This is a genomic window from Holdemania sp. 1001302B_160321_E10 (assembly GCF_015552275.1).
Taxonomy (GTDB): Bacteria; Bacillota_I; Bacilli_A; order Erysipelotrichales; family Erysipelotrichaceae; genus Holdemania.
Map to the genome: position 1 here is coordinate 1 of NZ_JADNEM010000009.1, position 56,409 is coordinate 56,409.

Here is a 56,409-nt window from a genome sequence, read left to right on the forward strand (position 1 = left end):
GAGAATAGCTATGCCTGCCATAGTGAACGTAGCTCGTTGCCAGGTTCTCCGGTTCCCTTTCTCAGGGAGCCTTTTTTTTGTTTCTCGCTGGATTGATCCGAAAAGGGGGAGGAAGCGGTTTGTTTCGTTGAGGAAATCCGGAAGCGCTGGAATGGATTTCCATGCATATTGAATCAAGGATTCATAAAATAAGGGGAAACTGTTCTGTGTTAAAACGGTTTTCATCTTTTTTATTGCTTTTCAGATTTGCAATCAGAGTTCCAATCAAAAAGGAAAAATAAAATAATTGTCGATTTAAATACAGGTATGGTTTTCTTTCTCCCGTGCTTTAAATCTGTGCTATAATATTTTCCAAGTGACACTGAAGAAAGGATGTGAACAAATGAAGCTTGAATTCATAACGGAAACACCGCAGGAAACCAAAGCTCTCGGTGAGAAAATGGGAAGTTTATCCAAGCCCAATATGGTGTGGACGATGAGCGGGGATTTAGGCGCCGGCAAGACGACGCTGACCCAGGGGATTGCCCGGGGACTAGGAATCACCCGCACTGTCAGCAGTCCTACTTTTACGATATTGAAGATTTATCAAGGCCGTTTGCCATTGTATCATTTTGACGCCTATCGTCTGGAAGGGACGCATCAGGAACTGGGTTTTGAGGAAATGATCGACGGCGAGGGCCTGACGGTTATCGAATGGCCGGAATATATGGAAGACCTGGATCAAACGGAACCGCTGCGGATTACGCTGCGTCGCTTAGGCGAGAATCGTCGCCAGATCGTTTTGGAAACCGGAAATGAAAAGTATGTCGAATTGATGGAGGCATTAAAATGATTACTTTATGTATGGATACCAGCAGTAAGTTTCTGGTGCTGGCTTTGATTGAGAATGATCAGCTCATTGGCAAACGCTGCCTGTCTTCCTGGAAGCGACAGTCGGAAATGATCTTTCCGCAGTTAACCGCATTGCTTGAGGAATGTCATTTGACGCCGAAGGCGATCAACGAAGTCGTAGTGACAAAAGGACCGGGCAGCTACACCGGCGTGCGGATCGCGATGACGGTCGCCAAAGTGTTATGCTCTACGGCGCATTTACCACTGTATGCGCTGCCGACGTTGGAACTGATTGGGGCTGGAAAAGAGAAAGCTGGCATACTGCTGGACGCCCGCAGCCAGCGTGCTTATTTTGGATTCATTGAGAAGGGGAAACTGATCGGTAAAGAAGAAGTGCTGCCGCTCAGCGAGATTCAGGCGCGGATTGAAGAAGCCGGCGATTTAGAACTGGTCGGCGATTGTTCCCTGTTGGGGTTGGAAGATTGTTATCCCGATCTGGCAGAAGCTTTCCTCCTTGCGCGGCCGCAATGGCAGAAGGTTGAGAACGTTCATCTGTTAGTGCCGGAGTACCTGAAATCGGCCGACGACTATCTGGTAAAAAAAGCATGATCCGGGAAATGACGCTGGACGATTTAGAAATTGTCTGCGAAATGGAGCTGCGGTTGTTTAGTTCGCCCTGGCCGCGGGAAAGCTATGAATATGAGTTAAAGGAAAACCCATACTCTCATTTATTTGTGGCTGAAAACGAAGCAGGAACGATTGTCGGCTATGCCGGCGTCTGGACGACGTTCGATCAGGCGCAGATCACGACAATCGGCGTGGATCTTCCTTACCGCCGTCAGCATTGGGCTTCGCGGCTGATGGACCACATGATCAACTGCGCCGCAGAGAATGGCTGTGAAATGATTTCGCTGGAGGTTCGCGTCAGCAACGCTCCAGCTTTGACCTGTTACAAAAAATATGGTTTTGAAATTATCAATATCCGGAAAGGTTATTATCAGGATAATCATGAAGATGCGTATTTGATGATGAAACCAATAGGAGGGAATTTATGAAACGGAATTTAATCCTGGCGATTGAGTCCAGCTGTGATGAAACAGCCGCCGCGGTGGTGGAGGATGGCTGTAAAATCTGTTCCAACATCGTTTCTTCACAGATTAACGTCCATAAAAAATACGGCGGCGTTGTGCCGGAGGTCGCTTCGCGGATCCATGTTGAAAATATTTCCGTTGTGATCGAAGAAGCGCTGGTTCAGGCTGAAGTAACAATGGATGATATTTTGGCGATCGCGGTAACGCAGGGACCCGGCCTGGTCGGCTCGCTGCACGTCGGCGTCCAGGCTGCGAAAACCCTGGCCTGGTATTACGATAAGCCACTGATCCCGCTGCATCACATCATCGGGCACATCTATGCCAACCGCTTCGTCGACGAACTGCGGTTCCCGATGATTGCGCTGGTGGTGTCCGGCGGTCATACCGAGCTGGTCTGGATGAAGGATGAATGGTCATTTGAAATCCTCGGCACAACGCAGGACGACGCGATCGGCGAGGCTTACGACAAGGTTTCCCGGGTGATGGGAACCGGATATCCGGGCGGCCCGGTCATTGATAAAATGGCGAAACTGGGACATCCGCATTACACCTTGCCGAAGCCAAAGACGGAAAAACCGCTTGATTTCTCCTTCAGCGGTCTAAAATCAGCGGTCCTGCAGCTGATCGACCGGGAAAGTAAAAAAGGTGAGGAGCTGAACAAGGAAGACCTTTCCTACGCTTTCCAGGAAGCGGCGCTGGACACGCTGCTGAAAAAGACGATGCAGGCGGTCAGGGAATTTAAACCGAAGCAGGTTGTGCTGGCAGGCGGCGTGGCGGCCAATTCGCGCCTGCGTGAGAAAATCTCGGAGATGATTCAGGAAACGCCGGAGGTTCATCTGACGATTCCGCCGTTATGGTGCTGCACGGACAATGCCGCGATGATTGGCGCCGCGGGATGGACGGCGTATACGCACGGTTTAAACGGCTCGTTGGACATCGCCGCGAACCCGTCGATGGAAATTGAAACAAGTTCAATTCATTAAATCATTCACAATTTAAAACAAGTGTGCTAGAATAATGCAGAAGGGGTTGATAGTATGCCAACAAAGTCAGTCCCTAAGGCTACACTGCAGCGTTATCCAATCTATCTGAAAGCTTTACGCAAACTCAAAAATTCCGGCGTAACCCGGATCATGTCCAAGGAGCTTTCGGAATATGTGGCTATTGAGTCCACGACGATCCGCCGGGATTTCTCATTCCTGGGATCGCTGGGGAAGCAAGGTTATGGCTATGACGTTGACCGCCTGATTGAAATATTCAACGAGCAGTTGGGCATGGGATTCGATGAGAAGATTATTCTTGTCGGAGCAGGCAACCTTGGGAAAGCTTTAATGAATTACAATCGCTGGAACCATGTTGTCGGCGAGATTGTATGTGCCTTTGACATCCGTCCGGAGTCTGTCGGGAAGACGCCGATTCCGGTTTACCACGTTGATGAAATGAAGGATAAGATTCCAGAAGGTTGTCGAATCGCGATCCTGTGCGTTTCGTCGAATGTTCAGGACGCAGCCGATCGTTTGATCGAATGCGGCATTACCGGGATTGTTGATTTCTCGCATGAGCATTTCCAGGTTCCCAAGGGAGTTCTGGTCAAGCCGATCGACGTTGTATCCACGATCCAGGAACTGGTTTTTGAAACCAACAATATGAAAAAGTAGAAGGCAGCGAAAAGAGAACGATCCTATTACTGAAGCACAGCGAGCCGGGCAGGGTGAAAGCCGGAGTTCAGTCAGGGAATGCGGAACACTCTGGGAGCCGGATCGGAGAACTGACAGTAGACGATCCCGTCGGCGGCGTTAACGCACCCTGAGGCCCGATGATTTTGCGATCATCCGGGTAAATGAGGATGGCACCACGTTGTTGAACGTTCCTTGATCAGGAACGTTTTTTTATTCATAAACAAACAAAAGGAGAAAAGTATGCTTACATTCATGACCGTCAGAGAACTTTACGAGATGGCCTGTTCCGGCAGCACCATGGAAACCGATCAGATCGAGTATGCCCAGCTGCAGGGATGGGTCAGAACCAACCGCAACAACGGCTCCATCGGGTTTATCGAGCTGAACGACGGAACGTATTTCCGCAACGCCCAGCTGGTTTATTCTTCCGATCTGGCCAACTTTCAGGACGTGTCCAAATATCTGACCGGCACGGCGCTGACCGTCACGGGAAAAGTCGTGCTGACGCCGCAGGCAAAGCAGCCGTTTGAGCTGCAGGTTACAGAAGTGATTTTGGAAGGCGCCTGCGACAACACCTATCCGCTGCAGAAGAAACGGCATTCGTTTGAGTATCTGCGCGAGATCGGACATCTGCGTCCGCGCAGCAACACCTTTAACGCGGTTTTCCGCGTCCGCTCGGTCCTGGCGATGGCGATCCATGAATTTTTCCAGGATCAGGGTTTTGTTTATGTCAACGCCCCGATCATCACAGGCAACGACGCAGAAGGCGCAGGCGAGGTCTTTACCGTCACTACCCGTGAGGATGGCAACTACGAAGAGGACTTCTTCGGCAAGAAAGCAAACCTTACAGTTTCCGGTCAGCTGCAGGCGGAAGCGTTTGCGATGGCTTTCCGTGATGTTTACACCTTTGGCCCGACCTTCCGTGCGGAAAACTCCAACACAACGACCCATGCTTCTGAATTCTGGATGGTCGAACCGGAAATTGCGTTCGCGGATCTGGAAGATGATATGGATCTGATTGAAGATATGATCAAATACTGCATTCAGTACGTCATGGACAACTGTCCGGAAGAAATGAAATTCTTCAACCAGTTTATTGACAACACGTTATTGGAACGGCTGAATCATGTGCTGAACAGCGAATTCGTCCGGATGCCATACACCGAAGCGATCGATCATCTGTTGAAAGCCAGGAAAAAGTTTGAAAACCCGGTTTCCTGGGGAATGGATCTCAACACGGAGCATGAGCGCTATCTGTGCGAAGAAGTTGTAAAAGGTCCGGTCTTCCTGATCAATTATCCGAAGGATATCAAAGCGTTCTATATGCGGATGAACGATGACGGGAAAACTGTGGCAGCCTGCGATTTGCTGGTGCCGGCAGTCGGTGAACTGGTCGGCGGTTCTCAGCGTGAAGAACGGCTGGAAGTGCTGCAGAGCCGAATGAAGGAAATGGGTGTTCATGAAGACGGACTGCAGTGGTATCTGGATCTGCGCCGCTATGGCGGCTGCCAGCATGCGGGCTTTGGTCTGGGCTTTGAACGATTCATCATGTATGTTACCGGAATGCAGAATATCCGCGATGTGATCCCGTTTGCCCGCACCCCGAAGAACTTATTGTTCTGATTGAGTTTTCCTTCAATCAACTCAGCAATTCAATTTAATTTTACTGAAGATGAACTGACAAATGAAAAAGAGTTAAACGTCGTTTGGATATTTAACTCTTTTTCATTTTAATATTTCCAAAGTTAACGATGAAGAACGGCTTGCTTTATTTGAACATTTTGATTCGCTTTTTCATGGATTTGTCTTTGAAAATCTTCCGGTGTATGAATTGCATCTAAGCTTTGAATAAGGTCAAAAAGTGTTTCTCCGTCAAGTTCTTCGATTTGTTTTTCTTCCTGCTCGGTCAACTCTATCCGCTGTTTCAGCACAAGCTTAACCAACATTTTCTGACCTTCTATTCTTCCTTGTGCAATTCCTTTTTCATAAACCACCTGTTCATCCCGTTCGTCAAACCTGGCCCGCATCCGGGCCAGCGCCAAATTGGTGTCTCTTAAAAAATCCATTTTCTTCTCTTCCATCATTTGAATGATTTCCTCCTTTTCTGATAATTCCTGAATCCACTTCTGTTTTTCTGCAACGTGACTGAACCGAACCGTGTAGTGTATTTTCTCCGACAGCCTCCATTCTTCCACTGGTTTCTTTTCCAGCGCTTCCAGCTTATCCATTTCCACCCAAAGAATCCGGCATCGCCCGTCCGGTAAAGGAATTGCCTTTTCTTCTTTCGTATAACGATAATCATGCAGATAACCGTCATTCTTTTGGAGTTGCGGGACATGGTTGGTAAGCATGACCTGAACGACCGGATTAAACTCATACAGATCACCGACACAGAGCTGATCGGCAACGATGCGGGACAGATATCCCTGCGAACGCATTGCCAATGAATCACTCATCTGATAGTTCTGCATCTCAAGATTGATTACAAGGAGGGTTCCTCGTTCATCTTCAGCTTTAATCAGTAAATCAAATCGAATCCCTTTCTCGCCGCGATGATTTTTTACAGGCTCGGTATTCATCATCGAAGTTCGGACTAACCGGCAGAGAAAGAGATCGGAGAAATAAGCGATCCGGATCTTTCTGGATATTTCATCCTCAGAGCCGAAGGTGTGGCGGAAGACGTCGTTTTCTCGGAAATCAATGGTGGCCAGAAGCTGACGGATTTGAGCGGAATCCAGACAGAGCGTCAGCGGTTGCAGGGGATCGTTGTTATGAAGTTTCTTCGTATTTTCCATCGCAATAAAAACCTCCTCTACTTTAATATTGCGGAAAATCAGAAAAAGCCTCATAAAAAACAGAACTTTGTAAAAATACTTTATTGAGTTTGTCTTTCAAATTAATGTTAACTCTTTTGAATTGTCATTTCAAGGGTAAACTGAAAGTTAAATGCCAAATTAGAAATAATTGGGGAAAGCATGACAAATATCCAAATAAAAGATGCATGGAGCCTGAATGGCTGTATATTTATGACATAGCCTTTGAGAATCAGACCCTTTCGTTGCGTACAAACTAAAAAAACTTGAGGTTGATCTTCAATTCTCTTATAATAGAGCGTAGGATGTGATGACATGAAAAAATACGTATTAAAAACAGATGAAAACGGCAACGAGATCACAGTTGCCGATGTCCATAAGGTGCTTTTGGAAATGCTCAAAATGATTGATGGCATTTGCCAGAAATACAACATACCTTATTTCCTCAACGGCGGCAGCGCCTTAGGTGCGGTTCGCCATCAGGGCTTTATTCCATGGGATGACGATGCGGATATCGCCATGCTTTATGAAGACTACAAGCGCTTTATCGTCGCTTTGAAGCAGGATCTTCCGGAAGGCTATACCTTTCAATGCTTTGATACGGATAAACGCTATAATCCGTTAATTCCGGGGATGAAGATCCGGAAAAAAGGAACGTATCTGAAAGAAGTCAATACGTTGTTAGCCAACCGCTGTACTGAATGCGACGGAATTTTCATCGACGTTTTTGTTTATGATTACTGCGCCGCAAGCAAAACCATGGATCTGCCGCTGCGGATGTTGAATCAGCTGATTATGCCGTTTATCATTCTCTTTGACAACCTGGGCATGAATCCGTTGTTCCTCAAGCGCTGGTTCGTTTCCAACGCCCGGATGTATGGGAAACTTAATGAAGGAAGCAAGAAGATCGGCTTTGATCTGACATGGACGTTTAAGAGTCCATTGAAACCATTTATCTTTGATTATGACGATATCTATCCTGTTCAGTATGTTCCGTTCGAGGACACGCAGCTGCCGATTGCGCATCATCCGCACGAATACCTGTGCACAGCGATTGCACCAAGCTACATGACGCTGCCGCCGGAAGAAGAACAGAAACCGAAACATATCGTTGACATCCGGTTATAAGGAGTTTTGGAAACCATGACAGTGGAACCAAGCTATGTCCCGCGCGGCTCCAAACTGCGCTGGAAATCTTTCCTGTTCATCTTTATCGCCTGCTGCATACTCGCGTATGGAGGGCAATGGTTGTTGAATCAACGCCAGAAAAAACAAGTCGATACGTATGGCGTCTGCGGTTTGAGTAATCAGAAAACCCGGCAGCTGTTTGAAAATCAGATTGTTGATGAAGCGCAGCTGTTGTCGTTGGGCGATTATCTTTACTATGGAGAAACGCTCAATCTTTATCATGAGACCTATAACCGCAGCGGTCAGGATCTTTTTGCCGGCAAGACAGTCATTCTGCGCAATGTATGCAGCGGTTTGGATTTTGTTTATATGATGGAAAAAAACGCCGACGGTCAGATTCCTCTGGAAGATCTGGACGAAGGCTTTTATCAGGTTTTCATCATGCAGGATCTGAAAGAAAAACAGCTTGTCAGTGATAAAAAACTGCGCGATACCTTCTACACAGTGACGCGGGAGAACACGAATAAAAAGATCGAGCTGATTGCCGATCAGAATCTTTTCGACAACCCGGAAGAAGAACCGTTTTTACAAAAAAACTACGTGTTTGTCCAGGTGAGCACCCAACCGCAGCCGGAAGACTGGATCGATGTGATGATCGATCCCGGCGCGATGCATCAGGATAATGGCTATACCGACAAAGGAGTTCATGGAAACGGCTTGTTAGCGTATGAAGAAAATTACAAAATTGCCGTCAAACTGAAGGATCAGCTTGAAAAACTGGGCTTGAAAGTCGAACTGACGCGGGATCTGGATGAAATCGTCAACAGTTACGGCGAGGATGGCCGGCTGGATCGCGCCTATTCCCAACATGCGCGGTATTACATCAATATCGAGATGAAAAGCGCGACAAACGTCAACTTGCGGGGAACAGATATCGTTTATTCTTCCTTTTCTTCTAACCGTATGGCTTCCACAGTGCTCAAATCCATCGTCGAAAATACATCCCTGACGTATGCCAGGGAAGCGACGGGATCGGCCAGCGGGACGAGCATCGGCGAAGATGGAACTGCGTATGACGGTCAGAAAATCATCCGTGAATCGGGTGGACGAATCCTGGGCGCCGGGACCTTTTCTGAAGCTTCCCGTCAGAATCAGGCGTTTGCGGCGGAGAATCGTTATGGCATGCAGGCATTAACGATTCAGTATTTGTTTTTAAGCAACAGTGAGGATGTTGCAGCGTGGCAAAATGAGCTTGACAGGATTGCAGAAGCAACGGCTGCCGGATTAGCGAAAGCGATGCGGATTCCCAGCGGCAGTTAAACCTTACGGGCGCAAAGTTTCAGTTAAAATCAAGAATGAAAAAATTCGGTAACCTGCCAGTTCAAACGGCAGGTTCCTGTTGTTAATCAAGGAAGGAGAGTGACATCCATGCTCTATCAAATCAGCCGTGGGAGTAAATCTTTCGGCACGGAAACCGTGTTTGAGGATATACAGTTTGAGATCCGGGGCACTGAGAAAATTGCGGTCGTCGGCCGCAACGGATGTGGAAAATCGACGCTTTTAAAAATTATGACCGGCGAGCTGGATCTGGACAAAGGTGAAATTCACAGTACCTCCGGCACGCGGATCGGTTATCTGGCCCAGACGACCTTTCCAGACGAAACCTTAACCGTCCGGGAAGACCTTGAAAAAGTCTTTGAACCCTTGCAGAAATTGAAAGCTCAGCTTGATAAGCTGACAGAACGCATGGCAACGGATTACAGTGAAGCGGTGCTGGATCGTTATGCTCAGCTGGAGACACAGTTTGAGATGGCAGGCGGTTATACGTGGCAGTCGGAGTTAATGACGGTGTTTACGAAGTTTGGCTTTCAGGAAGAAATGCTGGATAGAACGATCAATACCTTTTCCGGCGGTCAGAAAACACGTCTTGCATTTGTTAAATTACTTTTAAGCAAACCGGATATACTGCTTCTGGACGAACCGACCAACCATCTGGATTTGGAAACGATCGAATGGCTGGAAGGGTATCTGAAGCGATACAGCCGGGCTGTCGTGCTGGTTTCCCATGACCGGATGTTTCTCGATCACATTGCGGAAGAAGTTTATGAGCTGGAATATGGTTCGATGAAGCATTACACCGGCAACTACACGAGCTTTCAGAATCAGAAGCAGCAGGATTTAATCCGTCAGCAGCAGATGTATAATCGTCAGCAGAAGGAAATTGAGCGGTTGGAAGGCTTGATCGAGCGCTTCCGCTACAAGGCGACAAAAGCGGCGATGGCGCAATCGAAGATCAAGGCGCTGGAGCGGATGGAAAAGATCGACGCCCCTCAGAAAAGCGATACCCGGAGTTTCTCAGCGCATTTTGTTCCGCGGTTAAAAGGTGGAAAAACAGTGCTGGAGATCAAGGATCTCAAGGTCGGTTACGATCATCCGTTATGCGAGATTTCCCTGGAAATTTTATCAGGGCAGCGCATTGCGGTGCTGGGGCCTAACGGCTGCGGCAAGAGTACGTTGATGAAGACGCTGGTCGGTGATCTGCCGGCGTTGGGCGGGGATTATCTGTATGGTCATCAGATTGAAACCGGTTATTTTGATCAGCAGCTGGCGCAGTTTTCCTCCGGGAAGACAGTGCTGGAAGAATTGTGGGACGATTATCCGGAACTGGACCGGACTCAGATCCGGACGGTGTTGGGACGTTTCCTGTTTACCAGCGACGACGTGTTCAAAACGGTCGACGTGCTTTCCGGGGGCGAAAAGGTTCGGTTGTCTCTGGCGAAATTGATGCTGCGTCAGGCGAATTTCCTGCTTTTGGACGAACCGACCAACCATTTGGATATTGTAGGCAAGGAAGCACTGGAAGAAGCGCTGAACGGATATACCGGAACGATTCTGTTCGTTTCGCATGATCGTTATTTTATCAAGAAGATAGCTACGGCGATCCTGCATATCGACATGCAGGGGAATGCTGTCTATTATCCGTTTGGTTATGAACAATTCGATGACGATCAGCAGCAGAAGGAAAAGGAACAGGCGCCAAAGAAAGACGCTGAAGTTCAGCGTCAGACTCCGAAGCGCAATCCGAATGCCCGCGAAGCGGCCAAGCTGGAAAAGCAGATCGCGGAAAAGGAAGAACAGCTGGAAGCAATGCGTGAAAAGCGGTTTGATCCGGAATACTACCATGATTATCAGAAAATGAATGAACTGGATGAACAGATCGACGATCTGCACAATGAGATTGAGCATTTAATGCAGCGCTGGGAAGAATGTTTGGAGGGATAGAAATCCGGTCTTGTCCAAACCCTGTCAAAACGCTATAATAAACATGAGGAAAAAAGGAGAACACAACATGTCTGAAGTAAAATTAAATCATTTAACAACAGAACGCCGTAACGAGAAAACGATGAACCTCGATACGCTTTCCACCCGCGAATTATTGGAAATCATGAACGAAGAGGACCACAAGGTTCCTGACGCGGTTCGTGAAGCAATCCCGGAAATTGAAAAAGCCGTCCAGGCGATTGTTAAAGCGCTGCGCAGCGGCGGCCGTCTGATTTATATGGGTGCTGGGACATCCGGACGGTTAGGCGTCATTGATTCCGCCGAATGCATGCCGACCTTTGGTACGACCTATGAAGTCGTCGGCTTACTGGCAGGCGGTCCAGGTGCATTCTTAACTGCGGTCGAAGGCGCTGAGGATGATGCAGAATTAGGCAAGCAGGATCTGGTCGATCAGAAGCTGACTGAAAAAGACGTTGTCTGCGGCATCGCGGCCAGCGGCAGAACTCCGTATGTTATCGGCGGTTTAGATTATGCGCGTTCCATTGGGGCGACAGCGGTTTCCGTCGCTTGCAACAAGAACAGTGAAGTTGGCAAGCATGCGGATGTTGCGATTGAAGTCGATGCCGGTCCGGAAGTTTTAACAGGTTCAACACGTCTGAAATCCGGCACTTGCCAGAAATTAATCCTGAATATGTTGTCAACAGCTTCCATGGTTGGCTATGGCAAGGTTTACGGTAACCTGATGGTTGACGTCAAAGCGACAAACTTGAAGTTGATCGAACGTTCCAAGCGCATCATCATGATGGCAACGGACTGCGATTATGAAACAGCGGCAAAGATGTATGAAGTATCCGGCAATTACCCGAAGGTAGCCATCGTCATGATTCTGACAGGCTGCACAAAGGAAGAAGCGGAAGAACGTCTGAATAAGAACGAAGGCTTTGTTCGTCAGGCAATTAAATAAGGTAAAAAAAACTGCAGCGCCTGGGATTTATTGACTATCCCTTAGCGCTGCAGTTTTTTTATTTTCGGTGCTTGTGGTTCCAAGAGTGATATTCTGCCAGCAGCAGCGCTGACAAGGTTTTCAGATCATAATCGTCGTTGATCAACAAAGATTTCAGAGAATCACTGCTGGAATTAAACGGATATTTCATGCGCAGAGCCATGAGCGGCAGCGGATCAGCAGGATCTTTTCTCAGCTTTTCCTTGAGCTTCCGTAAATCATTTTCCATTTGCACTCTTAATTCTTCATCGTTGATCATATTGCATACCTCTTTTATTTAACTCATTTAATTTCTTAAGATATTTAACTTGCTTGACGATGGAGCGGGTTTCGTAATACTGAATCAGTTGTTCGTAAATGAAGATCATGCCTTCTGAACTACCTTCACGGTTTAAATACTTCTCACAGGCTTTAAGTTTAATTTCTATTTCTTTTTCATGGTTTGATTTTCTTTGGAGGTTAATGATTTCCAGCATATCTTTTATAAACTTATTCTTAGGATATTGTTTACTATATTCTAAGAATTCATCTAGTTTATCATATTGATCAGTCTGCAATAATGTCCAAGCTATTCCATAAAAGATTTCAGGGATATTCTGCCATCCGGGTCTTAACTGTTTATAGATATTCTCAGCTTTATTATATTGTGTGGCATTTACATAATTATTCCCAGCATTACACAGAATCATATTTATAGTTTGATCAGATAATTGTTTAGAATAAGTTTTTAATAATTTGTCATAGATTTTTCCTGCTTCTTCAGGGTGATTTTCATGCGAATAAATAATAGCTTCATGCATCATTGTATAAGCTATCCTCTGAAAATTGCCTTCTTCTTTGAAGAGTGTGTCAGCCTTTTTATTGTAATTATGAGCGAGAGTTAGATGTCCTATTTGTATTAAACAAATAGCTGCATGATAGTATAACAGATCAGTATAATATTTGACGGTGTATGGTAAATTTAATAGAGTTTGAAAAAAATCCATTGCTTGATCTAATTTTAATTTGTTTTTTTCAGCTATGCCTTGATATAGGATAAATTGATAATTTTGTACAGAGTTTAAACAGTCTTGATATGTTTTTATAAATTTTATTCTTTTGAGTTCTTTACCATTGTTAAAAGTAATATTATATATAAATAAAGTAAGATTGTAATCTAAAAACAAAAGCGAGTTGTTTAATATATCATTTTGTTTTTCTAATTTTGTATATAATACTGAAGCTTCTTCGTATTGGAAAAAGTATAATTTTTCTTTAATCAGATTCATTAGCGTGCTTTGTTCTGCTAACCAATCCGTGGTTAAAGAAGGTAATTCCAATTTGTTTGAGATCGTTCTATATAATTCTTCTGTAATAGGACGGAGACCTCTTTCCATCTCGCTAAACGAAGAATTAGCCATGGGTAATGACTTTGCAAAGGCTTCTTGCTTCCAATTTAATTCAATTCGTCTTTTCCTAATTAAAGCTGCTTTTAGTTTACTTTCATCAGTATTCATTGTATCCATAGCCTTCTTTCGTAAAAAAGAGTCAAATCATCTGAATTTTTATAGTTATTTATATGTCATCTATGCCTTTTTTTCAAAAGGACTTTCGTTGTGGATTGGCTCTATGAATTTTATAATTATTACAGACAAACGTTTGTCCTGAAGAAAGGACAGAAAAGATGAAAAAGATTTTAGTTAGTCTGATGCTGATTCTGCCGTTAATGGCCGCTGTTCCAACAGCCTCGCCTGTTTTGGCAAATTATGGATTCAGCGTTTATGGTCCCAATTAAATAACTAAACTAAGGGCCCTTAGTTTTTAATTCATCTTAATCTGTTATTAGATCCTATCTATTCTGCATATTAGTTTTCATATTAATTTGTATATCGCTAAATATCACTTCCAATAACCCAATTTTCCATATTATACCAAAAATGTTCATTTTAATAAACGGTCAAAATAGTCGATTGCTAGTCTTATATGTTAAATTTTCGACCGCTATAATAAAATCAACGAAAGCGGGAGAGATCAGCTATGAGTGAAAATGAACAATTTTTTGATCTAAATTATGCTGTCTATCTGCGCATTCAGGAAATTATGGTAATCTTGGATATCAAGAGTATCAGTAAGCTGGCAGAAATGTCCGGTGTTAATAAATCAACGATCAGTACACTGAAAACAAAAAAGGATAAGACGGTGACCTTGCAGACAATTCGTTTGATCTGCAAAGCCGTTGGGATGACACTTGCTGAATTTTTCGATTCACCGCTGTTTCCAAATGACAAAGAGAAACTCTTGATCGAGGGATAATTCCTTCGATTTTTTCATATATTGAAAGTGAAAGAGGGATGGAAAAATGAATGAAATGATGGAACTCATGCATCAATTACTGCTTGGCAATGGTATTTTAATCGCAGGCTGCGTTTATGTGTGCGCAGAATTGCTTAAATCATTTTTACCGCGGATGAACAGCACCTGGATTCCTTTGATCGGCGCGATCATGGGCGTGGTGCTGGGATTGGTAATCCCTGATTTTTCAGTAGGCCAGGGCATGCTGGTAAAAGCGATCAGCGGCCTGTGTCTGGGATGGGCGGCAACGGGCGCTTTCGAATCCATAAAATGTATTAAAAACCGTCAACATAGTTAAGCAGAATGAACTTTCATCAGGCGGAGAACTGAAACGGTTCTCTTTTTTTGTTTGCCGGAACTTTCTTTGCTGGAATAAGACGCTTCGAAACTATAAAATTCATGAAAACACAGAGCAGTGAAATTGTTGAAATATCAGAGTGAGGTGGAGAAAAAGGAGTATAAATTTCACAATGAATGTGCGGAAGCCGGCGCAGACAGAGCTGGTAAACTATGGTACAATAATACGGAAGAAGCGTAGTTTGCGTTTTCGTATACGAATTGAAGGAGACTAGAACATGAGTGAAAACCAGCCGGAAAAGGCTTTATTTCAACTGATCGCCGAAGCATTGACGCCGGAGGGCACATTGCCGAAGGATTTCTCGCTGCCAAAGGAAAAAGTACAGAATAAGCTGATCTTCGCCGACGGAGCGATGGATGGCATTAAGTTATACCATACTCAACCCAAAGAGATAGATCTCGAACCGGTCTGCCAGGCGCTGCTGCTTATCAGCCAGGGGCAGGAAGAAGCCGGGAAAACACAGCTGACGGCCGCGTTGGCGCAGCACAGCGTGATTGAAGTGATCGACGCTCTGCACAAATGGATTTATGAACATCATCAGCAGCTGGATCCGGGGAAGCTCTCCGGTTTCGCGATCCGCTGCATCATGACGTCGGCGGATCCGGAGCTGATCAAGCTGGGGCTGGCAATCATGGAACTGTTGAATACCGATAAGCAGGAAGCGCTGAAAAAAGTGATCCGCGCATTGGCGCTGTGCAACGAATTTACGCTATACTGTCTGTTTATCATGCGCAGCTGGACCGGCGGCAACGATGAAATTTTTGATCTGATGCAGAAGGTTCATGGCTGGGGCCGGATTCACTGTGTGAATCAGATCGATCCAGCAAACCGCCTGATCAAAAAATGGCTGCTGGATCATGGCTGCGAGAATAACGTGGCTCCGGCATATTCGGCCCTGACCGTAGCGAAGAAGTGCGATTTGATTGATCAGCTCCGCCGTGATGATTTATCACCGGAGGACTGGGCGGGAATCACGTTGATCATAGACGGTTTAATGGCGGAAGGCCCGGTTGCGGGGATCTCGGAAATCGAGGACCGCGAAGGGGTGTTCACCGCTTATCTGAAGCAGGCGGAACATTTCCCGATGACGTTAGCGACCGTTCAGAATCTGATCGCGATCGCTCAGTATATCGACGGCGAACAGGTCAAACTGCCGGAGGTCAAGAAGCAGTGTCTGGAACTGTTGAAATCATCGGAATGCTACGTCACCGTCAGTGCGGCGATGGAACAGGGCAAAGGATTTGAAGAAGCGTTGAAGCTGAGCATCCCGTATGAAGAAAAGGCGATGACCTGGCTAAAGCAGAATCCGGTGGAGCATTGCATGGCGGCGCGGTTATTAATGGCTTCGGAAAAGGACTGCGACGAGATTCTTGCGCTGTATGCCGACTGCCTGCCGTTAGAGACAATGGCCAGCGGTCCTGCGGATGTGCTGGGACTGGGGAAGGATTATCAGAATTTTCATGCGCTGGCGGCGATATTGCAGTCGCTGCGGCTATATCCGGGCAAAGGTGCGGAGTTTATCCGCTGCGCTCTGTTGTGTCCGGTCATCAGCTGCCGGACCTATGCGCTGGATACGCTGGAAAGCTGGGTAAAATTGGCGCAGACTTCGTTAAAGGGAATCGCGCCGCAGCTGCTTGTCGTACTTGATCAGGCTGAGGAACTGGAAGTGAAGGATGAGCTGAAATCCCGGATTCAGGCGTTGAAGCGTGCGGCTTAAGCAAGTTTTTCAAACGGGAAAACTCAACCAGAGAACAATAAAAGACAAAAGGGATTCCAAGCGCACAGACTGGATCCCTTTTTCATAAATGAAAAAATCCAGAGGGAGAAGCGTCGGGCAGTGTTTCTTTTCTGGATTTTATTGATTTTTGTGCTGATGGGGTTAAGATCGAAAGGCAGGGGCAGCTGATTGCCGTGACGAATTGAATTTAAGCCTTCTGATCTGCCAGATCGGCTTTGATCAGTTCGCGCAGCGCTTCAATCGCCGCGCGGATCGGGGCTTCGGTATCGTGATGCTGGATATTTTCCAGTCCTGCCTTTTCCCGCTGCTGATTGGCAACCGTCAGGAAGACCGAGCCGACGCGGCAGCGCAGATAGCCGCCGACGATAAACAGCGCCGCTGACTCCATTTCGCTGGCCAGACAACCCATTCTTAACCAGGCGTCCCATTTGCGCAGCAGTTCTTCATGATTTGGCAATTCTTCCGGTTTGTGCTGGCCATAGAAGGCATCTTTGCACTGCACCACGCCGACATGATAGGGCATATTCAGTTTGGCAGCACTGTGCGCCAGCGCATTGACAACCTGAAAATCAGCGACTGCCGGATATTCAATCGGCGCGTATTCCTTGCTTGTACCTTCAAAGCGGATGGCCCCAGTGGCAATGACGAGATCGCCGCCTTTGACATCCAGATCCATCCCGCCGCAGGTGCCGACCCGGATGAACGTATCCGCGCCGCAGACATGCAGCTCCTCCATCGCAATCGAAGCCGAAGCGCCGCCGATTCCGGTTGAAGTCACGCTGACCTTCACGCCGTCCAGCTCGCCGGTATACGTGACAAATTCGCGGGAATCCGCGACCAGTACCGGATTGTCAAAGTGCGCCGCAATCTTGGCGCAGCGCTTCGGATCGCCCGGCAGTAAAACGTAGCGGCCGATCTCGCCTTTCCCAACGCCGATGTGATATTGTTTCCCTGAACCTTCTGTATAATCAATCATGCTTGTTCCTCCTTTGTTAAGGGCTTTTATTACTTATAATGTACCACAGCAGAGATATCAAAAAAAGCGACATTTGTCGCTTTTTGAGTGTTTTGTTGAATTAATTGTTGGCTGGATTGAGGTCGTTGTTGACGACCAGGTCGATCGCTTTCCAGCTGCCTGAACTGTGGGTCAGGACAATCTGATAACCGCAGTGATAAGTCCGGTTGCCATACGTGTTGCTCAATACAGTGTAGTCAAAGATGACCTTGCCGACCAGATCATGCTCACCGATCTGGATCAGATCGAGAACCTCGGCATTTTCAAACTTGACGCCCGCATGCCCCGTATACCACTGGTTGTCCATTGTGCGGATCTTGGCCGCAAATTCGCTGCCGGACAGGAAGTAGCCGGTCAAGGTGCCCAGGCCGCCGTCACCGGTGGCATAGCGCGCCGCCGCTTCAGCAATCGCCGTCATCGTTTTCTCGCCTGCGCTTTTGATCTCGCCGCTGGCAGCTTGGCCAACGTAGAAACGCTCTTCATAGGCATCTTTGACAACGACATAGCCCTCGGCGGTGATCTCCGGCTGGGACATCAGTTCGCTGATTTGATAACGGGTGACGGTCGGGGCGGCGGAACTGGTCTTGTAGCGGTCGAAGGTGCCGGCCGGAACCTTGGTCTCTTTAACGTAGTCGCTGCCTAAGAGAATGCCGTTGACCTTGACCTGCGCTTCTGCCGGGGCGTCGATCAGGTAGCTCAGGTTGCCGGAACTTTGCATGACGGTTTCCACCAGCCATGTCTCGTTCTCCTTGCGCAGATTCAGCGTTGAAACTTTTCTGCCCTTGGAATAGACGCCATAGGTGCCTTCATACCCTTCCGCGGATTTATCATCTTTAACATAGTTCAGATCTTTAAAGTCGACATCGCCGTAGATTGTATTCATCGCCGCAGTGAAATCAGCTTCGCTGCTCAGACTGCCGGTACGGGTCTGGAACTGTTGATATAGTTCAGTATAATCCTGCTTTTCAATCTGTTTCATGTACGCCTGCAGCGCGGCGTCGGGTGTTGTTTTTTCATACGCGCTCATCTTGCCGTTGACCAGAGCCAGCACGCCGGCGGAAGCGCCGATCACGATCGCGAGAATCAGTCCGATCATCGCCAGGGCAGTGCCTGTTGGAATTCCTTGTTTTTTACTCATTGCGGTTTCTCCTATTTCACGATAAAGGCGGTCGGCACGCGGCGGTCACCTTTGATCGATACAGTGGTGTTCAGGGTTTCTCCGTCGTAGACCATGACGGTGGAATTGCCGCCGTCCAGATTCGCGGCGTTGACGGCGTCATACTGCTGCATGATGTCGATGATGTCCTGATAGGTTGAGCCGAAGCTGCTCGGCTGCCGGCCGTCCAGCACCATCAACAGGAACGCGCCGTCGTAGCGTTGACCGATCACGGTACGCGGATTCAGGCCCGGATGCCGTCCGGTTTCGAAGACGACTTCCCAGTTTTTGATAAAGACCGGACCGAAGGTTACGGCGTCGCGGATATCATAATCCAGCGCCTGCTGAGCGGTCATATCGCCGACGACCAGCTGATTGGCGTTGTTGATGCCGATAACCGGCGTGAATTCGCCGGGGGTGCCGCTGATCAGCTTGCCGTCGTGAATGACGATGCCGTAAGCGGTGCCGCCATTGCCGTTGCCGCCGGCATCCTCAAAGCCGCCGGCGTTGATCCCGGCGATCGCGTTGTTGTCCTGAATGTATTTTTCGACGGAATAGCCCGGCGCTCCGGAATCCATATTTGGATTGCAGGCGACGAAGACGCGGGATGGATCGTGGACGATCATCAGCTTGCCTTCAAAGGTCGTGCCTTTCAGATCAATGATCTCAATCGCGTCCTGATCAGCGCTGGGAACCTCGGCAGACTGTTCGCTCTGGTCAGTGAGCTGCGGATTGCGGATCGCATCCAGTTCGGCTTGGGAATAGAACAACCCCGCGGCCTTGTACTGCAGACTGCCTTCGTCCATCGTTTCCAACAGATGCCGGGTGTACGCTTTGTATGGCCCGCAGTAGATCGAATTGAGCGCCAGCGTCCCGGTAATCCCGGCACCCGCAAGCACCATCACCAGAATGATGCCGCTCAGCGCTCCGGCCGAAATCCCGGATTTTTTCGCTTTTCTTTTTTTACTCATTGAATTCCTGTATGAAGTTCACTCTTCATACGACTCCTTTCTTTTCTTAGTGTTGAACCACAGCCTAATTATATCGGCAATGGGGCGAGAAAACAATGCGCAAGCCGACGAAAACAATGAAGACTTCATGACGAAGCTTTGCAAATCAACGCCGAAGCGTCTGTTAAAACATAAAAAAAATTTAGGCTATAAGTGCGAAATCGCCTTCATTTTTCAACGGCTTTGGGGGTTGCCGCATCCAGAAAGAGAGCAGAGATTCGCATCGTTTCCTGTTTGAATCTAAAAATAAATTAGAATTTTTTTAGAGGTTGGGAATGAATCCGGTAAAAATTTCCTGAAAACAGGTAAAATCATCGAAAAATAGGAATAAAGCCTGAAATTTAGTAAGAACAATGTGGTAATTGTTTGCTTATTCCAAATAATTTCACAAATTGATTTCAAATCGTTGAAAAATAAAAAAATTAGTTTTAAGATGGATTTAAGAAAGCGGTTACATAACCGTCGGAGGTAAGGAAACATGAGAAAAGTTTTAACTGTCCTGTGCTGTTTCTTTCTCTGTGCCGCAGCCTTGAGCGGATGCTCAGACAAAGGGACAAAGGAACCGGAGAAGCAGCCGGACAATGCCCAAACACCGGGCGAGTCCACGGAGGGAATCGATCAGTCGACCTTTGAGGAACTGCTGCAGAAGGGGATTGAGAATGGCAAGAAAGTAACGGTCTATTCCACACATTCCGTTGTCGTCAGCGGCTGCGAAGCGTTTAAGAACAAATATAACTTAGACGTTGAATTTGAATGCACGCAGATCGGCGATACCAACCAGATCACTCAGGTCGCGGAGGAAGTCGCCTCCGGCGCTGAAGGCGCGGATCTCATCTTCATCCAGGACGGCGCGCGCGTCATGTCCGATCTGGTCGAGGAAGGCTACGTCTATAACTGGTACAATCAGGAAATTTATGATCTGGTCGGCGCGGATACAGAACCGCTGTTAGTCTATGATTACTGCAACAAGGTCTTCATTTTCAACAGCGATAACGTCAAGGAAGAAGACCTGAGCAATATCTGGTATGTCACCGACGAGCAATACAAAGGCACCGTTCAGATGAAGGATCCGTACAGCGAGGGCGTCAACATGGACTTCCTGACGCAGATCACTTCCGACGACTATGCGGCCAAGCTGGAAGCGGCGTACAAAGATTACTACGGAACCGATCTGGTGTTGGACAGCGATTGCCCGAATGCCGGTTACCAGTGGATCAAGATGCTTTACAACAACGGTCTGGTCGTCGGCTCCTCGGACGGCGATATCGCCCAGGCAATCGGCGCGGAAGGTCAGAGCGAGCAATGGTCGGCCTTAATCACGCTGAACAAATATAAGAAGAATCTGGATAAGGGCTACAAGCTGGGCTTCGCCTCCAACGTCACGCCGTTTGCGGGCTTCATTTATCCGATCTACGGCCTGTTGACAAGCAATGCCGACAACCCGGATATGGCGAAGGCGTTCCTGTGCTGGCTGTTCACGGAAGAAGGCTGGTTCGGCAACGGCGAGCTGAAGATCAACGACGGCTCCCTCTACAACGGCATGACCGGCCGCTTCGGCGATTACTCCGGCAATACCAATCTGAAAGTTACCGACGGTGACAAGACGGTCAAGGAATGGAAATCGATCTTGGTCGAAGAAGATCCGATCTACTGCTCCGAGCACCGCGCGGATGTTGAAGACTTCATCAATCTGATCAAATAAGAAAGCTCTCGGAAGGTTGTGGTGTTCGCCATCACAGCCTTTCTCACTCTTAGGGAGGGGAATATGAAAAGAAAGCTCAATCAAGTCAAGACATTCTTCAGCAAACCCTATAACATCCTGTTGGTGCTCTTTTTGATCGTTCTGACCTATCTGGTCGTCTTTCCGCTGTTTTCGATCGTCAAGGATACCTTCATCGTTCATTCGGCTGAGAAATCCCGCGTCCATCAGGCGGTCGGCAGTTTGACAGCGTATCATTGGAACCGCACGCTCGCCAGCGTTTACAGTAAATCCTTATTGTATGAACCGCTGGCCCACAGCCTGGTCTGTTCGATCAGCGCCTGCATCGTCGCGATTTTAATCGGCGGGGGCTTTGCCTGGCTGGTCACCCGCAGCGATCTGCGCTGGAAAAAAGTCCTGACCAAGCTGTTTATCTTCCCATACATCATGCCGAGCTGGACGCTGGCGTTAGCCTGGAAGAATTTCTTTAAAAACGCCGCGGTCGGCGGGGCGACCGGCATCTTCACGGCACTGACGGGGATCGCAACGCCGAATTGGTTCGCTTACGGACCATTTCCGATCATTCTGGTCACCGGGCTGCATTACGCGCCGTTCGCTTATATCCTGATCGGCGGCATCCTGCGCAACATGGATGCGAATCTGGAGGAAGCAGCGGTCATCCTGAAAACCAAACGCCTGCGGATGTTTACGCGGATTACAATTCCGATGGTTATGCCGGCCGTGCTGAGCACGGTTATTCTGGTCTTCTCCAGCGCGATGAGTTCATTCGCCGTACCGCAGTTCCTCGGTCTGCCGGTGCGTTATTACGTACTGACCACCGAGCTGTACGCCGCGCTGCAGGGAACCAACCCGGGCGTCGGCTACATCCTGGCGATCGTCATGATCGTCATCAGCGTGCTGATCATGCTGGCAAACCAGAAGCTGATCGGCAAGCGAAAATCCTATGCGACGGTGACGGGCAAGAGCGCCAACGTGTCGCTGTTCCATTTAAAGAAAGCCCGCAGTCTATTGTCAGTGCTGGTGCTGTGTCTGGTGCTGTGCATGTCGGTCGTCCCGCTGATCTCGTTCTTACTGCAGTCGCTGATCATTATTAAAGGCAATTACAGTCTGTCCAACATGACGCTGGATTTCTGGATCGGCAGCTCCAAGGGCGGCAACGACGTCATGGACAAGGCCGGAATCCTGATCAACGCGGACGTCTGGAAGACGCTGTTCAACAGTCTGAAGCTTTCGGCAATCGTCGCGGTGGGCGCGGGTACGCTGGGCTTTCTGGCCGGTTATGCGATCGTGCGCCGGCGGGGAAGCAAGCTGAGCCAGATCGTAGAGAATCTGACGTTTATCCCGTATCTGATTCCGTCGATGGCTTTTGCGGCGATTTATCTGTCGATGTTCTCACGCCCGCACGGAATTATTCCATCGCTCTACGGCACCTTTGCGATTTTGGCTCTGATCGGGACGGTCAAATATCTGCCGATGGCTTCCCGTTCCGGCGTGAACTCGATGCTGCAGCTGTCTCCGGAAATTGAGGAGGCCGGCATCATTCAGGGCATTCCCTGGGTCAAACGGATGGCCAAGATCATCGTGCCGATCGAGAAGTCGACGATCGTCTCCGGCTATCTGCTGCCGTTTGTTTCCAGTATGCGCGAACTGAGCTTATACGTGATTCTGGTGACCGCAAACAACCGCGTGCTGACGACATTGTTATTCATGTATGATGAAAAGGGCTGGGAGCAGTATTCCAATGCGATCAACCTGTTGATTATCTTCGTGGTGCTCATCGTGAATTTCGGCGTAGAAAAGCTGACCGGCGCTTCCATTGAAAAGGGTGTAGGAGGAGGAAATTGACATGCCGACAATAAGATTAGTCGATATCACAAAAAAATTCGGCAAGGGCTCAATCGCCGTAAATCATTTAAATCTGGAAATTAAGGACGGAGATTTCGTCTCGCTGTTAGGACCTTCCGGCTGCGGCAAGACGACGACGCTGCGGATGATCGCCGGGCTGGAAACGCCGAGCGAAGGTGAGATCTACATCGACGATCAGCTGGTGTTCTCCGATGCTAAAGGCGTCAATGTGTCGCCGGATAAGCGCAATGTCGGTTTCCTGTTTCAGAACTATGCGCTGTGGCCGCACATGACGGTGTATAAAAATATTTCATTTGGTTTGGAAAACATGAAATGGCCGAAGGAAAAGATCGACGCCCGGGTGAAGGAAATCTGCCAGACGATGCGGATTGAAGAATACATTCAGCGCTATCCGTCTGAATTGTCGGGTGGTCAGCAGCAGCGCGTTGCGATCGCCCGGACCTTAGCCCCGAACCCGCGGGTGTTGTTGATGGACGAACCGCTGTCCAACCTGGACGCCAAGCTGCGCAACGACATGCGCGCTGAACTGAAGCGGCTGCACATGGCGACCGGAGCGACGTTTGTCTATGTAACCCACGATCAGTCGGAGGCGATGACGCTGAGCTCGAAGGTATGTCTGATCAAGGAAGGTGTTTTGCAGCAGTATTGTCCGCCATTGACGTTGTATGGTGAACCGGCGAATTTATTCTGCGCTGATTTCATGGGCAATCCGACGATGAATTTCATTTCCTGCCACGGGATCAAAAAGGATCAGGCAGTCGAATTGACCTGCCGGCATTTCTCTGTTCGTTTCACGCCGAACCAACCGCTGGCGCTGCCGGCGGAAGGGGATTATGTTTTAGGCGTAAGACCGGAATTTGTTAAAGTCAGCGCGGACGAGGGCATCGAAGGCACGGTTGTTTCCTCATTGCCAAGCGGGATGGAAACAACGTTGTCGCTGGCGGTCAAGGACATCACGTTGTCGGCGGTGGCCTTCGGCAGCATCGACTTCGCGATGGATTCCGTCATTCACTTCGGTTTTGAAGGGGATCGGTATATCCTGTTTGACGCGCAGTCGACAGAAAATCTGGGACTGGGTTCCTTACAGATTTTAAACTGATTTAAATAGGGTAATCCTGAAAGAGGAGTGGAACATGGGCGAAAAAGGAGAAAAATTATTTTGGACCGGCGTCGACCGGGTAATGAACATCGTGCTGCTGGGCTTTCTGTGGCTGATCTGCAGTCTGCCTGTCGTCACGATCGGCGCCTCCAGTACGGCGCTCAACGCCTCGATGAGCGGTTATGTGCGGGGAGATCGCCGCTCGGTGATAAAATCCTTTTTCGCCGCGTTTCGTCAGCATTGGCCGCTAGCCACGAAGATCTGGCTGATCCATCTGGTTGTCATCGCGGTGCTGCTGTGGGATTTGCTTTATTATCGGATCGGCGAATCGTCGCAGGATGTGCTGGGGGCCACGGTGGCTGCGGTTGGGCTTGGGCTTGTCTTTTTTGAATTGTTGATGGTCTTTGCACTGCTGGTGGAGGTTCCCGGGCTGACAGTAAAAACAGCGCTGGCGAAGGCGCTGGACCTGGCGTTTACCTGTTTCTTGGAGTCGTTGTCCATTGCGGTGCTGACGCTGGCGGTGCCGGTGGCAGTCTTCTTTCTGCTGCCGGGATTCCTGCCGGCATTGCCGGGCTTGATTGTGTATCTGGACTGGCAGATCCTGCCGAAGATGTTCCAGAAAGCCAAGTTTAAAAAGGGCAGCCGGGAACAGAATCGGATGTTACGGAAACAAAATCACTGAAGGCGGAGCGAAGTTTCTGCCTTCGTTTTTTTATTTTTTTGTTGAAATCATAAAAAGTTTATGCTATTATTACAAAGCAATCGGAAAAAATGGCTCGTTGGTGAAGTGGCTTAACACAGCGCCCTTTCACGGCGTCATTCACGAGTTCGAATCTCGTACGAGTCACCATTTTTTTAGGGGTGTGGTTCAATGGTAGAACAGAGGTCTCCAAAACCTTTGATGGGAGTTCGATTCTCTCCACCCCTGCCACTTATTCGCAAAGCCTTTCTGAAAGGCTTTTTTTATTGCATAATAATCCCCAGTTTAGTCTAAAAATAAAAGTACCAGATTGAGAAATATCGCCGGGGAATTGGACCCCGGCGATCAAATCTTCCGGATGTTCCTTTTTTGTGTCTTTTGTCACGCTGAACACGCGAATACCGGTTTACTTTTCAGGTTAAATATCTTAAAATTACGATGTATCTAAGATGAGAAGGAGATTAACTATGAAAATTTCATCACTACAATCTGCTAGATATGAGTATTCACCGAAACTTCCAGGTATGCTGAGACATGGCATTGCCAATATCGGGGTTCAGGAAGGCGAAGAAACTCAAAGCGCAGCCGATCAGGAAGTAATCAAACGCTTATTTCCAAACACATACGGCAAAAAAGAAATTACATTTGTTCAGGGTGAGAACACGGCGGAAACGAAGAAACAGGTCGTCGGCGTGATTCTTTCCGGCGGTCAGGCTCCGGGCGGACACAATGTCATCTGCGGCTTATATGATGCTTTAAAAGCTGCGAATAAAGAAAATGTTCTCTATGGTTTCAAGAATGGTCCGATCGGTTTGATTGAAGACGATTATTTGATTTTTGACGATGCCTACATCAACCAGTACCGCAACACGGGCGGATTCGATATCATCGGTTCCGGCAGAACGAAGCTGGAAACTAGCGAACAATTCGCGATCGTTGCGGATGTCTGCAAGAAGCATGGAATTACGGCGATTGTCATCATCGGCGGCGATGACTCCAATACCAATGCGGCGGTTTTGGCTGAATACTTTGCGGCGCATGACACCGGCGTTCAGGTCATCGGCTGCCCGAAGACGATCGACGGCGATCTGAAGAACGAAGATATCGAATGCTCGTTCGGGTTTGATACGGCGACCAAGACTTACAGCGAAATCATTGGCAACATCGAAAGAGACGCGAATTCCGCGAAGAAATACTGGCATTTCATCAAAGTCATGGGCCGTTCCGCTTCCCATGTCGCTCTGGAATGCGCGCTGGAAACGCAGCCGAATATCTGTCTGATCTCCGAAGAAGTATCGGAAAAGAAAATGTCGCTGTCGCAGATTGCGGATTACATTGCGGATTCCGTTGAAAAGCGTGCGGCAAAGGGCATGAACTTCGGTGTCGCGATCATTCCGGAAGGCGTCGTTGAATTCGTACCGGAATTCTCTGCGTTAATTCAGGAAATCAACGAACTTCTCGCCGGAAGCAAGGCTGACGCGTTCAACGCGCTGGCGACGTGGAGCGAAAAGTATGCGTTCATTGAACAAGGACTGACGAAAGAATCCATGGGCGTCTTTGCGATCCTGCCGGAAAACATCCAGCAGCAGCTGTTCCTGGAACGCGATCCGCACGGCAACGTCCAGGTTTCCCTGATCGAATCGGAAAAATTATTCTCGGCGTTAGTCAAGGATAAGCTGGATGAAAGAAAGAAAGCCGGAACCTATAAGGGAAAATTCAGTCCGCTGCATCATTTCTTAGGCTATGAAGGACGATGCGCGTTCCCGTCTAACTTTGATTCCGACTACTGCTACTCGCTGGGATATAATGCGTTTATGTTGATCCAGTATGGCTACAACGGCTATCTGTCAAAGATCTCCAACCTGTCCAAGCCGGCCAGCGAATGGACAGCGGGCGGTATGCCGATCACGAAGATGATGAACATCGAAAGAAGACATGGCGAAGACAAGCCAGTCATCAAGAAAGCACTTGTCGAGCTGGATGGCAAGCCGTTTAAATTCTTTGAGGCTCATCGTGAGGAATGGGCTGTGGAAACCAGCTTCGTTTATCCGGGCGCGATCCAGTATTACGGACCAGCTGAAGTCTGCGATATCACGACGAAGACGCTGGCGCTGGAACACGCTGAGTAAAACAAAAACATTCTGTTTCCTTCCGAATCTGTTTTAAAGTAACAAAAAAAGAAATTGCCGAATGGATTGAATTTTCCAAGGGGCAATTTCTTTTTTTCATTTTATCGAATGTGTTCAACTGGAATCTCTGCGATATCAGAAGCGTGAATCAGCTCGTTGTACGTGCTCAGGATCAGCTTCAGATTTTCTGACAAAGGATTGGCGCCGTTTAAATAAAGCACGCGGCAGGGCAGACTGGCCGCCCATTCCAGATGCCGTTTGCGGCAGGGAGAACCGTCGGTTTCGTAGCGGTCAGAATCCGCCAGGAAACGCTGGTGCGCTTCAAACATATCCCCGCCCGGTAGAATCCGCGCGCCGAAGGCTTCCAGTTCTCTTTGGTGCAGACGCTGCCGGCGAAGCTCGGCCGGAGCGTCGACATGCACGGCCAGATCAAACAACGGTACAAACGGCGCATTGAAGCTGTCCATTGATCCGGCCATGACGAAATGATCGAATGGAGTAATGTCATGCATCAGCCGTTCGGCTTTTTCTGTTCGCGAAAACATGAGCGTGAACGGAACTGGCGTGTCTTTGCGCCATAGATAATCGTCGATGTCAAAATAGGGATAACCCAGTTCACTGGCCGTCATCCTGCCCAGCGTGGTTTTTCCTGAACCGGAAGAACCAAATAAAAGAATACCTCGTGTCATCGCTTACCCTCCCCTGATACAGTCCGGACTTTTATTCTATCCCGGAAATGCAGGTTCCGCAATCGGAAGCTTCCAGAATCAAGGATAATCAACATGTTTCGCTCTGGCGGAAGGAAGGTTTTTTTATTCCAGGTCGATCAGGCGGACGTTGGTCACGCCCTTTTTCTCTTTCAGGCTGCGCAGCACTTCGTCGATGGAACAATCCAGATCTGAGATATCCAGCGAGAGGCTGACCGAGGCGTGATCATGAATCGGAATTGACTGGTTGATCGTCAGCACGCTGGTGTGCTGGGCCGCCAGTTCGTTGAGCACCTCGCTTAACACGCCCTGCTGATGCGTCAGGATCATGCTTAACACAGCTTTGCGGCCGCGCGCGTTTTCCGAGAAAGAAAAGATCGAATCTTTATATTTATAATAGGTGCTGCGGCTGATGCCGACGCGCTGAACAGCTTCGCTGACCCCTTTTACTTTGTGCTGTTCGACAAGATCGCGGGCTTCCACAACTTTCGCGTAAAAATCCGGCAGGATTTTCGTGTTGACGATCAGATATTGTTCACTCATAGGGTTCCTCCTTGCATTCAATACGGACGCCTTCCTGTTGGACGCGGCAGGGCAGCAGCTGCCAATGATGATCCAGTGTTTTGAGCTTTAACGAAAGGGCAGCTTCCGGAAGATCATCGAGAAATAAGGCCAGCAGCGTCGGCCCGGAACCGCTGATCATTACCGCGGCGGCTCCCTGATCGACGCATAACTGTTTTACAGCCGCATATTCCGGAATCAGCGGGATGCGGTAAGGCTCGTGCAATGGTTCGTTCATCGCCGCTTCCAGCAACGCGCTGTCCGCCGTTTCCAATCCTTTTAATAGAAAAGCCAGCTTGCCCAGAGCGCCCGCGGCCTGGGCATGAGGAATCCTCTGAGGCAGAGCCTGGCGGGCACGGCGGGTTTCCAGTTCGAAGTCCGGGACCAGCGCGGCCAACCGCAGACGTTCGCTGACGCTGAAGTCGGCGGTCAACAGACAGTCCTGATCGATCAGCGCGGCCTTCAATCCGCCTAACAACGCCGGGGTGACATTATCCGGATGACCTTCCAGTTCACAGGCCAGCCGCAGAAGATCCAGCGTGGAGACCGGCTCGTTCAACAGCGCGTTCGCCCCGCACAGGCCCGCGAGGATGCAGGCGGAAGACGATCCCAGACCGCGGCTGACCGGGATCGGCGAATCAATCGTGATCTGGACGGGGATTGGCTTCTCGTTCAGCTTTTGAAACAAACGGCAGTAGGCTTTCCAGACTAAATTATTCTCGTTGCAATAACGCCGGGGACAACCGGTAATCGTAAACTGCGCGGCGGGGGTGAAAGTGAAGCTGGCTTGTAAGTCCAGCGCCAGTCCCAGCGTATCGAAGCCGGGGCCTAAATTGGCGGTCGTCGCCGGTACGGTCACTTTAATCATGATTCATCGCCTGCACTTTCTGCCGGACATAATCGAGGATCGCATCCTTTTCGATCTGATCGGTATGCCGAACTGGTTTGTCCCGCAAGCCTTGCAACGGAGCGGGAATTGGAATTCCGGTGCGTTTGCTCAACTGTTCCATCGCCGTCCACTCGTCCATTTCAGCCGCACCGAACAAGGCTTCATAGACGTCCTTGCTGAACTTGAAGCACGAAGCGGTCGCCAGGACAACGCATGGATTTTTTTCAAATCCTTCACTTCGCAGCTGACGCAGGACGTGCACGCCGACTGCGGTGTGCGGATCGAGGACCTGACCGCTTTGGGCATAGACCTGCCGGATGGTTTCGGCAGCCTGCTCGTCGGTACAGTCGCCGCAGGCAAATTGTTTCTGCAGGCGATGAAGCAACGCGGAGTCAATCTGATATTCTCCCTGTTTCTGCAGCTGATCCATATAAGCCGCGACCTGTTGACCATCCAATCCGGTTTCGTGCGCTAACAGGCGTTCCAGATTGCTGGAAATCAGGATATCCATCGACGGCGACGTCGTTTTCATGAAGGGCCGCCGGCGGTTGTAGCAGCCGGTGGTGAAGAATTCAGTCAGAACGTTGTTGGCATTGCTCGCGACGATCAGCTTGCCGACGGGCAAGCCCATCTGCTTGGCGTAATAGCCAGCCAGAATATCCCCAAAATTACCCGTTGGCACACTGAAATCCAACGTCTGCCCAGCTGTGAGCACGCCTCGCTGACGCAGCTGGCGGTAGGCCCAGAAATAATAGACGATCTGTGGAACCAGCCGGCCGATATTGATCGAATTGGCGCTGGAAAGCTCAATCTGACAGGCTTTGAACGCAGCGCGCAGCTGCGGATCGGCAAAGCAGCGCTTGACCGCGCTTTGAGCGTCGTCGAAATTGCCGCGGATCGCGCACACGCCGATATTGTTTCCTTCGCTGCTGACCATCTGACGCTGCTGAATTTCACTGACGAGGTGATCAGGATAAAAAACGAGCAGTTCGCAGCCGGCACGATCCTTGAAACTTTCCAGCGCCGCTTTGCCTGTATCGCCGGAGGTTGCCGTCAGGATCAGCGTTTTCTGCGGCTGACTCTGCCGTCGGGAAGCTTCCGCCAGAAATAACGGCAGCAGCGACAGCGCGATATCCTTAAACGCTGCCGTCGGTCCATGATACAATTCCAGTAAAAAGTCGGAACCCAGCGGAGAAAGCCTTACGACGTCCTCCGCGTCGAAGCGTCCCTTGTAAGCCTGATGAAGCAGAGCCTGAAGCGCGGGGGCGTCCAATCCGTCGGTAAAGCAGGCCAGCACAGCCTGGGCGATGGCCAGATAACTGAGCGGCAGGGTCTCCACGTCGATCTGCCGGTTTTCCCAGTCGGTCGGGATGATTAAGCCGCCGTCGTCAGCCACACCGTTTCTGACCGCCGTCCAGAAATCCCCTTCAATATGCGAACCTCGCGTACTGCATAACTGTTTTTTCATGTGTCCACCTCTTGAATTTTTTAACAGTTCTATGATACAATGTCTTTCAATGAAAAACAAGTGTATTTATTTCAGGCACACATAAGGGGGAATTCATTTGAAAATCGCAATGCTTGGCTGGGGTACCGTTGCCCGCAGCCTGATGGAACAGATTGAGAAGCGTCATGATCCAACGCTGCAGGCCGCGGCCATTTTGATCCGGAAGCCGCATCCGCTGACCCATCCGGCCATGACTTATGATTACGCGGCGATTTTAGCGGATCCGCAAATCGAGATTGTCGTTGAAATGATTTCCGGGGCCGAGGCGGCGTGGAATTATTGCCGGCAGGCAATGGAAGCGGGCAAATCGGTCGTGACCTCCAACAAGGCAATGGTTTCGGCGCATTATGGGGAATTGCTGGAACTGGCAAAGAAGCAACAGGTCCAGTTCCGTTATGACGCCAGCGTCGCCGGGGGGATTCCCTGGCTGCGGACGATCAGTGCGTTAAAAGCTACCGATCCGATTCTGGCGGTCGAAGGGATCTTTAATGGAACGACGAATTACATCCTCGATCACATGGAGCGCGATGGGTTGTCGTTAAGCGAAGGCATCGTTCAAGCTCAGCGTTTAGGTTATGCGGAAGCGGATCCCAGTGCGGATTTGGAAGGGGAAGATCTGGCGCGCAAGCTGATGATCAGTGCCGGCTGTGCTTTCAGCGGGCGGCTTCTGCGCGATCAGTTTAAGGTACAGGGATTGCAGGGATTAACGAATCAGGATATTCAGGCGTTTGAAGCGAAAAAGAAACGCTGCCGGCTGTTGTCGGTCTTAAAGAAAACGGAAGCGGGAATTCAGGCCCGCGTCGAGCCAATATTGCTGCCCTTATCCGCACCGCTGGCGCAGATCCGCGATAATCTCAACGCCGGCGTGCTGCGCACAGCCAGTCTGGGCGAGCTGACCTTGATCGGTCAGGGGGCGGGCGGACCGCCGACGGCACACGCCGTGCTCACCGACATTCTGGAAATAGTAAAGGGGTGTCCGGTTGCGCCGCTGCGGCTGCGTGAAATGAAAATCAGCGAAGCCGCCGGGGATGCTCGCTATTATGTGGGAACCAACGACCAGACCGCCCCGCTTTTTAGCGGAGTAACCGCGGAAATCCGGCGCAGCGAAGGGCGTGTTCAGCTCTGGACGCAGATGGAGGACAGCCGGCAACTTCAAGCTTTAATCACTCACGCCCGGACACTTGATCCGCAGCTGTTTGCCGCGCGGATCCAGGAGGAAGAAGCATGATCGTCGCAAAATTCGGCGGCTCCTCGTTAGCCGACGCCAGTCAGTTTCAAAAAGTCAAAGCGATCGTGAAGTCCGATCCCGAGCGTCAGATCGTCGTCTGCAGTGCGGCGGGAAGACGCACAAAAACCGATAATAAAATCACGGATCTGCTTTATTTATGCCACGCGCATCTGCAATATTCCGTTTCCTGCGAGCCGCTGTTCGATTTGATCCGCCAGCGGTTCTGCGAAATCCGAGATGCGCTGGGGGTAAGTCTGGATCTGGAGGAACCCTTAGCCCAACTGAAAGAAAAAATGCGTCAGGGAATCAGCCAGGACGAGCTGGTGTCGCGGGGAGAATGGCTGACGTCGAAGCTGATGGCGGCGTATTTGGACTGGCCGTTTGTCGATGCGGCTGAGGTGATCCGGTTTGGCTATGACGGCAAGATCGATCACAACGTCACCCGCCAGCTGATCCGGGCGCAGGCTCAGCAGACGCCCCGATTTGTCATTCCCGGCTTCTACGGTGCGCTGCCCAACGGCCGGATTAAGGTCATGGCCCGCGGCGGTTCGGATATCACCGGCAGTTTAATGGCCTCGGCGCTGTCTGCCCGGCTGTATGAAAACTGGACTGACGTCAGCGGGATTCTGATGGCCGATCCGCGGATCATCGAACATCCCGTTCAGATCGAAAGGATTACCTACAGCGAGCTGCGCGAGCTTTCCTATATGGGCGCAAACGTCCTGCATGAGGACGCGATCTACCCGGTCAAGGACGCGAACATTCCAATCGTCATCCGCAACACAAACCAACCGGACAATCCCGGCACGCAGATTGTCGATCACGTCGATCCGGCACTGGAAGACCGGTCGCGGTTTGTCACCGGGATCGCCGGGAAGAAGGATTTCACGGTCATCACGATGTACCGTCACAACGCGTCCAACGAGGTCGGTCTGTTGAAGCGGGCGCTGGAGGTCCTGGAAAAATATAAGATCAGCGTCGAACATGTCCCATCGGGCATTGATAATTTCTCAATCGTCGTTTCCACGGCCGCGATAGCCGACAGTCTGTATGAAATCGCGGCGCAGTTAAAACAGGTGTGCGAATGCGACGATATCAAGGTTGTCAACAATCTCAGCCTGATCGCCGTCGTGGGCCGCAACATGGCGCTGCAGTGCGGCATCTCCGGCCAGCTGTTTCAGACGCTGGGCGCGCATCAGATCAACATCCGGATGATCGCCCAGGGCTCGGATGAAATCAACATCATCGTCGGGGTGGAGAATGAAGACTTCAGCCGGGCGATTCAGGTCTTATACGCGGCGTTTTCGCCGAAAGCAGGGAGGATGCAGGCATGAAAAGCTGTCGAATTGCCATTTTGGGCGCTACCGGTGCGGTGGGCCGCACGATGCTTCAGGTTCTGGAAGAACAAACCGACTGGCCGATCGGACCGGTAAAGCTGCTGGCCAGTCCGCGCAGCGCCGGCCAGACCTTGACGTTTAAAGGTCAGCCGCTGATCATCGAAGCGGTCAATGAGTACAGCTTCGCGGACGTCGACGTTGTTCTGGGAGCCGTAGAAAACGAGCTGGCCAAGCGCTGGGCGCCGGTGATCGTCAAAGCGGGCGCGGTGTTTGTTGACAACAGCAGCGCGTTCCGGCTGGATCCGGATGTGCCGTTAGTCATCCCGCAGATCAATCCGCAGGATATCCGCACCCATCAGGGGATCATCGCCAATCCCAACTGTGCGACGATCATCGCGCTGATGGCGGTCGCGCCGATTTACCGGCTTTCGCGGATTACGCGGATGATCGTGTCGACCTATCAGGCAGTCTCCGGCGCCGGGGCTGCAGGTTTAGCGGAATTAAAACGCCAGATCACCCAGCTGGAAGCGGGACAGGCCGCGTCCGCGGAAACCTTCCCGGTTCAGATCGCGTACAATCTGATCCCCCAGATCGGCAGCTTTGATGAACAGGGCTACAGCTCGGAGGAAATGAAGCTGCAGAACGAAGGCCGCAAAATCCTTCACGATCCGGCGCTGCGGGTCAGCTGCACGTGCGTCCGCGTGCCGGTGCTGCGCTGCCATTCCGAGTCGATCACGCTGGAAACCGAGCGGGAAGTCAGTCTGGATGAAGTCCGTCAGGCGATCGCGGAAGCGGAGGGCGTCGTCCTCAATGAACAGCCGTACCCGACGCCGCTGTCCTGTACGGATCAGGACATGGTTGAGGTCGGCCGGCTGCGGCGGGATCTTGCCAGTGAACAGGGCATCGCGCTGTGGTGCTGCGGTGATCAGCTGCGCAAGGGCGCGGCGACCAACGCCATTGAAATAGTCCGCGTCTGGTGGCGGGATCAGGCAGCCTGACCATCAAGGAGAACCCATCAAAACCGGATCAAGGCCAAAGCCTGAGATTTCATATTCAAGAAAGCCGGAGAAACCCGATGCCGCTTGTGCCTTCAGTGCAGCAGCGATTTGCGGGAATCTGGTTTTTTTATCGGCGCGGATGGAAAGCAAAGCAATGTTTAAATTGATGAAAATTATTTTATGATTGCTGCAGAAAATAAAACAAAGTTAAAATGATAATGATTATCGCTATTGTAAAACGAACGGGTTTGTGGTTTAATAAAGCCAAGGAGGGATGAACATGCCAAACTTTGCGAATCCATTTCAAGGAAATGTCAACCGAAAGATGACCAACGCCGAACTGATGCAGGCGATCCGCCTCGACATCGCGGGCGAGTTGGAAGCAATTTATCTGTACGAATCCCATATTTTAGCGACGGACGATCCTGCCGCAAAAAAGGTGCTGGAGGATATCCGCGATGAGGAAAAGGCGCACATGGGTGAACTGATCACCCTGATGCGTTATCTGGATCCATCAGAAACCGATCATTTCTTAGCCGGTGAATCCGAGGTCAGGGAAATGCTGGAGGATCTGGGAATTGTCAAAAACACTGAGGTGAAGACCGGAATGACGGTCGGATCGCTCAAGGAGTAGGAAGGAGAATTGATGATGGATGTGTTAGGCAGAGAATCCGCGCCGATCAATGCGGCGTTGTGGAAGCAGATTGATGAAACCGTAATTGAAACTGCCCGGAAGTTGTTGATTGGCCGCCGGTTCTTATCGCTGGCCGGTCCGCTGGGGGCTGGTGCGCAGAGCGTGATCGTTGACAGCGCCGCGATGGAGGAAGAACTGGAAGCGGGCATCGGCCAGATCCGCGGCCGCCGTTTTCAGCCGTTAATTCAGTTGTTTGAGGATTTTACTTTATTGTGGCGTGATTTGGAAAGCGTGGAAAGCGGGATGCCGCTGGATCGTTCACGGATTCTGGATGCGGCGCGCAGACTGGCCCGGCGGGAAGACGAGCTGATTTTCTTCGGGAATCCGGCGGCGGAAGTAACCGGACTGGTCAACACCGAAGGAACTGTGCATCTGCCTCATGGCGACTGGAGCCAGAGTGAGAATGCGTTTGCGGATATTGCCAAAGGCTTGAACGAGCTGGAAAGCCGCGGTTATGTCAGCGGTATTACGCTGTTGCTGAGTCCGGATCGAATGTTGGATTTACAGCGGATCCAGCCGGGTACCGGCATGCTGGAAGTCGACCGGATCGCACGGCTGATCGGCGGACCCGTCCTCAAATCACCGGTATTGAAACAGAATCATGCGCTGCTGATTGCGGCGGAGCCGGAGAATGTCGATCTGGCGTTGGGTCTGGATCTGAGCACGGGTTATCTGGAAACGAAGGATTTCAATCATGCCTTCCGGATTCTGGAAACACTGGCGCTGCGGATTAAACGGCCGGAAGCAATCGTTGTGTTTGACTGATCGGTCTTTGAAAGGGATCGGGCAAGCGATCGCGCTTCAGTGGATCCTGTTTTAGAAATCATAAGAAAAAAGCCCTGGGGTAAGCACCCGGGGCTTTTTGTCAAACAGACAGACGAACCGGGAGGACTGCTTATGGATTCAGTCAGATCCGCCTTCTGTTTCGGAATAAGTAGATTTAGTGAGAGGAAGATGCATTCAGACCTGCCAGTTTCAGCACATCGCTGACTTGCGGCAGAAACCAGGTCGGGGTTGTGGCCGGCCGGTCGTTCCGCCCCCATCCAGCCAGCGCACAATCGCATCCGGCGCGCAGCGCACATTGCAGATCGTAGTCGGCATCGCCGATATAAATCGTGGTTTCGGCTTTTGCGCCGCTGCGTTTCAAATAATTCAGCATCGGCTCGGGGTCCGGCTTATGTCCAACGGTGTCGTCGGCCGTGACGATGAGTTCGAAATATTGATCTAAGCCCAGGGCGCTGAAATCCTGCGCCAGTTCGATTTGTGTCTTGGAAGTGACGACGCCCAGAGCTATGCCATGATCGCGCAAGGTCCCAAGCAGCTCGATAATTCCGTCGAAGATCGTAACCTCCTGGAGAAATTCTGTATATTTTGCGTCCCATTCCCGCAGCACCTGTTCCGGATGATCCAACTGAAACCGTCTCAGTGCGTCTTTTCCGGGAATGCCCAGGGCAAACCGCAGATCCTCGGTTCTCAGCGCGATTCCTTGACGGCCCAGCGCCCATTGCAGGGAGTGCAGCACCGCCTGCTCGGTATTCAGCAGCGTCCCGTCGATATCGAAGACCAGATGCGTATAAGTTTTCATGCGCAAACCTCCGGCTGATTCATTAACTGCATTGCCCGGCGGCTCAGCCCGATTTCATAATCGGCACGGAAATCATCCGACAAAAGCAATACCGGCGGCTGAACTGGGGCAAAGCAGGCGTTGAGCTGGGTTTGAATTTCATCGAAGTGATCGACGAAGAACGGATGGGTATACAGCTGGATGAAATCCGGATCAGTGATGATGGCGTAGGTCAGGATACAGCGCAGAATGGATTCCGGCAACGTATCCGGCCATTGGTTCGCATTCAGTCCGGCTTCACGGACCCAGGGCAGCAGTTCGATTTCTCCGGCAACCTGATGAGCGCCCTTGACCGTTTTGCCGCCGACGACAAAGCTGGAGCCAAACCCGCAGCTGCCCAGATAGAAGCTGATCAGGGTCGTATGATCGTTCATCCGGCAGCGCTGCCAGCAGCCTTCCGAGGAAATCCACATGTCGTTGCCCAATGTGCCGTTCAGACCGCTGGCGCATTCCAGCTCTTTTAACAGATTCATTCCTTTGAGCTGGGGATATTCAAAACTTTGCTGGACAGTTTCACCGTTGGTATTGGCGGCGATGCCCAGACAGAAGCAGCACAGCGAAGGTTCCTGACGGCGGGCCTGCAGAAGCAGACCTACGAGGGTATCAAACAGATCGGAGTCAATTTCGATCCGGCCCTGGCTTTTCGTCATACCCAGGCTGTCGAGGATAAACCAGTCGAGATTCTGACCTTCCAGAATCATCGCGATCGCGTTGCGGTAATCCGCATTGTATTGATAGATCCGGCTGCAGCGGCCGCCTGAGGAACTTCCGGTGCCGGCGATCTGCAGCTGCCGGGCGGCGACCATTTCATCGACGATCTTGCCGACCGTCGGAAAGCTCAGTCCGGTTTTTTCCGCCAGCTCGGTCTTGCTGAAAGGTCCGCCCATTAAAAATGCATCCCGGATTTTTTGAAGATTAATCTGTTTAAGCATTCCGGCATCGGCCATGGCAAAAGCCTCCTTTATCCTTTAAGGGTGAACAACATTTAAATACTTTTTAAAACTAATTTAATATTAAGCCGAAGATTTCTTTTTGTCAAGCTGACGTTCACTGTTTTTTTGTTCCCCAATCCTCTTGATTTTTTGCAGAAGAGAACTGCGGTACAAAATCAGCGGTTTTCTTGGAAAATGAATTAATTTCATGATACTCTTAAAAAGAAGGGGTGATCGTATGCTGAACCAGCGGCAGAAAGCCATTTTAAAATATCTGGAAGAAGAAACATACACGACGGCTTCCTTTATCGCTCAACAGCTGGATCTGTCCGACCGGACGGTGCGCACCGAGCTGAAATTGCTGGCTGAAGAGCTGCCGGATTACGGGATGGCGCTTCTCAGCAAGCCGAAGTTCGGATATCGCGTTGAAATTTTGGATCCGGTGCTGGCGGGGAAAACCCGGACGCCGCAGTCGGAAATACCTGCGACGCCGCAGCAGCGCGTCCGCTTTATTCTGGAATATCTGCTCGCACATGAGGATTATGTCAAAACCGAGGAGCTGTGCGATCTCTTGTTTTTAAGCCAGAGCTCGATTTCTCAGGATCTGAAAACGGTGCGTGAAATCCTGGAAAGCTATAATCTGAAGCTGACGGTTCGACCGCATTACGGATTAAAGATTGAAGGCAGCGAATTTGATTACCGCCAGTGTCTGTCGACGTGTCTGACCTCGATTCTGGAAGATCAGCCGGAAGCGGATCAGCGTCAGGGTCAGCTGCAGCGAATTTCTGAGATTTTGGAAAATGTTTTTGAAGAAGCGCAGTTTTTCATGAGCGATTTTGCGTTTAACAATTTGGCGATGCATCTGCTGATCGCCTTGCAGCGGATCGCCAGCGGCAATCATGTACCGATGACCCCGCAGAAACTGGATGAATTGAAAGCGAAGCCGTTATATCCGCTGGCGCAGCGGATTGTCAGTCAGATTGAACAGGCGTTTTCCGTCGATATTCCGCAGAGTGAATGTGGTTATATCGTGATCCATTTGCTTGGCAAGCAAATGATCAAGTCGCCGCAGCAGGAGAACTGCATCATCAGCGAAACAATGTATGAAACAGTCGACGAGATGCTGCGGGTCGTCGATGACGAGATGAATCTGGATTTAAGCAGCGATCTGAACCTGCGGTTAGTGCTGGCGCTGCATCTGGTGCCGCTGGAAAACCGTCTGCAGTATGATCTGAATATGCGCAATCCGCTGTTAAAGGAAATTAAAAATCATTACATGCTGGCGTTTATGATTGCGACGACGGCCTGCGGGGTGCTGAAGGAGCGCTATCAGAAAGAAATCAGTGAAGATGAAATCGGCTACATCGCCTTGCACATCAATCTGGCGCTGGAACGTAAACGCGAAACGATCCGCCGCAAAAATATCGTGATCGTCTGCAGTACCGGGAGGGGAACAGCGGAGCTGTTGGAGTATCAGTGCCGCGATAAGTTCGGCAAGTATATCAATCAGCTGATGACCTGCGATGTTCTGACGCTGGACCGGATTGATTTGTCCGATGTCGATCTGGTCATCAGTACGGTTGAAATTCCGATCAAGCTGCCGGTGCCGATTCTGCGTGTGCAGTATTTTATGGAATCGCGGGACGAATCGAAGATCAAGCGCGTGCTGGCGCAGTCCGGAACCAGCTCCATCGAACACTTTTTTGATCCGAATCTGTTTCTGGTCAATGTGCCGGCGAAAAACAAAACCGAGGTTATCGACTACATGTCGGCGCGGATCCGTAATTTCTACAAAGTTCCGCGTAATTTCAAGGAGTTGATTTTGCTGCGGGAAAAGAAGGCCGTGACGGAATTCGGCAATCTGATCGCGATCCCCCATCCCTATCGTGTCTGCACGGATGAAACCTTCGTCTGCGTCGCCCTGCTGAAGCGCCCGATCCTGTGGGATAAAAAGAAAGTCCAGCTGGTTTTCCTGCTTTCCATTGAAAAAGGGAAAAAACGCGACCTGCAGAAATTCTACACGTTAACAAGTAAGTTCTTAACGTCGAAGGATTACGTGCGGCTGCTGCTGCATGAAAAACGCTATGGCACGCTGATGCGGATTTTTCAGACGATTGAGGAAGATCTGAACAACTGACCGCAGCCCGACAGCGCATTGTATCCGCCCCAATCTGCCGTTTCGCCTTGTTAAAATCAGTCTTCAATGACAGACGCTCGATTCCGTGAGGGGAACCGGGCGTTTTTTTGCGTTTTCAATCTTTTTCCGGATTGAAAACCATTTCCGGATTCCGTTTTGATTTCCGGATTCAAAGCGGAAAAAGGATCTATGGAATGGAAAATGATTTCCCTGTATGATGAAACCAGATCAAATGAGGCTGCAGCCATTTGAGATCACAGCCAGGGAGGAATCGTATGGAAATGTATGAAACAGCATTTGGGTTGATCCTGAACGCAGGCAATTCAAAATCAAAATCCATGATGGCCATTGAAGAGGCCCGGGATTACAACTTCGCGGAAGCCGAAGCCCTGATCAAGGAAGCCAGAGAGGATCTCCGCCTGGCGCACCAGACGCAGACCGAGCTGATTCAGGGGGAGGCCCGCGGCGAAAAACAGGAAGTGTCGCTGATGATGGTACACGCCCAGGATCACCTGACGACCGCCATGATGATGGCCGATCAGGCGGAAGAATTCCTGAACATCTATCGTCTGTTATCAAGTTTATTAAAAAAGGAGGATTCAGAATGAGAATCATGTTAGCCTGCTGCGCGGGCATGTCCACCAGCTTAGTCGTTTCCAAAATGCAGGAAGCGGCCAGGGAACAAGGCAAGGATTATAAAATCTGGGCGGTCGAACAGGGCCAGATCCAGGAAGAATTAGGCAATTTCGACGTCCTGCTGTTAGGACCGCAGGTCCGGCACATCCTGCGCAAGGTCACCAAGATCGTCGGTGATCAGGCGCCGATCGCCGTTATCGATCCGGTTGCTTACGGAACGTGCAACGGCGCAAAGGTTTTGGAACAAGCCGAAAATCTGGCTAAGAAGTAAGAGGGGAAGAAGATGGCTTTTTCAGAAAAGTTTGAAGACGCGCTGCTGCTGGTCGCCGAAAAGGTTGACGGCAACCAGTATCTCACCGCGATTAAAAATGCGTTTACCGCGTACATGCCGTTCATCATCGTCGGCTCGTTTGCCACGTTGTTCAACACGCTGATCTGTTCCACCAGCATCGGTCTGGCCGCCTTGATTCCGGCCGCCGCCTCCTTAAAACCAGCCTTCACCGCGATCAACTTCGCAACGATGTCGTTCATGACGATTCCGATCGTATTCTTAATCGCCATGAATCTGGCGAAAAATGACAATCTGCCGCCGCAATTAGCGGGAGTGGCTGCCGCCTGCGCTTACATTACCGTCATTCCGCAGACCGTTACCGTTCTGGTCGACGGCGTGGCCAACAGCGCCGCGGGTCTGGCTTCGACGACCTTGGGCGCGCAGGGATTGTTCATCGGCATGATCGTCGCGGTCATCGCGGAGAAAATCTTTGCCCGGCTGATGAAATTTGAAGCGATCAAGATCAAGATGCCGCCGTCAGTACCGGCTGCGATCTCTCAGTCGTTCAACACCCTGATTCCGATTCTGATCACATTGACGATCACAGCCGTCGGCGGCATTCTGTTCTATCTGGCAACCGGCAGTTATCTCAATGAATGGGTGTACTCGGTCATCCAGTCGCCGCTGGAGATCATCTTCCAGTCGCCGGTCGGCATCATCGGCATTGTCATTATTTCGCAGATCTTCTGGTTCTTAGGCATCCACGGCGGTCTGATCATTTCGCCGATCCGCAATCCGTTAATGAGTGCGGCCATCGCGGCCAACACCGCCGCAGTAGCAGCGGGCTCCGTCGCCAACCAGCCGGTCACAATGGGTTTCTGGACCTTCTTCATCGTCGCTGGCGGTGCGGGAATGATCTTATCTTTAATCATCGCGATCTTCCTGTTTTCCAAGCGTGAAGATCACCGCATGATCGCCAAGCTGGGTGCGATTCCGGCACTGTGCGGTATTTCCGAACCAGTTGTCTTCGGTCTGCCGTTAGTGCTTAACCCGACGTTCGCAATTCCGTTTATCTTCAATTCAGGCATTGCCACGGCGATCGCGCTGTTTGCGACCAACATCGGCTTTATGCCATGCAACACGGTCGACGCACCGTTTGGTCTGCCGATCATGATCGGTGCGTTTATCGGCCATGGCTGGCAGGGCGTCGTCGTGCAGCTGATCATCATCGCGGTAACGACGTTAGTCTGGATTCCGTTTGTTCTGATGTCAAACAAGCAGGCGCAGAAGGAAGCCGGCAACTAAGATTCAGGATTTTACTTCCGGGAAGCAGAAGGATAACGAACTGCTTCCCGGATTTCTAAATAAAAAAGGAGGATACAATGGGAAAGTTTCCAGCAGGATTTTTATGGGGCGGCGCTACCGCTGCCAATCAATGCGAAGGTGCGTGGAACGTTGATGGGAAGGGAGTTTCGGTCGCCGATGTCGCCCGGTTTAAGCCGGAAGTCGACAAAAAAGACTATGTTGCCCAATGGCATACGTCGCCTGCCGATATTGAAGCGGCGCTGAAGACGGAAGACGAAGTTTATTATCCGAAGCGTCACGGCATTGATTTCTACCATCATTATAAAGAAGACATCGCGCTGTTTCAGGAAATGGGCTTTAAGACCTTCCGTATGTCGATTGCCTGGACGCGGATTTTCCCGAACGGAATCGAGGAACAGCCGAACGAAAAAGGGCTGCAGTTCTACGAAGATGTGTTTAAGGAATTGCGCAAAGCCCATATCGAACCGCTAGTCACGCTGTCGCATTACGAAATGCCGCTGTATTTCGTGACCCATGGCGAGGGCTGGGCGTCGCGTGAGGTCGTCGATCATTTTGTCCGCTATGCCGAGGTTTGCTTCAACCGGTATAAGGATCTGGTGAAATACTGGCTGACGTTTAACGAAATTGATTCGGTGTTCCGGCATCCGTTTACGACCGTCGGGATCGTCGAGGAGAACTATCCGTCCAAACTGAAGGCCGAGGAAGCCATTTACAAGGCGCTGCATCATCAGCTGGTCGCTTCCGCGCTGGCGACGAAGCTTGCCCGTCGAATCAACCCGCAGTTTCAGATCGGCTGCATGGTGACCAAAACGATGACCTATCCGGAAACCTGCAATCCCAAGGATATTTATCTGGCGCAGAAGGATAACCGGATGAATTCCCTGTATACTGACGTGCAGGTGCGCGGCGAATATCCGCGCTGGATTAAAAAGGAATGGGCGGACAAGGGTTTTACGATCCCAATGGCGGCCGGGGATGAAGAAATTCTCAAGCTGCATACCGTCGATTTCATCTCTTTCTCCTATTATATGAGTATGGTTCAGTCCGTCCATGCCGATCAGCGTGAAAAGGTTGGCGGCAATCTGGCGACCGGTGTTAAGAATCCCTACCTGCCGACGTCCGATTGGGGCTGGCAGATTGATCCGGAAGGATTGAAAATCTCACTGATCGATCTCTATGACCGCTATCAGAAACCGTTGTGGATCGTGGAAAACGGTCTGGGCTACAACGATCAGGTCAACCCGGACGGCACGATTGACGATGATTACCGGATCGAATATTTCCAGTCTCATTTTGAACAGATTGCCGAAGCGATCGCGGACGGCGTCGAGGTCATGGGCTACACCTCCTGGGCGTGCATTGACCTGGTCAGTGCCTCAACCAGTCAGATGTCCAAGCGGTATGGATTTATTTACGTCGATCTGGACGACTACAACCAGGGCAGCGGAGCACGCCGCAAAAAGAAATCGTTCGACTGGTACAAGCAGGTCATTGCGACCAATGGAGAGGATTTGAGTCATGAATAAAAATTTCCGCCATGATTTTCTTTGGGGCGGCGCGATCAGCGCCTGCCAGGCCGAAGGAGCGTATGACGCCGACGGCCGGACGCTGACGTTTCCGGATATCGTCAAGCGCATCGACCCGAATCAGCGTCAGAATTTCGGTCAGGCCTGGATCACCGACAAGGAAATTGCCGAAGGCAAGACTGGAGATTTGCTTGACTATCCCAAACGTTGGGGCATTGATTTCTATCACACCTATGTCGAGGATATCGCACTGATGGCGAAGATGGGATTTAAGGTATTCCGCTTCTCGATCGCGATTTCCCGCGTCTTCCCGCATGTCGGCGACCGTGAACCGAACGCGAAAGCGCTGGCTTATTACGACGGCGTGATCCGTGAATGCCGCAAATGGAACATGGAACCGCTCGTCACGATGTCGCATTTTGATCCGCCGATTGAGATCTGGGAGAACTATGGCGGCTATACCAACCGGGAAATCATCGACTATTACTACCGTTATTTTAAAACGCTGATCGACCGGTATCATCGCGACGTCAAATACTGGCTGCCGTTTAACGAGATCAACTGCGGTCTGTTAGCTCCGTTTAAGGGACTGGGGGTCTGCAACGGCGAGGGTGTTGAATTTGAGAACCGGCGCTGGCAGGCGATTCACAATCAGTTTGTCACGGCGGCTAAAATTGTTCAGTACGCCCATCAGCACTATCCGGATTTAAAAATGGGCTGCATGGTCGCTTATGTGACCTCCTATCCGTATTCCTGCGACCCACTGGATGTGATCGCCAATGAAGAATTTGACCGGATCACCAACCTGTTGTTTCTGGACGTGCAGGCGAAGGGCGAATATCCGTATTTCGCTAAAACCTATTTTGAACAGAACCAGATCCATCTTCAGATTGAGGATGGCGAACTGGAGCTTTTGAAGCAGGGGACAGCGGACTGGGTCGGCTATTCTTATTACCAGTCGATCGTCACGGCCGCGGCTACTGACAAGAAGGAACGCACCAGCGGCAACCTGACTTCGGGACTGAAAAATCCGCATTTGAAGGCCAACGAATGGGGCTGGCAGATCGATCCGGATGGTCTGCAGTATCTGACGAATAAAGTTTACGACCGGTATGGAAAACCGATCTTCATCCTCGAAAATGGAATCGGCAAGATTGAAACGCTGAACGCGGAAAACACCGTGCATGACGACTACCGGATCGATTATCTGAAACGGCATCTGAAAGCGCTGAAGGAAGCGGTGCAGGACGGCTGCGACGTCATCGGGTACACGTGGTGGGGACCGATCGACTTGATTTCCTCCGGCACCAGCGAGATGAGCAAGCGCTACGGATTCATCTATGTTGATCAGGATGAAAACGGCCAGGGCAGCAAGCGCCGCTATTGCAAGGACAGCTATGCCGCATATAAGCAGATCATCGAAACCAACGGTGAAGAATTGTAGCCGTCAGTGTTACCCAAGTCATAACGATCAGGACAGCGAGGCGTCGCTGTTCTTATTCATTCAAAGGGGAGGCAATTACAATGAGCCTGGTATTTGAACAGGTGACAGTGATGTTTCTGCAGCTATAATAAAAAGACAGTTTTTCGCCATGTCCAGGGCTAAATAAAAGGCGCCTATTCCAGCGACCTAATATTATTTATTATTTCCTATTTCAAAAAGGGTACTTATCATCTTCTTTTTTTTGTTTTTTCTGCCACGCCACTAACTCCACAAGTGCCTGTCTTATAGTTTCCGGAGCATCTTCCGGCAAAGAATCTTCTAAATATATTCCGGTATCTTCATCTCTTTTAACCTTATACTTCACAAGAGAATGATCAAGTTCAATCAGATGCTTCAGTTGTTCTTTTGAGGTTGTTCCTATTCTCATCATTCTAGCATCATCCTTTCAACAATTCATCAAATTCTTCTGTTAAAGCCGTTGTTTTATTAGTAGCAAAATATTCAGCAATTACTTCATTGATCTTATTTCCGCTAATAAATGTTTCTGCTGCATAACAACTAAGGTTTTCCATCAACCAAGATGGATTATAGTCTAGATGTACTTTGACTGCTTTAAAAAAAATAGAATTAAATTCTTGTTCAGCTTTATTATACTGCAAGTTGTGCAAAGACGCAAATTTTTCAATCAGATCGTAGTGCTGTTATTGATGTTCGCGGGTGCCGGAGCGTACCGCGTTCATCTCATCAGTGACGAGGGTTCGCGGCAGCTGACACAGCTGTTGTTGTATCTGTGCAATCCGGCGCTGATGATTTCGTCGCTGGCGCTGCCGTTTGACGTCCAGCTATTCAAGCAGGGCGCGCTGGCGGCCGGGGTCAGCGTGATCGTTGTCCTGGCGGCGTTAATCAGCGCACGGCTGATGTTTCCCGGCGGTCAGGGCGTCGAACAGTTCGGCGTCGCCTTCTGCAACGCCGGGTTCATCGGAATTCCGTTGGTGTCCCAGCTGTTAGGCGAGGGGTGTCTGTTTTATCTGACGATCTATTTAACGGTCATGCCGCTGTTTGTCTGGACGGTCGGATTGAAGCTGATCACCGGCGATGCCGCGGGAATCCGCTGGCGTAAAATTTTTGGCAATCCGGCGATGATCGCCTTTCTGATCGGGTTCGCTTTATTCCTGCTTCCGGTGCCGATTCCCGCAGCGCTGGGACAGACGCTGTCGTTTTTAAGCGCATGCAACACGCCGCTGGGGATGATCGTTCTGGGCGTCTTTCTGGCGCAGTGCCCGATCCGTGAGATCTTTGCGAACCGGAAAAGTTACGCGGTCAGCTTTGGACGGTTGATCGTGGCGCCGCTGGCATCGCTGGCCTTGCTGAGCCTGCTTCCGGCATCGCTGACCGAAATGAAGCTGACGATCTACATTGCAGGCTGTACGCCGGTCGGGGTGCTGCTGGCGATGCTTTCGCAGAAGGTGGGCAAGGATTACCGGTATGGAGCAACGTTGGTGTGTTTGTCGACGCTGCTGTCGCTGTTCAGCCTGCCGCCAATGATCGGCCTGGCGCTGCGGCTGTGGACTTGAGACACAGAAAAAATGAATTTTTGCCTGCACAACAAGATGAAATTCAGTACAATGAAGATAAAATCAAGGAAACTAAAGGAGGAATACCATGGGACAAGCATTTCCTGAAAACTTTTTATGGGGCGGCGCTGTCGCAGCCAATCAGATCGAAGGGGCGTATCTGGAGGACGGCAAGCAGCTAAATGTCACCGACGTGGTCGTTGGAATTCTGAACGAACCGGATTTAAAATGGAATCCAAAGCGGCAGAAATGGGAACCGGCGCTGAAAGCCGACAAGGTATATCTCAGTCATGAGGCGATCGATTTTTATCATCGCTTCAACGAGGATCTGGCCTTGATGGAAGGGATGGGCTTCCAGGCATTCCGCACGAGTATTTCCTGGGCGCGGATTTTTCCCAACGGCGACGAAATCGAGCCCAACGAAGCCGGTCTGCGGTATTATGACGAGCTGTTCGCGCAGATGCGCCGGCGCGGCATGGAGCCGGTGATCACGCTGAGTCATTATGAAATGCCGCTGCATCTGTTGACGGAATACGGAGGCTGGCTGAATCCGAAGATGATCGATTTCTGGATGAAGTATGTTGATGTCGTTTTCCGCCGTTATCACAACGTCGTGAACTACTGGATGACGTTTAACGAGGTGAACAACCTGTTCAGAATTCCGTTTGTGGCCGGCGGCGTACTGGACATTCACCCGGTGCATCCGGAACATGTCAATCAGGATCTGACCGAGCGGCAGCTCTATCAGGCAGCGCATCATCTGTTTGTCGCCAACGCGAAAACAGTACAGCTGGGTCATCAGATCGACCCACAGGCCCAGATCGGCTGTATGCTTTCGCTCTCCAGTCTGGCGACGTATCCTTATACCTGCGATCCGCAGGATATTCTGGGCGTGATGGAACATCAGCACAAACAGATGTTATTCCTGGATGTTATGGTGCGCGGGGAATATCCGGGTTATATCCAACGGAGCTGGCGTGAAAACGGATCGCGGCCGGACATGACCCAGGACGAGCTAAAGCTGATCCGCAGCTTTCCGGTCGACTACATCGCTTTCAGCTATTACCGCAGCACGGTTTATCATGCCGGAGCGAAAATCCGGACGGATACCGGCGGTTTGGCAGGACTGGACAATCCCTATCTTAAACAGACTTCCCCGGCGCCCTGGCGCTGGCCGGTCGATCCGCAGGGGCTGCGCTATGTCTGCAACTTTTTGACCGATCATTATCACAAGCCGCTGTTTATCGTGGAGAACGGGATCGGTTTGGACGAACAGCCGAATGAAACCGGAGCGATTCACGATGATTTCCGCGTCGAATATATCCGCGAGCATTTGATCCAGCTGCGCGAAGCGATCGCGGACGGCTGCGATGTGATGGGGTATCTGTATTGGGGACCGATTGATATCGTGTCGGCGGGCACCGGCGAGATGCGCAAGCGCTATGGATTTGTGCATGTCGACCGGCAGAACGACGGCAGCGGGACGCTGAAACGGACGCGCAAGGACAGCTATGAATGGTTCCGCAAGGTCATCGCGACGCACGGCGAAGATCTGAGCGATAATTAAACGAACGCTTACGAAGCGGGACGATCTGAATTCTTTCAGGTTGTCCTTTTCTTTTAGTCTTACTCTGGTACAATAAATTCAAGAGGTGAGGCCGTCATGCTGGAAGCTTATGAACTGTATCTGCGTCAGGTCCGCATCAACGAAGGCGACGCCGGACGTTCTGCGGGATATCCGTTTGCGATCCCGCTGTTTCAACATTTTCAGCCGCTGACGTTTCATAAACCGCTGACGTTTATCACCGGGGATAATGGCACCGGAAAATCGACGCTGATCGAAGCGATCGCCGTTGGGATGGGCTTTAATCCGGAAGGGGGAACACGCAACTTTCAGTTTGCGACCCGGGAAACCCATTCGTCCCTGTATCAGGCGCTGACGCTGGTTAAAGGCGTGCGCCGCTGCCGCGACGGCTTCTTTTTCCGGGCTGAAAGCTTTTATAACGTTGCTTCGGAAATTGAAAATATCGCGGCCGAGGACAGCCGCATGTTAACGGGCTACGGCGGGGTGTCGCTGCACAAGATGTCGCATGGGGAGAGCTATCTGACACTGCTGCGCAGCCGGCTTTCCGGACATGGCTTTTATCTGTTTGACGAACCGGAATCCGCGCTGTCGCCGACCGGGCAGTTTGCGATGCTGGCGATCATGAACGATCTGGTCCAGGAGGATTCCCAGCTTGTGATCGCGACTCATTCGCCGATCCTGCTCGCCTGTCCGCAGGCGGAAATTCTGGAAATCCAGGACGACGTGTTGGTGCCGGTGAGCTATGACGAGTCGCAGACGGTTAACCTGTACCGCCGCTTCCTGAATAATCCGCAGATGATCCGTCAGATTCTCGATTAGTTTGCATCAGAAAAACATAAAAAAACGGACGGAAGTCCGTGAAGGAATAAAACTGGATCAGAGCCGGGCTTCATCCGGACGATCCGGCGCGGGGACGCGGGTCTGAAAATAGTGGATCAGCGTTTTTTCATCTTCGGTGAGCGTGTGGTTTTTTAACCAGGAAACACCGTAGCTCCAGGTATGATCGTCAAACGGTACGCTGGTGAACACTTCGGAGGCTGGCAGCCGGGTTTCATGCTCGACGGTCAGCGCAATGCCATGGTTATCGCAGACAAACTGCCGCAGAAGTTCCATTTCCGAAGTCGTCAGCACAACGTTGGGGCGAAACCCCAGCTTGCGGCAGCCGTGGATCACAAAGGCATACGACTTGAATTCTTTGCCAACCATCATAATCCGCTGGCCGCGCAGGTCGTCAAACGTGATCTGCGCTTTTTTTGACAGCGGATTCTGCCGATTAATCCAGAAATGGAAAGGTTCGCTGAACAACGGCTGAGTATGAAAACGGGTCTGGTCAAACGGCGCGACTGTGATGGCCAGATCCAGCTGCTTGTCGAGTAATTTCTGTTCGCAGCGCAAGTCCGGCAAATCCTCATGCTGAATTTCAATCCGCGGATATTGCTGGCGGAATTCAACAAGCGTGTTGATGCCCAGCGAGCCGATTGTGCCATAGGAGAAGCCGATCCGCAGACGGCTGGACTTCGGCCTTGCCAGATCCTCGATTTTTTCCAGCGTATCGTTATAATCTTCCAACGTCCTGACGGCAAATTCGTAGTAACACTCACCCTGCGGCGTCAACAGCCGTCCCTCGTCGGTTTTGACAAACAACGGCGCGTTCAGTTCCTGTTCCAGCTGCCGGATCGCTTTGTGCAGCCCCTGCGGCGAGATGTAAGCGGCTTTGGCGGCCTTGGCGAAAGAAGCTTGCTGGCATACTTCGACGAAATAACTTAAAGTCCGAAAATCCATGACAAAATCCCCCGATTTTTTTAGTTTCTTTCCTCTTTGATGTTGTGATCATTATAACATATATTGTGAAAACATAAACACACTGGAAACTTTTGGTTGCGAAAAGATCAAATAACAGATGATTGGCGAATTCCCAAAGTCTTGTGATAATGGAATCACAAGAGGAGGAAACAAGAAATGAATCAAAACCACAAGATAACCAGCGGCATCTCGCGCCGGGATTTCCTGAAAGGTGCGGCAGCCGGTGCTGTCGGGCTGGCGGCGGCCGGGCTTTTAACGGGGTGTGAAAGCCAGGAAACGCCGACGTCAACGCCATGTCCTGAACCGACGGCCGCTTCCGGTCAGTTCGCCTGGGAAACGGCGCCGGAGCCGATTCCAGAGGATCAGATCAAGGAAACAGTCGAGAGTGATATCGTTGTTGTGGGCGGCGGCTTCAGCGGTCTGTGCTGCGCCCTGTCCGGCCGGGAAGCGGGGGCGGAGGTTGTCCTGATCGAACGGATGCGTCAGGTCATCGGCCGCGGCGGATCGATTTTCGCCATCAACTCCAAGCTGACTAAGGAAAAGGGCTATGAATTGAGCGAGGAAGAAATCAGTAAGATTTATAAACGGATGATGGGCTATCATTCCTATCGTATCGACGGCAGCAAGTGGATGCTTCACGCCCAGCGCAGCGGCGAAGCGATGGACTGGCTGATCGATCACATGACGACGGCCAGCCAGGTCGGCGGCAATGATCTGACGCCGGTTATGGAACATTGGTATTCGGATCCGGAAGACGTCAACGGCGAATTCCCGGGCACGCATGAATTCTTAGGCGGCCCGAATGGCAAAGGCCCGGACGATAATCCGCAGCAGGACGTCTGCGACAACATGGCGGCATACTGCGCGAAGGCCGGCGTCGATATGCGCTATGAAAACGCCGCAAAGCAGCTGGTGAAGGATGGTGACCGCGTGATCGGGGTGATCTGTACCAACGCCAATAACGAATATGTGAAATACATTGCCCGCAAAGGCGTCGTCATGGCGACCGGCGATTTCGGCGCGGACGAGGAAATGCTGCAGAAGTACATTCCATGGGCGCTGCAGGCGGGCCGCGGGGGAATCTGGGAAGGTTCCGGCCACAAGATGAGCTATTGGGCCGGGGCGGCGTTGGATAAGAGCGAAACGCCGGCACCGATGATTTTCTGCTTCCAATGGCGCAGCATCACCCGTCAGGTCCGGGCGTTCCAGGGATTGATGGTCAACAGCGACGGCGTGCGTTACACCAACGAAGACAATGTTATTTCTCACGGCGGTCTGTCGCTGATGCATGAAAAAGGACATCACGCCTATGCGATCTGGGATACCGCTTACGCGTCCGAACCGCAGTGGCAGAATCACCGCTATGTCGACGGACCGAAGGTATTTGAGAACGAACAGGAGGTCATTCAATATTGGGATGAGATCGTTGCCAGCTCCGGCACCATTGAAATGAACGGCTCCGGTTCGATCGACGTCAAGATGGTCAAAGCTGACACGATCGAGGAGCTGGTTGAAAAGCTGGGACTGCCGAAGGAAACGGCGATCGCGACGATCGAGCGCTATAACGGTTTCTGTGAAAAGGGAGTGGACGAAGACTTCTACAAGCGCAAGGAACTTCTGCTTCCGATCAAGACCGGCCCGTTCTATGGGATTAAGTGTACGCCGTGGTTCCTGTCTACCGTCGGCGGCATCCGCTGCAATAACAAGATGCAGGTGCTCAACGAAAACAATGAAACGATCGAAGGGCTGTACTGCGTCGGTTCGATGGTCGGCGATATGTACTGCAACTGCTATTCGACCCACTTCCCGGGACATAATTTAGGTTCCACCTGCCTGACGTTCGGCTATCTGACTGGAAAATATCTGGCCGAGGAAGCTTAATTTCAAGGAAGTCGGCTCACGGAATTTGCCATGACTGAATTCTGATCCGGTTGAGTATCTGATCCGGATGAGGAAATAAAAGAAAAGATTCGTCTGTTTTTGCGGCGTTGTTTCAGCGCCGCTTTTCCTTTGTTTAAAATTTCCAGCATTGATCGCTTGACTTTGTCCTTAGGACAAGGTGTATCCTGAAGCCAGACACAGGAAAAAAGGAGGAAAAGCCATGCTGACGATCGGCGAATTTTCCAGAATCTGCCGGGTTTCGACGAAAACACTGCGCTATTACGAAGCGATCGGTCTGCTTCAGCCCCGGCTAGTCAATCCTGCGACGGGGTATCGTTTCTATACCGCAGATCAGCTTGGGCCAATGCGGCTGATCAACCGGCTCAAAGCCTACAACTTTACGCTGGATGAAATCAAGCTGCTCGTCGTCACGTTCAATGGCGAGCGAAGCAGTCTGAACGCGGCGCTGCAGGAAAAAAGGCAGGAGCTTCTGCGTCAGAAAACGCTGTTGAATCAACGGCTGCGGCAGCTGGACGCGGATATCGAAAATCTCAGGCAAGGTTGTACTCTGTTCAACTCCGGGGATGAGATCGCGGTGGAACTGACGGAAATGCCGGCGATGACGCTGCTTTCGCTGCGCTTCAAAGTACGGGAAGGTGATTTCCCGCAAGCCTATCAACAAAGCTTCCACATCTTGCTGGATAAACTTCGCAAACAACGGCTGACGATGAACGGATTGCCGATGACCTTATTTCATGACGATGAATTCAGCGAGGAAGGGCTGGACACGGAATTTGCGATTCCTGTCCGGGAAACCACGGAGGAAACCCGGCTTTTCCAGCCAGGCCTCTGTTTGAAAACTGTGGTCAGCGGTCCGGACGCGGATTTTCCTGCCGTCTACGCCCGCCAGATTCAATGGGCCGAGGCGGAAGGATATTACAATGCGGATGCGTTGTTTGAGGTCTATCGTTCTGATCCCCGGGACGATCCGCAGGCGTTTTGCGCCGAAGTCTATTATCCGGTTAGAAAATAAACAAGGAAAAGAGGAAGAAAATGGATCCGCAAAAACTGTCCGCTCTTAACGAAATCATCAAAACAGATTATCCCAATCTCGCCGGACTGGTCGTCTGCCATAACGGCCGGCGCGAACTGGAGGCGTATTACAATGGCTTTACCGCTGAACATCAATTTCACATCTTCTCCGTGACCAAAAGCATCGTTTCCCTGTTGATCGGAATCGCTCTGGAACGCGGGGAAATTGCCGGAGTGGATCAGAAAATTCTCGATTTCTTTCCCGAATTTCCGGTTCGCAAAGGGCATGAGCTGCTGCGTCAGGTCACGCTGAAGCACTGTCTGACGATGACGGTTCCATACCGCTTTCGCTTTAATCCCTATACGAAATATTTTACGAGCAGCGACTGGGTCAGCTTCGCGTTAAACCAGATCGGCGGGCGGGGACAGCTGGGTGAATTTCGCTATGCCCCGATCATCGGCCCGGATATTCTAAGTGGAATCCTCACGCGCGCAACTGGAAAAACGGTACTCGACTACGCCCGGGAACACTTGTTTGATCCGCTGGGCATTGCCATAGAGAAAAGTCTTTTCTTTGAAACGAAAGAAGAACAGATGGACTTTTACAAGGCGGCGACAAACAGCTGCTGGGTCTGCGGACCGAACAAGATCAACACTGCCGGATGGGGATTGACACTTTCGCCACTGGAAATGGCGGCGATCGGAGAGTGCTGCATCCATGGCGGGCGAGTGGATGGAAAACAGATCATCCCCCAAGCCTGGCTGAAGGAAAGCACCCGTACGCAAAGCTGCTGGGAAGAACGAAATTTGAATTACGGCTATCTGTGGTGGATCGTGGAGGAAGCGGAGCATTCGTTTGCGGCGCTGGGCGACGGCGGCAATGCGATCTACGTCAATCCGCAGAAAAAACTTGTCGTCGCAATCGCGTCAACGTTTGTACCGCGGGTCAAAGACCGGATCGACTTTATCCGCGGTCAGATTGAACCGTTATTCTGCGAATAATCCAAACGGATTGTTCTGATCACAGATCTCAGGCAGAGGCAAGATCGCTCAAATCCATCGGCGGAAAGGGTTGACGGAATGAGGTCAGAATGGTCTAATGAGAACGAGGTGATCGCAGATGAATCCGATTGAAGCTCAGATTGAAGAACTGAAAAACAAAGATCAGAAGACCGCGTATCAGGCGTTGAAGCACCTGTTGGCGATCAGTGAGACCCGCGCGGAGGTTTCATACTATTTTGACAGGTTCGTGGCGCTGCTTCAGGATCCTCAGTCTTATGTCCGCACCCGCGGCCTGCTTTTGATCGGGGCCAATGCCCGCTGGGTAGAGGAGAAGACCTGCGCTGCCGCACTGCCTTTCTGCCTGGCGTTGATTCAGGATCCCAAACCGATCACACGCCGTCAGTGCATTCAGGCTCTGCCTTCCCTGAGTGCCTCGCATCCCTCGCTCAAGCCTTCGATCCTCGCCGCTTTAACCAACGCGCAGATCCAGGATGTGCCGGAAACGATGCAGCGGTTGATCGCGAAGGATATTCAAAAGACGCTGCAGGCAATTCAAACCCAATCCGCAGAGGAAAACCGAAACGAATCTCTGTAACTGAGGCTCTTACTCGGTTTCGAGCAGACATAGAATGTCCATACAAAGAAGCTGGCAGGAGTAAGCGTTAAATGAAGCTTTATCCTGCGTGACTTTTTTCTTTGTCCAATTTCGGGTAAGAACCTAACCGGATGACCTGTCCGGTTTTTTTGCGGGAAAGCGGAGTTAAGTCAGCGCTTTCAGCGGACAGAAAAACATGGGAAATAAATCGGAGTTCCGGTCGAATTTCTGGATGAATTTCCGTTGGGAACACGGTATAATGAAAGCAGAGTAAAAAACCAGATCAATCCGGTTTTGATACCGTAAAAAAGCTGAGGGGAATACGACCCAGGAAGCAGAAAAGAAACGAGGAGGAATATCCATGCCTGAAGGGATTAAAGAGCTTGTCTATCCAATATTAAAAGAAGAACTGATTCCGGCGCTGGGCTGCACCGAGCCGATCGCGATCGCTTATGCCTGCGCGAAGGCCAAAGAAGTACTGGAGGCGTTCCCGGAGAAAATGACGGTGCGCTGTTCCGGCAACATTGTGAAGAACGTGAAAGGCGTCGTCGTGCCCAACACCGTGAATTTAAAAGGAATTAAGACCGCGGCGCTGATGGGCGTCGTCTGCGGCGACGCGTCAAAAGGCCTGCAGGTCATCGCCGGCAGCACGGCGCAGGACGTCGCGCGGGTCAAGGAGCTGTTAAAGAGTGATTTATGCAAGGTGGAGCTGATTGAAGGCGAGGAAAACCTGCAGATCTGGGCGGTTCTGGAACAGGCTGAAAATCAGGTTCAGCTGCAGATCAAGCGCGAGCACACCAACATTACGAAAATTATAAAGAACGGAGAAGTTCTGCTGGATAAGGATGATTGTTCCAGTCAGCCAGTCAGCGCGATTGATCGCAGCCGGCTGACCGTGGAATCAATCGTCGCTTATGTTGAAAATGAAAATCTCAGCGAAATCCGGCCGCTGCTTGAAAAGCAGGTGGAATGCAACATGGCGATCGCTGAGGAAGGCTTAAAGAATCCATTCGGTTCGCAGGTCGGCCGGATTATGATGAAAAACAATCCCAACGATTTGTTTACGAAGGTCATCGCGTACGCCGCCAGCGGTTCCGACGCGCGGATGAGCGGCTGCAACCTACCGGTCGTCGTCAATTCCGGCAGCGGCAATCAGGGCATGACCTGCTCGGTCCCGGTCGTCGTGTACGCCCGGGAAAAAGGCATCAGCGAGGAAAAAATGTTCCAGGCGCTGGCCTTAAGCAATCTGATCACCGTGCATTTAAAGACCGGGATCGGCCGGCTGTCGGCCTATTGCGGCGCCGTCAGCGCGGCGTGCGGCGCGTTCAGCGCGATCACCTGGCTGGCTGGGGGCAATCTGCGTCAGATTGAGATGACAATTACGAATTTAGCCGGGACAATTTCCGGCATGATCTGCGACGGGGCAAAGCCTTCCTGCGCCAGCAAGATCGCTTCCGCTTTAAGCTGCGGCGTGATCGCGCATCAGATGGCGCTCAACAACATCGCGTTTGAGGAAGATACCGGCATCATCAAGCATGACATCGAACAGACGATCGACGCCGTCGGCAAGCTGAGCCGGGATGGAATGCGGATCACCGATCAGGTCATTTTAAATATGATGATCAACGATTAGTGTTTGCCATTCAGCGCCCAGGGGTTGAATCATCGGACGTAATGGAGAAAACAAAGCCGGAACTTCCGGATGAAAAGAGAAAGCAGAACGATAAAGGAAAGATCAGCGAACCTGATGTTTCCTTTTTTTATGCGATAACCTTAATCCATTCTAATTAAAACGATTGATCGCGAAAAGTCATAGGCGTTTCTGTGCTTCTACAAGGTAAAGTTGTCTGAAAATCCGCCGGCAGGTGAAAAGCTTGAAATAGAAGAGGAGAAAGATCAGTTCACAATTTTTTCTTTTTTAAGGTAGGATCATCCAAGTATGGAATCCCGGGACCGCACGCCCTGTTTTTTAGGATGACCGCGCTCAAACAATAAAAAAGGCGATGGGCATTTTCATCGCCGTCCAAAGGGAAAAGAGTTTAATTATGTTTGCCGATCATCACGACGCAGCCGGCCAGAAAACAGATTCCCTTCGCCGCCAGCGCGCCCAGAGCAGCCCAGCTTTTCTCTTCCATCAACAGCACGCCCAGCACCACCAGCACGATTAACAG

Annotated in this window: 55 protein-coding genes and 2 tRNA genes (1 of these 57 only partly in view); 40 read left to right on the plus strand and 17 right to left on the minus strand. The window is 50.7% G+C overall.

Annotated features, from left to right (window positions below; genetic code table 11):
* Positions 1-225 (minus strand): hypothetical protein (locus I2D94_RS18240; RefSeq protein WP_229056793.1); only part of this gene is annotated, 225 nt, incomplete at its 3' end.
* A 157-nt stretch (positions 226-382) separates the two neighbouring features.
* Here I2D94_RS18240 and tsaE point away from each other — a divergent pair.
* From tsaE to asnS, 6 genes are all read left to right on the plus strand, one after another.
* Positions 383-832, plus strand: coding sequence for a tRNA (adenosine(37)-N6)-threonylcarbamoyltransferase complex ATPase subunit type 1 TsaE (gene tsaE, locus I2D94_RS06920; protein WP_195396106.1), 450 nt, complete (start codon positions 383-385; stop codon positions 830-832).
* Positions 829-1,440: a tRNA (adenosine(37)-N6)-threonylcarbamoyltransferase complex dimerization subunit type 1 TsaB gene (gene tsaB, locus I2D94_RS06925; protein WP_195396107.1), complete on the plus strand. Its 612-nt coding sequence runs from the start codon at positions 829-831 to the stop codon at positions 1,438-1,440. Before tsaE ends, tsaB begins: the two co-directional genes overlap by 4 nt.
* The gene (rimI, locus tag I2D94_RS06930; protein WP_195396108.1) at positions 1,437-1,886 is read left to right on the plus strand and encodes a ribosomal protein S18-alanine N-acetyltransferase; all 450 of its coding nucleotides are present in this window, start codon (positions 1,437-1,439) and stop codon (positions 1,884-1,886) included. The genes tsaB and rimI overlap by 4 nt, the downstream gene beginning before the upstream one ends.
* Complete coding sequence (gene tsaD, locus I2D94_RS06935) at positions 1,883-2,905, plus strand: tRNA (adenosine(37)-N6)-threonylcarbamoyltransferase complex transferase subunit TsaD (RefSeq protein WP_195396109.1); 1,023 nt, start codon at positions 1,883-1,885, stop codon at positions 2,903-2,905. Before rimI ends, tsaD begins: the two co-directional genes overlap by 4 nt.
* A 54-nt stretch (positions 2,906-2,959) precedes the next feature.
* On the plus strand, positions 2,960-3,580 hold the full coding sequence (locus I2D94_RS06940) for a redox-sensing transcriptional repressor Rex (protein WP_006060166.1): 621 nt from the start codon (positions 2,960-2,962) through the stop codon (positions 3,578-3,580).
* Positions 3,581-3,841: 261 nt separating this feature from the next.
* Entirely contained in the window at positions 3,842-5,224 is a 1,383-nt protein-coding gene (gene asnS, locus I2D94_RS06945; protein WP_195396110.1) for an asparagine--tRNA ligase, read from the plus strand.
* Positions 5,225-5,346: 122 nt separating this feature from the next.
* Here the strand turns inward: asnS and I2D94_RS06950 are convergent, their stop codons facing one another.
* Complete coding sequence (locus I2D94_RS06950) at positions 5,347-6,183, minus strand: hypothetical protein (protein WP_195396111.1); 837 nt, start codon at positions 6,181-6,183, stop codon at positions 5,347-5,349.
* Between the two features lie 87 nt (positions 6,184-6,270).
* Here I2D94_RS06950 and I2D94_RS06955 point away from each other — a divergent pair, with 87 nt between their 5' ends.
* The 5 genes from I2D94_RS06955 (at position 6,271) to murQ (ending at position 11,788) form a co-directional block, all read left to right on the plus strand.
* Positions 6,271-6,483, plus strand: a complete 213-nt coding sequence (locus I2D94_RS06955; protein WP_139248559.1) for a hypothetical protein — start codon at positions 6,271-6,273, stop codon at positions 6,481-6,483.
* Between the two features lie 246 nt (positions 6,484-6,729).
* Positions 6,730-7,542 (plus strand): phosphorylcholine transferase LicD, encoded by an 813-nt coding sequence (locus tag I2D94_RS06960; protein WP_072683628.1) that lies wholly within the window; start codon positions 6,730-6,732, stop codon positions 7,540-7,542.
* A gap of 15 nt (positions 7,543-7,557) precedes the next feature.
* Entirely contained in the window at positions 7,558-8,862 is a 1,305-nt protein-coding gene (locus I2D94_RS06965; RefSeq protein WP_195396112.1) for an N-acetylmuramoyl-L-alanine amidase, read from the plus strand.
* Between the two features lie 108 nt (positions 8,863-8,970).
* A complete protein-coding gene (locus I2D94_RS06970) occupies positions 8,971-10,824 on the plus strand; it encodes an ABC-F family ATP-binding cassette domain-containing protein (RefSeq protein ID WP_195396113.1) in 1,854 nt (617 codons plus the stop codon).
* Between the two features lie 67 nt (positions 10,825-10,891).
* Positions 10,892-11,788, plus strand: coding sequence for an N-acetylmuramic acid 6-phosphate etherase (gene murQ / locus I2D94_RS06975; RefSeq protein WP_072683625.1), 897 nt, complete (start codon positions 10,892-10,894; stop codon positions 11,786-11,788).
* Between the two features lie 58 nt (positions 11,789-11,846).
* Here the strand turns inward: murQ and I2D94_RS06980 are convergent, their stop codons facing one another.
* Both I2D94_RS06980 and I2D94_RS06985 read right to left on the minus strand, forming a co-directional pair.
* The gene (locus tag I2D94_RS06980) at positions 11,847-12,086 is read right to left on the minus strand and encodes a hypothetical protein (protein ID WP_072683624.1); all 240 of its coding nucleotides are present in this window, start codon (positions 12,084-12,086) and stop codon (positions 11,847-11,849) included.
* On the minus strand, positions 12,073-13,323 hold the full coding sequence (locus I2D94_RS06985; RefSeq protein WP_072683623.1) for a helix-turn-helix transcriptional regulator: 1,251 nt from the start codon (positions 13,321-13,323) through the stop codon (positions 12,073-12,075). The genes I2D94_RS06980 and I2D94_RS06985 overlap by 14 nt, the downstream gene beginning before the upstream one ends.
* A 520-nt stretch (positions 13,324-13,843) precedes the next feature.
* Here I2D94_RS06985 and I2D94_RS06990 point away from each other — a divergent pair.
* The 3 genes from I2D94_RS06990 (at position 13,844) to I2D94_RS07000 (ending at position 16,233) form a co-directional block, all read left to right on the plus strand.
* The gene (locus I2D94_RS06990; protein ID WP_072683622.1) at positions 13,844-14,119 is read left to right on the plus strand and encodes a helix-turn-helix transcriptional regulator; all 276 of its coding nucleotides are present in this window, start codon (positions 13,844-13,846) and stop codon (positions 14,117-14,119) included.
* 46 nt (positions 14,120-14,165) lie between these two features.
* The gene (locus I2D94_RS06995) at positions 14,166-14,456 is read left to right on the plus strand and encodes a hypothetical protein (RefSeq protein WP_195396114.1); all 291 of its coding nucleotides are present in this window, start codon (positions 14,166-14,168) and stop codon (positions 14,454-14,456) included.
* A 277-nt stretch (positions 14,457-14,733) separates the two neighbouring features.
* Entirely contained in the window at positions 14,734-16,233 is a 1,500-nt protein-coding gene (locus I2D94_RS07000) for a hypothetical protein (RefSeq protein ID WP_072683620.1), read from the plus strand.
* A 208-nt stretch (positions 16,234-16,441) separates the two neighbouring features.
* Here the strand turns inward: I2D94_RS07000 and udp are convergent, their stop codons facing one another.
* The 3 genes from udp to I2D94_RS07015 all read right to left on the minus strand — a co-directional run bounded on the left by udp (position 16,442) and on the right by I2D94_RS07015 (position 19,396).
* Entirely contained in the window at positions 16,442-17,230 is a 789-nt protein-coding gene (gene udp / locus I2D94_RS07005; RefSeq protein WP_229056794.1) for a uridine phosphorylase, read from the minus strand.
* Between the two features lie 100 nt (positions 17,231-17,330).
* Complete coding sequence (locus tag I2D94_RS07010; protein WP_072683619.1) at positions 17,331-18,407, minus strand: NTF2-like N-terminal transpeptidase domain-containing protein; 1,077 nt, start codon at positions 18,405-18,407, stop codon at positions 17,331-17,333.
* Between the two features lie 11 nt (positions 18,408-18,418).
* Entirely contained in the window at positions 18,419-19,396 is a 978-nt protein-coding gene (locus I2D94_RS07015) for a phosphodiester glycosidase family protein (protein ID WP_195396115.1), read from the minus strand.
* Positions 19,397-19,913: 517 nt separating this feature from the next.
* Between I2D94_RS07015 and I2D94_RS07020 the strand changes: the two genes are divergently transcribed.
* From I2D94_RS07020 to I2D94_RS07050, 7 genes are all read left to right on the plus strand, one after another.
* A complete protein-coding gene (locus I2D94_RS07020) occupies positions 19,914-21,137 on the plus strand; it encodes an ABC transporter substrate-binding protein (protein WP_195396116.1) in 1,224 nt (407 codons plus the stop codon).
* A 63-nt stretch (positions 21,138-21,200) separates the two neighbouring features.
* Positions 21,201-23,000: an iron ABC transporter permease gene (locus I2D94_RS07025; RefSeq protein ID WP_195396117.1), complete on the plus strand. Its 1,800-nt coding sequence runs from the start codon at positions 21,201-21,203 to the stop codon at positions 22,998-23,000.
* 1 nt (position 23,001) lies between these two features.
* Positions 23,002-24,120, plus strand: coding sequence for an ABC transporter ATP-binding protein (locus tag I2D94_RS07030; protein ID WP_195396118.1), 1,119 nt, complete (start codon positions 23,002-23,004; stop codon positions 24,118-24,120).
* Between the two features lie 34 nt (positions 24,121-24,154).
* Complete coding sequence (locus tag I2D94_RS07035; protein WP_195396119.1) at positions 24,155-24,802, plus strand: YesL family protein; 648 nt, start codon at positions 24,155-24,157, stop codon at positions 24,800-24,802.
* A 91-nt stretch (positions 24,803-24,893) separates the two neighbouring features.
* Positions 24,894-24,970 (plus strand) — tRNA-Glu (locus I2D94_RS07040).
* A gap of 7 nt (positions 24,971-24,977) precedes the next feature.
* Positions 24,978-25,051, plus strand: a tRNA-Trp gene (locus I2D94_RS07045).
* 236 nt (positions 25,052-25,287) lie between these two features.
* Positions 25,288-26,949, plus strand: coding sequence for a diphosphate--fructose-6-phosphate 1-phosphotransferase (locus tag I2D94_RS07050; RefSeq protein WP_072683614.1), 1,662 nt, complete (start codon positions 25,288-25,290; stop codon positions 26,947-26,949).
* Between the two features lie 101 nt (positions 26,950-27,050).
* Here I2D94_RS07050 and I2D94_RS07055 read toward each other — a convergent pair whose 3' ends face one another.
* The 4 genes from I2D94_RS07055 to thrC all read right to left on the minus strand — a co-directional run bounded on the left by I2D94_RS07055 (position 27,051) and on the right by thrC (position 30,574).
* Positions 27,051-27,638 carry a shikimate kinase gene (locus tag I2D94_RS07055; RefSeq protein ID WP_195396120.1) on the minus strand — a complete coding sequence of 196 codons (588 nt, stop codon included), beginning with the start codon at positions 27,636-27,638 and terminating at the stop codon, positions 27,051-27,053.
* A 123-nt stretch (positions 27,639-27,761) separates the two neighbouring features.
* Positions 27,762-28,199: an ACT domain-containing protein gene (locus I2D94_RS07060; protein ID WP_006060701.1), complete on the minus strand. Its 438-nt coding sequence runs from the start codon at positions 28,197-28,199 to the stop codon at positions 27,762-27,764.
* The gene (gene thrB / locus I2D94_RS07065) at positions 28,192-29,085 is read right to left on the minus strand and encodes a homoserine kinase (RefSeq protein ID WP_195396121.1); all 894 of its coding nucleotides are present in this window, start codon (positions 29,083-29,085) and stop codon (positions 28,192-28,194) included. The genes I2D94_RS07060 and thrB overlap by 8 nt, the downstream gene beginning before the upstream one ends.
* Positions 29,078-30,574, minus strand: coding sequence for a threonine synthase (gene thrC, locus I2D94_RS07070; RefSeq protein ID WP_195396122.1), 1,497 nt, complete (start codon positions 30,572-30,574; stop codon positions 29,078-29,080). Before thrC ends, thrB begins: the two co-directional genes overlap by 8 nt.
* A 97-nt stretch (positions 30,575-30,671) precedes the next feature.
* Here thrC and I2D94_RS07075 point away from each other — a divergent pair, with 97 nt between their 5' ends.
* The 5 genes from I2D94_RS07075 to I2D94_RS07095 all read left to right on the plus strand — a co-directional run bounded on the left by I2D94_RS07075 (position 30,672) and on the right by I2D94_RS07095 (position 35,635).
* Positions 30,672-31,841, plus strand: a complete 1,170-nt coding sequence (locus I2D94_RS07075; protein WP_195396123.1) for a homoserine dehydrogenase — start codon at positions 30,672-30,674, stop codon at positions 31,839-31,841.
* On the plus strand, positions 31,838-33,175 hold the full coding sequence (locus I2D94_RS07080) for an aspartate kinase (RefSeq protein WP_195396124.1): 1,338 nt from the start codon (positions 31,838-31,840) through the stop codon (positions 33,173-33,175). Before I2D94_RS07075 ends, I2D94_RS07080 begins: the two co-directional genes overlap by 4 nt.
* Positions 33,172-34,176: an aspartate-semialdehyde dehydrogenase gene (locus I2D94_RS07085; protein WP_195396125.1), complete on the plus strand. Its 1,005-nt coding sequence runs from the start codon at positions 33,172-33,174 to the stop codon at positions 34,174-34,176. Before I2D94_RS07080 ends, I2D94_RS07085 begins: the two co-directional genes overlap by 4 nt.
* A gap of 280 nt (positions 34,177-34,456) precedes the next feature.
* Positions 34,457-34,810 carry a demethoxyubiquinone hydroxylase family protein gene (locus I2D94_RS07090; protein WP_195396126.1) on the plus strand — a complete coding sequence of 118 codons (354 nt, stop codon included), beginning with the start codon at positions 34,457-34,459 and terminating at the stop codon, positions 34,808-34,810.
* Positions 34,811-34,822: 12 nt separating this feature from the next.
* Positions 34,823-35,635: a family 1 encapsulin nanocompartment shell protein gene (locus I2D94_RS07095; protein WP_229056795.1), complete on the plus strand. Its 813-nt coding sequence runs from the start codon at positions 34,823-34,825 to the stop codon at positions 35,633-35,635.
* Between the two features lie 175 nt (positions 35,636-35,810).
* Here I2D94_RS07095 and I2D94_RS07100 read toward each other — a convergent pair whose 3' ends face one another.
* Complete coding sequence (locus I2D94_RS07100; RefSeq protein ID WP_072683605.1) at positions 35,811-36,455, minus strand: HAD family hydrolase; 645 nt, start codon at positions 36,453-36,455, stop codon at positions 35,811-35,813.
* Positions 36,452-37,441, minus strand: coding sequence for a hypothetical protein (locus I2D94_RS07105; protein WP_072683604.1), 990 nt, complete (start codon positions 37,439-37,441; stop codon positions 36,452-36,454). Before I2D94_RS07105 ends, I2D94_RS07100 begins: the two co-directional genes overlap by 4 nt.
* 223 nt (positions 37,442-37,664) lie before the next feature.
* Here I2D94_RS07105 and I2D94_RS07110 point away from each other — a divergent pair, with 223 nt between their 5' ends.
* The 6 genes from I2D94_RS07110 to I2D94_RS07135 all read left to right on the plus strand — a co-directional run bounded on the left by I2D94_RS07110 (position 37,665) and on the right by I2D94_RS07135 (position 44,766).
* Entirely contained in the window at positions 37,665-39,563 is a 1,899-nt protein-coding gene (locus I2D94_RS07110; protein ID WP_195396127.1) for a BglG family transcription antiterminator, read from the plus strand.
* Between the two features lie 275 nt (positions 39,564-39,838).
* The gene (locus tag I2D94_RS07115) at positions 39,839-40,171 is read left to right on the plus strand and encodes a PTS lactose/cellobiose transporter subunit IIA (protein ID WP_117892936.1); all 333 of its coding nucleotides are present in this window, start codon (positions 39,839-39,841) and stop codon (positions 40,169-40,171) included.
* Entirely contained in the window at positions 40,168-40,470 is a 303-nt protein-coding gene (locus I2D94_RS07120) for a PTS sugar transporter subunit IIB (protein WP_195396128.1), read from the plus strand. Before I2D94_RS07115 ends, I2D94_RS07120 begins: the two co-directional genes overlap by 4 nt.
* A 12-nt stretch (positions 40,471-40,482) precedes the next feature.
* Positions 40,483-41,775 carry a PTS sugar transporter subunit IIC gene (locus I2D94_RS07125; RefSeq protein ID WP_195396129.1) on the plus strand — a complete coding sequence of 431 codons (1,293 nt, stop codon included), beginning with the start codon at positions 40,483-40,485 and terminating at the stop codon, positions 41,773-41,775.
* A 77-nt stretch (positions 41,776-41,852) separates the two neighbouring features.
* Complete coding sequence (locus I2D94_RS07130) at positions 41,853-43,322, plus strand: glycoside hydrolase family 1 protein (RefSeq protein ID WP_195396130.1); 1,470 nt, start codon at positions 41,853-41,855, stop codon at positions 43,320-43,322.
* Positions 43,315-44,766 carry a glycoside hydrolase family 1 protein gene (locus tag I2D94_RS07135; RefSeq protein WP_195396131.1) on the plus strand — a complete coding sequence of 484 codons (1,452 nt, stop codon included), beginning with the start codon at positions 43,315-43,317 and terminating at the stop codon, positions 44,764-44,766. Before I2D94_RS07130 ends, I2D94_RS07135 begins: the two co-directional genes overlap by 8 nt.
* Positions 44,767-44,977: 211 nt before the next feature.
* Here I2D94_RS07135 and I2D94_RS07140 read toward each other — a convergent pair whose 3' ends face one another.
* Positions 44,978-45,196 carry a hypothetical protein gene (locus tag I2D94_RS07140; RefSeq protein WP_195396132.1) on the minus strand — a complete coding sequence of 73 codons (219 nt, stop codon included), beginning with the start codon at positions 45,194-45,196 and terminating at the stop codon, positions 44,978-44,980.
* A gap of 7 nt (positions 45,197-45,203) precedes the next feature.
* Positions 45,204-45,425: a hypothetical protein gene (locus I2D94_RS07145; RefSeq protein ID WP_195396133.1), complete on the minus strand. Its 222-nt coding sequence runs from the start codon at positions 45,423-45,425 to the stop codon at positions 45,204-45,206.
* 3 nt (positions 45,426-45,428) lie between these two features.
* On the opposite strand from I2D94_RS07145, the gene I2D94_RS07150 reads away from it, so the two are divergent.
* The 3 genes from I2D94_RS07150 to I2D94_RS07160 all read left to right on the plus strand — a co-directional run bounded on the left by I2D94_RS07150 (position 45,429) and on the right by I2D94_RS07160 (position 48,744).
* The gene (locus tag I2D94_RS07150; protein ID WP_195396134.1) at positions 45,429-46,340 is read left to right on the plus strand and encodes an AEC family transporter; all 912 of its coding nucleotides are present in this window, start codon (positions 45,429-45,431) and stop codon (positions 46,338-46,340) included.
* Positions 46,341-46,428: 88 nt separating this feature from the next.
* Entirely contained in the window at positions 46,429-47,907 is a 1,479-nt protein-coding gene (locus I2D94_RS07155) for a glycoside hydrolase family 1 protein (RefSeq protein WP_195396135.1), read from the plus strand.
* Between the two features lie 96 nt (positions 47,908-48,003).
* On the plus strand, positions 48,004-48,744 hold the full coding sequence (locus I2D94_RS07160) for an AAA family ATPase (RefSeq protein ID WP_195396136.1): 741 nt from the start codon (positions 48,004-48,006) through the stop codon (positions 48,742-48,744).
* A gap of 57 nt (positions 48,745-48,801) precedes the next feature.
* Here I2D94_RS07160 and I2D94_RS07165 read toward each other — a convergent pair whose 3' ends face one another.
* A complete protein-coding gene (locus I2D94_RS07165; protein ID WP_195396137.1) occupies positions 48,802-49,707 on the minus strand; it encodes a LysR family transcriptional regulator in 906 nt (301 codons plus the stop codon).
* 177 nt (positions 49,708-49,884) lie between these two features.
* Between I2D94_RS07165 and I2D94_RS07170 the strand changes: the two genes are divergently transcribed.
* The 5 genes from I2D94_RS07170 to I2D94_RS07190 all read left to right on the plus strand — a co-directional run bounded on the left by I2D94_RS07170 (position 49,885) and on the right by I2D94_RS07190 (position 55,871).
* Positions 49,885-51,609, plus strand: a complete 1,725-nt coding sequence (locus I2D94_RS07170) for an FAD-dependent oxidoreductase (RefSeq protein WP_195396138.1) — start codon at positions 49,885-49,887, stop codon at positions 51,607-51,609.
* Positions 51,610-51,829: 220 nt separating this feature from the next.
* Positions 51,830-52,642: a MerR family transcriptional regulator gene (locus I2D94_RS07175; protein WP_195396139.1), complete on the plus strand. Its 813-nt coding sequence runs from the start codon at positions 51,830-51,832 to the stop codon at positions 52,640-52,642.
* A 20-nt stretch (positions 52,643-52,662) separates the two neighbouring features.
* A complete protein-coding gene (locus I2D94_RS07180; RefSeq protein WP_195396140.1) occupies positions 52,663-53,643 on the plus strand; it encodes a serine hydrolase in 981 nt (326 codons plus the stop codon).
* Positions 53,644-53,761: 118 nt separating this feature from the next.
* Positions 53,762-54,238, plus strand: coding sequence for a SufBD protein (locus I2D94_RS07185; protein ID WP_195396141.1), 477 nt, complete (start codon positions 53,762-53,764; stop codon positions 54,236-54,238).
* A gap of 361 nt (positions 54,239-54,599) precedes the next feature.
* Entirely contained in the window at positions 54,600-55,871 is a 1,272-nt protein-coding gene (locus tag I2D94_RS07190) for a serine dehydratase subunit alpha family protein (protein ID WP_195396142.1), read from the plus strand.
* A gap of 406 nt (positions 55,872-56,277) precedes the next feature.
* Here I2D94_RS07190 and I2D94_RS07195 read toward each other — a convergent pair whose 3' ends face one another.
* Positions 56,278-56,409, minus strand: the 3' portion of a protein-coding gene (locus I2D94_RS07195) for a hypothetical protein (protein ID WP_006060798.1). The gene runs 219 nt beyond the window's last position; only the last 132 of its 351 coding nucleotides appear in the window; the start codon falls outside the window, past its right edge — the gene reads right to left on this strand; it ends in the stop codon at positions 56,278-56,280.

What these genes read in the sequence shown, in the direction of transcription:
- tsaE (WP_195396106.1), top strand. Translation starts at nt 383, where the DNA reads ATGAAGCTTGAATTCATAACGGAAACACCGCAGGAAACCAAAGCTCTC.
- tsaB (WP_195396107.1), top strand. Translation starts at nt 829, where the DNA reads ATGATTACTTTATGTATGGATACCAGCAGTAAGTTTCTGGTGCTGGCT.
- rimI (WP_195396108.1), top strand. Translation starts at nt 1,437, where the DNA reads ATGATCCGGGAAATGACGCTGGACGATTTAGAAATTGTCTGCGAAATG.
- tsaD (WP_195396109.1), top strand. Translation starts at nt 1,883, where the DNA reads ATGAAACGGAATTTAATCCTGGCGATTGAGTCCAGCTGTGATGAAACA.
- I2D94_RS06940 (WP_006060166.1), top strand. Translation starts at nt 2,960, where the DNA reads ATGCCAACAAAGTCAGTCCCTAAGGCTACACTGCAGCGTTATCCAATC.
- asnS (WP_195396110.1), top strand. Translation starts at nt 3,842, where the DNA reads ATGCTTACATTCATGACCGTCAGAGAACTTTACGAGATGGCCTGTTCC.
- I2D94_RS06950 (WP_195396111.1), bottom strand. Translation starts at nt 6,183, where the DNA reads ATGATGAATACCGAGCCTGTAAAAAATCATCGCGGCGAGAAAGGGATT.
- I2D94_RS06960 (WP_072683628.1), top strand. Translation starts at nt 6,730, where the DNA reads ATGAAAAAATACGTATTAAAAACAGATGAAAACGGCAACGAGATCACA.
- I2D94_RS06965 (WP_195396112.1), top strand. Translation starts at nt 7,558, where the DNA reads ATGACAGTGGAACCAAGCTATGTCCCGCGCGGCTCCAAACTGCGCTGG.
- I2D94_RS06970 (WP_195396113.1), top strand. Translation starts at nt 8,971, where the DNA reads ATGCTCTATCAAATCAGCCGTGGGAGTAAATCTTTCGGCACGGAAACC.
- murQ (WP_072683625.1), top strand. Translation starts at nt 10,892, where the DNA reads ATGTCTGAAGTAAAATTAAATCATTTAACAACAGAACGCCGTAACGAG.
- I2D94_RS06980 (WP_072683624.1), bottom strand. Translation starts at nt 12,086, where the DNA reads ATGATCAACGATGAAGAATTAAGAGTGCAAATGGAAAATGATTTACGG.
- I2D94_RS06985 (WP_072683623.1), bottom strand. Translation starts at nt 13,323, where the DNA reads ATGAATACTGATGAAAGTAAACTAAAAGCAGCTTTAATTAGGAAAAGA.
- I2D94_RS06990 (WP_072683622.1), top strand. Translation starts at nt 13,844, where the DNA reads ATGAGTGAAAATGAACAATTTTTTGATCTAAATTATGCTGTCTATCTG.
- I2D94_RS06995 (WP_195396114.1), top strand. Translation starts at nt 14,166, where the DNA reads ATGAATGAAATGATGGAACTCATGCATCAATTACTGCTTGGCAATGGT.
- I2D94_RS07000 (WP_072683620.1), top strand. Translation starts at nt 14,734, where the DNA reads ATGAGTGAAAACCAGCCGGAAAAGGCTTTATTTCAACTGATCGCCGAA.
- udp (WP_229056794.1), bottom strand. Translation starts at nt 17,230, where the DNA reads ATGATTGATTATACAGAAGGTTCAGGGAAACAATATCACATCGGCGTT.
- I2D94_RS07010 (WP_072683619.1), bottom strand. Translation starts at nt 18,407, where the DNA reads ATGAGTAAAAAACAAGGAATTCCAACAGGCACTGCCCTGGCGATGATC.
- I2D94_RS07015 (WP_195396115.1), bottom strand. Translation starts at nt 19,396, where the DNA reads ATGAGTAAAAAAAGAAAAGCGAAAAAATCCGGGATTTCGGCCGGAGCG.
- I2D94_RS07020 (WP_195396116.1), top strand. Translation starts at nt 19,914, where the DNA reads ATGAGAAAAGTTTTAACTGTCCTGTGCTGTTTCTTTCTCTGTGCCGCA.
- I2D94_RS07025 (WP_195396117.1), top strand. Translation starts at nt 21,201, where the DNA reads ATGAAAAGAAAGCTCAATCAAGTCAAGACATTCTTCAGCAAACCCTAT.
- I2D94_RS07030 (WP_195396118.1), top strand. Translation starts at nt 23,002, where the DNA reads ATGCCGACAATAAGATTAGTCGATATCACAAAAAAATTCGGCAAGGGC.
- I2D94_RS07035 (WP_195396119.1), top strand. Translation starts at nt 24,155, where the DNA reads ATGGGCGAAAAAGGAGAAAAATTATTTTGGACCGGCGTCGACCGGGTA.
- I2D94_RS07050 (WP_072683614.1), top strand. Translation starts at nt 25,288, where the DNA reads ATGAAAATTTCATCACTACAATCTGCTAGATATGAGTATTCACCGAAA.
- I2D94_RS07055 (WP_195396120.1), bottom strand. Translation starts at nt 27,638, where the DNA reads ATGACACGAGGTATTCTTTTATTTGGTTCTTCCGGTTCAGGAAAAACC.
- I2D94_RS07060 (WP_006060701.1), bottom strand. Translation starts at nt 28,199, where the DNA reads ATGAGTGAACAATATCTGATCGTCAACACGAAAATCCTGCCGGATTTT.
- thrB (WP_195396121.1), bottom strand. Translation starts at nt 29,085, where the DNA reads ATGATTAAAGTGACCGTACCGGCGACGACCGCCAATTTAGGCCCCGGC.
- thrC (WP_195396122.1), bottom strand. Translation starts at nt 30,574, where the DNA reads ATGAAAAAACAGTTATGCAGTACGCGAGGTTCGCATATTGAAGGGGAT.
- I2D94_RS07080 (WP_195396124.1), top strand. Translation starts at nt 31,838, where the DNA reads ATGATCGTCGCAAAATTCGGCGGCTCCTCGTTAGCCGACGCCAGTCAG.
- I2D94_RS07085 (WP_195396125.1), top strand. Translation starts at nt 33,172, where the DNA reads ATGAAAAGCTGTCGAATTGCCATTTTGGGCGCTACCGGTGCGGTGGGC.
- I2D94_RS07090 (WP_195396126.1), top strand. Translation starts at nt 34,457, where the DNA reads ATGCCAAACTTTGCGAATCCATTTCAAGGAAATGTCAACCGAAAGATG.
- I2D94_RS07095 (WP_229056795.1), top strand. Translation starts at nt 34,823, where the DNA reads ATGATGGATGTGTTAGGCAGAGAATCCGCGCCGATCAATGCGGCGTTG.
- I2D94_RS07100 (WP_072683605.1), bottom strand. Translation starts at nt 36,455, where the DNA reads ATGAAAACTTATACGCATCTGGTCTTCGATATCGACGGGACGCTGCTG.
- I2D94_RS07105 (WP_072683604.1), bottom strand. Translation starts at nt 37,441, where the DNA reads ATGGCCGATGCCGGAATGCTTAAACAGATTAATCTTCAAAAAATCCGG.
- I2D94_RS07110 (WP_195396127.1), top strand. Translation starts at nt 37,665, where the DNA reads ATGCTGAACCAGCGGCAGAAAGCCATTTTAAAATATCTGGAAGAAGAA.
- I2D94_RS07115 (WP_117892936.1), top strand. Translation starts at nt 39,839, where the DNA reads ATGGAAATGTATGAAACAGCATTTGGGTTGATCCTGAACGCAGGCAAT.
- I2D94_RS07120 (WP_195396128.1), top strand. Translation starts at nt 40,168, where the DNA reads ATGAGAATCATGTTAGCCTGCTGCGCGGGCATGTCCACCAGCTTAGTC.
- I2D94_RS07125 (WP_195396129.1), top strand. Translation starts at nt 40,483, where the DNA reads ATGGCTTTTTCAGAAAAGTTTGAAGACGCGCTGCTGCTGGTCGCCGAA.
- I2D94_RS07130 (WP_195396130.1), top strand. Translation starts at nt 41,853, where the DNA reads ATGGGAAAGTTTCCAGCAGGATTTTTATGGGGCGGCGCTACCGCTGCC.
- I2D94_RS07135 (WP_195396131.1), top strand. Translation starts at nt 43,315, where the DNA reads ATGAATAAAAATTTCCGCCATGATTTTCTTTGGGGCGGCGCGATCAGC.
- I2D94_RS07140 (WP_195396132.1), bottom strand. Translation starts at nt 45,196, where the DNA reads ATGATGAGAATAGGAACAACCTCAAAAGAACAACTGAAGCATCTGATT.
- I2D94_RS07155 (WP_195396135.1), top strand. Translation starts at nt 46,429, where the DNA reads ATGGGACAAGCATTTCCTGAAAACTTTTTATGGGGCGGCGCTGTCGCA.
- I2D94_RS07160 (WP_195396136.1), top strand. Translation starts at nt 48,004, where the DNA reads ATGCTGGAAGCTTATGAACTGTATCTGCGTCAGGTCCGCATCAACGAA.
- I2D94_RS07165 (WP_195396137.1), bottom strand. Translation starts at nt 49,707, where the DNA reads ATGGATTTTCGGACTTTAAGTTATTTCGTCGAAGTATGCCAGCAAGCT.
- I2D94_RS07170 (WP_195396138.1), top strand. Translation starts at nt 49,885, where the DNA reads ATGAATCAAAACCACAAGATAACCAGCGGCATCTCGCGCCGGGATTTC.
- I2D94_RS07175 (WP_195396139.1), top strand. Translation starts at nt 51,830, where the DNA reads ATGCTGACGATCGGCGAATTTTCCAGAATCTGCCGGGTTTCGACGAAA.
- I2D94_RS07180 (WP_195396140.1), top strand. Translation starts at nt 52,663, where the DNA reads ATGGATCCGCAAAAACTGTCCGCTCTTAACGAAATCATCAAAACAGAT.
- I2D94_RS07185 (WP_195396141.1), top strand. Translation starts at nt 53,762, where the DNA reads ATGAATCCGATTGAAGCTCAGATTGAAGAACTGAAAAACAAAGATCAG.
- I2D94_RS07190 (WP_195396142.1), top strand. Translation starts at nt 54,600, where the DNA reads ATGCCTGAAGGGATTAAAGAGCTTGTCTATCCAATATTAAAAGAAGAA.